The following is a 55,829-nucleotide window of genomic DNA, read 5'->3' as shown; positions in this document are numbered from 1 at the left end:
CTCTGGTTACAAACTTATACCAGGGTGACCCCAAATGAAACTGCTTCATCTCGACTCCAGCGTGCTCGGCCCCCACTCCGTCTCCAGGCAGGTCTCTGCCGCCATCGTCGACCGGCTCCGGCAGGCGATGCCCTCACTGGACATCACTTATCGCGACCTGACCCAGACCCCGCTGGCCCACCTCTCAGGATCGCACCTCGCCGCCGCGCAAGGCGCGCCCGCGCCGGCGGAAATCGGACCCGACCTCGCCGCGAGCGCAGCTGCGCTGGATGAGTTCCTGGCCGCCGACATCGTCGTGATCGGCGCGCCCATGTACAACTTCACCATTCCCAGCCAGCTCAAGGCCTGGATCGATCGCATCCTGGTGGTGGGGAAGACTTTCAAATACGGCGCGGCCGGGCCCGAGGGGCTCGCCGGGGGCAAGCGCGTGATCGTGGCGATCTCGCGCGGCGGCTATTATGGCGCGGAGACGCCGTATGCGGCCGGCGAGCATCTCGAAACCTATCTGCGCTGGGTGTTCGGCTTCATGGGCATCACCGGCGTCGAATTCATTCCGGCCGACGGCGTCCAGGTCGGCCCGGATCACCGCGAGAAGTCGCTGGCCGGCGCCCTTCAGGCAGCCACCAGTCTGCGCGCGGCATAGTCCTCGCGAGCGCAGAACCGTCCGGCGCAACACACGATCTGCGCCGGACGACTTAAGCTCGGAGGAGCGATCAACCGCGATAGATCGGCGCGCCGCTCGGCGAGGCCACCGCGCCGCCGTCGACGAAGATCTCCTGGCCCTGTACGTGCGCGGAATCATCGGAGGCGAGGAACAGCACCGTCTTCGCAACGTGATCGGTTTCACCGATGCGCCCCAGAGGCGTCGACAGCGCGATCCGCTTCTCGAACGCCTTCTCGGCTTCCGGTGTTGCCGTTGCAGGTCCCCAGATCGGCGTGCGGGTCGCGCCGGGCGCGACCACGTTGACGCGGATGCCGCGCGGCGACAGCTCCGAGGCCATGATCCGCGCCATCGCGCGCACGCCGGCCTTCGCGGCGCCGTAAGCCGAGTAGCCGGGAATGCCGAGCACTGAGATCACCGAGCCGTTGAGGATGATCGAGGCATTGTCGCTGAGATAAGGCAGTGCCGCCTGCACCGTGAAGAATACGCTTGTCAGGTTCGTGCTGATGACCTTCTCGAAGACCTCGAGCGTGGCCGAGCCGAGCGGCGTGCCGCCGGCGATGCCGGCGTTGGCGAACACGATGTCGAACTTGCCGAACTTCTCGGCGCCCTGCTTGATCGCAGCTTCCGTCGCGGCGATGTCGGTGGCGTCCGCGGCGAGCGCGAGCGCGTTCGGCCCGAGCTCCTTGGCCGCCGCCTCCAGCGTCTGTTTGTTGCGTCCAGTGATCACCACCTTGGCGCCTTCGGCCACGAACAGTTTTGCGGTCGCAAGGCCAATGCCGCTGTTTCCGCCGGTGATCAGGGCCGTCTTGTTCTTCAGTCTCACGTTCGCCTCCAGTGGTTGCATCATAAAACTACGTTGCCATCTAGGGCATATGGTTTTATCATGCAACCACACAAGCGCGTGATCGGCACACCGATCGTGCGAACGCGACAGGACCGGAACGATGGTGAAACGAACCAGCTTCGAGGGCGATGCCTGCCCGATCGCGAGGTCGCTGGACGCGCTCGGCGATTGGTGGTCGCTGCTGATCATCCGCGAGGCGCTGTTCGGCCTGCGCCGCTTCGGCGAATTCCAGAGCAAGCTCGGCATGGCCAAGAACATCTTGTCGGTCCGGCTGCGCTCGCTGGTCGACCACGGCATCCTGGCAACCGCCCCCGCCTCCGACGGCAGCGCCTACCAGGAATATGTGCTGACACCGAAGGGCCGCGGCACCTTCCCGATCCTGGTGGCGCTCAGGCAGTGGAGCGAGGAGTTCGACGACGCGCCTGAGGAGATCGCGACCATTTTGGTGGATCGCGCCAAGGGCCGCCCGGTGAAGAAGCTGGAAATGCGCGCGGAGGATGGCCGGCTGCTTAGCCCGGCGGATACGACTCTGAAGCCGCGGCCGGCGTCGCGACGGCGGTCGGCGTGACGAGCCCGGCTCTCGCCACACCGTCAATGCGAGGAGCCCTTGCGACGAAGCAATCCAGACTGCCGCCGCGGAAAGATTGCTTCCGCCTTCGCCAAGGCTTCGGCGGACTAGTCGCTGCGCTCGCAAATGACGGGGATAGAACGGCGCCCATATCTCGCACCGTCACCCTGAGGTGCTCGCCTCTTCGGCGAGCCTCGAAGGGCGACGGCCCGGCTGCATCCCGGCCGTGCATCCTTCGAGGCTCCCGGCGCGATGCCGCGCATCGCGCCACTCGCGCCTCAGGATGACGGGTTGGATAGTGCCCTCACGACAGCTTGCGCTTGCTCCGCAGCCTCACATGCTCGTCGGCCTCGAGCTTGGTCATGCCCAGGAGATAGTGCAGCACGTCGAGCTTGTGGCGCTCGGCGAGCTTGCGCAAGGCCCCGACCTGCTCGGCGATGAAGGCGACGGCCTCGTCCACGCCGCCCTCCCCCGGTTCCTCGTGACGCGAGCCTCCCGGCGCGCCTGATGCGGCGCGCGCCCGTTTCTTTCCCGGCCTAGTCACCAGACCCCACCCGAATCCATGCCCCGCGGAAACATTACGCCGATAGCGATCGCAACTCCAAGGTGGTATTTTGCAACTTTCTCGATATGAAACTTTTCCCATCCGGGCGGCTTTCAACAGCCCTCGATTTGACAGCGAGGGCCTCACCACCCATGTTCGGGGCGAAACGGCCGACCCGAGTCCTTTCGTTTTCGGCCTCAGATTTTCCCGTAAGTTACTGGAACTACATGAATATCGTCATTGTGGAGTCGCCGGCGAAAGCCAAGACGATCAACAAATATTTGGGCTCGTCCTATGAGGTTCTGGCCTCGTTCGGCCATGTCCGCGACCTGCCCGCGAAGAACGGCTCCGTCGATCCCGACGCCAATTTCAAGATGATCTGGGAGGTCGACCCCAAGGCGGCCGGCCGGCTCAACGACATCGCCAAGTCCCTGAAGAACGCCGACCGCCTGATTCTCGCCACCGACCCTGATCGCGAGGGCGAGGCCATCTCCTGGCACGTGCTCGAGGTGCTGAAGGAAAAGCGTGCGCTGAAGGACCAGAAGATCGAGCGGGTGGTGTTCAACGCCATCACCAAGCAGGCGGTCTCGGACGCCATGAAGCATCCGCGCCAGATCGACGGCGCGCTGGTCGACGCCTATATGGCGCGCCGGGCGCTGGACTATCTGGTCGGCTTCACCCTCTCCCCGGTGCTGTGGCGCAAGCTGCCGGGCGCCCGCTCCGCTGGCCGCGTGCAGTCGGTGGCGCTGCGCCTCGTCTGCGACCGCGAGCTCGAGATCGAGAAGTTCGTCGCGCGCGAATATTGGTCGCTGATCGCGACCCTGCTCACCCCGCGCGGCGATGCGTTCGAGGCCCGCCTGGTCGGCGCCGACGGCAAGAAGATTCAGCGCCTCGACATCGGAACCGGCGCGGAAGCCGAAGACTTCAAGAAGGCGCTGGAGACGGCCGCCTACACCGTGACCTCGGTCGATGCGAAGCCGGCCCGGCGCAATCCGCAGGCGCCCTTCACCACCTCGACGCTGCAGCAGGAAGCCAGCCGCAAATACGGCTTTGCGCCGGCGCACACGATGCGCATCGCCCAGCGCCTTTATGAGGGCATCGACATCGGCGGCGAGACCACCGGACTCATTACTTATATGCGTACCGACGGCGTGCAGATCGCCCCCGAGGCGATCACCCAGGCGCGCAAGGTGATCGGCGAGGATTACGGCAACGCCTACGTGCCGGACGCGCCGCGCCAGTACCAGGCCAAGGCCAAGAACGCCCAGGAAGCGCACGAAGCGATCCGCCCGACCGACATGTCGCGCCGCCCCGACAGCATGAGCCGCAAGCTCGATGCCGATCAGGCTAAACTCTATGAGCTGATCTGGAAGCGCACCATCGCGAGCCAGATGGAATCGGCCGAGCTGGAGCGCACCACCGTCGACATCACGGCCAAGGCAGGCTCCCGCACGCTGGAGCTGCGCGCCACCGGCCAGGTGGTCAAGTTCGACGGCTTCCTCGCGCTGTACCAGGAAGGCCGCGACGACGAGGAGGACGAGGATTCCCGCCGCCTGCCCGCGATGAGCCCGAACGACGCGCTCAAGCGGCAGAGCCTGTCCGTCACGCAGCATTTCACCGAACCGCCGCCGCGCTTCTCCGAGGCTTCGCTGGTCAAGCGCATGGAAGAGCTCGGCATCGGCCGGCCCTCGACCTACGCCTCGATCCTGCAAGTCCTGAAGGACCGCGGCTACGTCAAGCTGGAGAAGAAGCGCCTGCACGGCGAGGACAAGGGCCGCGTCGTGATCGCGTTCCTCGAGAGCTTCTTCGCCCGCTACGTCGAATACGATTTTACGGCCGGTCTCGAAGAGCAGCTCGACCGCATCTCCAACAACGAGATCTCCTGGCAGCAGGTGCTGAAGGATTTCTGGACGGGCTTCATCGGCGCCGTCGACGAAATCAAGGATCTGCGCGTAGCCCAGGTGCTCGACGTGCTCGACGAGATGCTGGGCCAGCACATCTATCCGCCCCGCACGGATGGCGGCGATATCAGGCAGTGCCCGAGCTGCGGCAATGGCCGGCTGAATCTCAAGGCCGGCAAGTTCGGCGCCTTCGTCGGCTGCTCGAATTATCCGGAGTGCCGCTACACTCGTCAGCTCGCCGCCGATGGCGAAGCGACCGCTGACCGTTCGCTCGGCCAGGATCCCGAGACGGGTCGCGATGTCTGGGTCAAGGCCGGCCGCTTCGGGCCCTATATCCAGCTCGGCGAGCAGAAGGATTATGAGGAAGGCGAGAAGCCGAAGCGCGCCGGCATTCCGAAGGGCACCTCGCCCGGCGATGTCGAGCTCGAGCTTGCGCTGAAGCTATTGTCGCTGCCGCGCGAGATCGGCAAGCATCCGGAGACCGGCCAGCCGATCACCGCAGGTCTCGGCCGCTTCGGGCCGTTCGTCAAGCATGAGAAGACCTATGCCAGCCTGGAAGCCGGCGACGAAGTGTTCGACATCGGCCTCAACCGCGCGGTGACGCTGATCGCGGAAAAGGTCGCCAAGGGCCCGAGCCGCCGGTTCGGCGCCGATCCCGGCAAGGCGATCGGCGATCATCCCTCGCTCGGCACCGTCACCGTGAAGAGCGGCCGCTACGGCGCCTATGTCACCGCGGGCGGCGTCAACGCGACGATCCCCGCCGAGTTCGAAAAGGACACCGTCACGCTGGCCCAGGCGATTGCGCTGATCGACGAGCGCGCAGCCAAAGGCGGCGGCAAGAAGCCGAAGAAGGCGGCGAAGCCGGCCAAGGCCAAGAAGACTACGGCGAAGGCTGCGGACGGCGATGACGCCGCACCGAAACCGAAAAAGGCCGCCGCGAAGAAGGCGGCCAAAACCAAATCCGAATCCACCAGCAAGGCGCGCGCAGCCGTGTCGTCGACCGCAAAAACGTCGCCGACCAAGGCCGCCGCCCCCAAGGCTCCGGCCAAGAAGAGCGCCGGCAAGACTTGAGATCAAGAATTAGAGGTTAAGTGAAACGCAAGAATGACCGTGGCTTTCCCGACAGGCAAGCCATCGTCGCCTTCATCAAGGCAAATCCCGGAAAGGTCGGGACCCGCGAAATTGCGCGCGAGTTCGGCCTGAAGAACGCCGATCGCGTCGAGCTCAAGCGCATATTGCGCGAGCTCGCCGACGACGGAACCATCAAGAAGAAGCGCCACAAGGTGTCCGAGCCGGACGCGCTGCCGCCGACGCTGGTCGCCGACATTACCGGCCGCGACGCCGACGGCGAATTGATCGCCTCCCCCACCGAATGGGACGAAGTCGAGAGTGGCGAGCCCCCCAAAATCCGTATCCAGATGCCGCGCCGGCCGAAGCCAGGCACCGTCGCCGGCGTCCGCGATCGCGTGCTGCTGCGCGTCGAGCGCACGGACGACACCGAAGGCCCGGCCTATCGCGGCCACATCATCAAGGTTTTCGACAAGGCCAAGAGCCGCATCCTCGGCGTGTTTCGCAGTCTGCCCGAAGGCGGCGGACGGCTCGTCCCCGTCGACAAGAAGTCCGCGGACCGCGAGTTGAACATCGCCCCGGCCGACACACACGGCGCGCAGGACGGCGATCTCGTCAGCGTCGACATCGTCCGCACGCGCAGCTTTGGACTGGCCTCCGGGCGCGTGAAAGAGAAGCTCGGCTCGGTCAAGTCGGAGAAGGCGATCAGCCTGATCGCGATCTACGCCCATGACATCCCGCTGCAATTCTCGCCTGCCGCCGAGCGCGAGGCAGAAGCCGCTGAGCCCGCGAACCTGAAGGGCCGCGAGGATTGGCGCGACGTGCCGCTTCTCACCATCGATCCGCCCGACGCCAAGGATCATGACGACGCGGTGCATGCTGAGGCCGATCCCGATCCCAACAACAAGGGCGGCTTCATCGTCAACGTCGCCATTGCCGATGTCAGCTTCTACGTCCGGCCGGGCAGCGCGCTCGACCGCGACGCGCTCGACCGCGGCAATTCGGTCTACTTCCCCGACCGCGTCGTACCGATGCTGCCCGAGCGCATCTCCAACGATCTCTGCTCGCTGGTGCCGGGCGAGCCGCGTGGCGCGCTCGCGGTGCGCATGGTGCTCGGCCCCGACGGCCGCAAGCGCTCGCACAGCTTCCACCGCATCCTGATGCGCTCGGCGGCAAAGCTGAGCTACGCGCAGGCGCAGGCCGCGATCGACGGCCGGCCCGACGACACCACCGGCCCCCTGCTCGATCCGGTCTTGCGGCCGCTCTACGCCGCCTATGCCTGCGCCAAGCGCGCGCGCGACGAGCGCGATCCGCTCAATCTCGATCTGCCTGAGCGCAAGATCCTCTTGAAGAGCGACGGCACGGTCGACCGCGTCGTGGTGCCCGAACGTCTCGATGCGCACAAGCTGATCGAGGAGTTCATGATCCTCGCCAACGTTGCAGCCGCCGAGATGCTGGAGAAGAAGTCGCTCCCGCTGATCTACCGCGTGCACGACGAGCCGACCTTGGAGAAGGTTCACGCGCTCGCCGAATTTCTGGAGACGCTCGACGTTCCCTTCGCCAAATCAGGCGCTCTGCGTCCCACCACGTTCAACCGCGTGCTGGCCCAGCTCGAAGGCCACGATTACTACCCCTTGGTCAGCGAAGTGGTGCTGCGCGCCCAGGCGCAGGCCGAATACTCCTCGGAGAACTACGGGCACTTCGGCCTGAATTTGCGCCGCTACGCGCATTTCACCTCGCCAATCCGCCGCTATGCCGACCTCGTGGTGCATCGCGCGCTGGTCCGCGCGCTCGGCCTCGGCGAAGGCGCCCTGCCCGACAGCGAGACGCCGGAAACCTTAAGCGAGGTCGCAGCCCACATCTCGGTGACCGAGCGGCGCGCGATGAAGGCGGAACGCGAGACCGTCGACCGGCTCATTGCCCATCACCTGGCTGATCGCATCGGCGCGAGTTTCCAGGGCCGGGTCTCCGGCGTCACCCGCGCCGGCCTGTTCGTCAAGCTCGCTGAGACCGGCGCCGACGGCCTGATTCCGATCCGATCCCTCGGCACGGAATATTTCAACTATGACGAGAGCCGACACGCCCTCGTCGGCACGCGCAGCCGCACCATGTATCAGCTCGGCGACGTGGTCGACGTCCGCCTGATCGAAGCAGCGCCGATCGCGGGCGCGCTGCGCTTCGAGCTGCTGTCGTCCTCCAGTGAGACCGCGCCGCGCGAACGCAGGTCATCCGGTCCGCAGCGCCGCCCCTCATTCAAGGCGCATCCCGGACGCAGCCCGGATAGAAAACGCAAGCCGCCGAAGCCAAAATCCGGCAAACCGAAGAAGGGCCAGGGAAAGAATAAAGGAAAGAACAAGGGAAAAGGCGGCGGTAAAAAGGGCAAAGCATGGTGACGATGAGCACGGCCCCAAAAATCTGGACGCGCGAGACGGGTCTCGTCGAGAAGCGCGATCTCTGGACGGCGATGAAGCGCGGCTTTCGCGGCCGCTGCCCGCGCTGTGGCGAAGGCAGATTGTTCCGCGCCTTCCTGAAGACATCAGACGATTGCGCCAGCTGCGGCCTCGATTTCACGCCGCACCGCGCCGACGATCTGCCCGCCTATCTCGTCATCGTCATCGTAGGTCACATCGTGGTGCCCACGATCCTCTGGATCGAGACCAATTACACGACGCCGGTCTGGCTCAGCTTCGCGGCCTATCTGCCCTTCACCTTCGTCGCCTCGCTCGCGCTGCTGCAGCCGGTCAAGGGAGCTGTGGTCGGCCTGCAATGGGCTCTGCGCATGCACGGGTTTGACGAGAACCCTCCGGATGGTATTCCGCCTGTGTAAGCAAGAAGCAAAAAGCGTTTGGGTGAGGACATGACGGATATTGCGCAGGTCGCGGAGAAGGCCAAGGTCCACGAGGAAAAGGAAGCCGATCATCATCCCTATTTCCGTCCGAGGGATGCGGCAACGCTGATCCTGGTCGACCGCAGCGGCGCCATTCCGAAGGTGCTGGTCGGCAAGCGCCACGACAAGGTGGTGTTCATGCCCGGCAAGTTCGTCTTCCCGGGCGGACGCGTCGACAAGGCCGACTATCGCGTGCCCTGCGCTGCGCCCATCACCGCCGAGCTGGAGGCCAATCTCGCCAAGGGCAGCCCGAAGACGCCGGCCTCGCGCGCGAAGTCGCTCGCCATTGCCGCGATCCGCGAGGCCTGCGAAGAAACCGGTCTCTGCCTCGGGCGCACGGCCGAGGGCAAAGTGACAAAGCTCGACGGGCCCTGGAAGCCGTTCGCCGATTCAGGCCTCCTGCCCGATCCCTCCAGCCTGTTCCTGATCGCGCGCGCGATCACCCCACCCGGCCGCGTCAAGCGGTTCGACACGCGCTTCTTCACCGCGGACGCCTCCGCGATCACCCACCGCGTCGACGGCGTGATCCATGCCGATGCCGAACTGGTCGAGCTGGTCTGGGTCGAGCTCGGCTCGAAGCCGCTGGCCGATTTGCATCCGATGACGCGCAACGTGCTCAACGAGCTCCATACCCGCCTTGCCACCGGCCCGCTGCGCCACGATGCGCCAGTGCCGTTCTTCCATTTTTACGGCGGCAAGATGCAGAAGGATATTTTGGGCTAGTCAGTCCGCGTCCGGCTCGGTGCCGACATAATCGCGCGCCGGCAGCTTGAGGACGCGGCCGATCTCGCTTGCGAGCTGATCGGCCTCCTCACGACGCGTGAAGTTCTGAAGCGTGATCGGCTCGATGCCCTTGTTGCCGCAGAGATTGACGTCGTACGTCGTCAGATCCGTGTCGTAGTCGTCGGTGACGCTGATGAAGTGATAGTCGGCGAGACTGCGCGACGAGCGGATGTTCAGCGGGCCGAACTGCCTGGTGATCACGATCTGGCGCAGCGTCTCGTTGAGCACGACGAAGTAGCGGAACGTCAGCAGGATGATGCCGGGGATGCCGACGAGCAGCCCGAACCCCGTGAACACCAGTACCGGCACGAGATCGTCGGCGAGCCTTCCAAAACCGAAAAAGTCCTGGCGCAGGCCGAGCGCAACGTTCCACAGCAGATAGCCACTTGCCGCCAGCAGCGGCAGCGACAACAGCCGGCCGACCCATGGCATGGGCCGGTCGATGCGGACGATGCCGCCGTCCACGGTCATTGCGCCGGCCATTGAAGCGTCTCCTCGCGGGGTCATGGCTTGGTCGGCGCGAGCAGCGGATTGGTTCGACGTGACGCCTCGATGCGGGGCTGGTCAAGCTGCTCTGGGTCGAGCTCGGCTCAAAACCGCTCGCCGATCTGCATCCGATGACGCGCAAGCTGCTCAACGCGACAGCCCGCTCCGCCGCGATGCGCCGGTGCCGTTCTTCCATTTCTATGGCGGAAAGATGCGACGAGATGTGCTAGGTGAAGGGAAAGAGCGCTTGAACAACCGGAGGATCGGATGATGCGCTTCGTAAGGCCTCTGCTCGCTTCCGTGGCGTTGTGCGGCCTGCTCTCGCCGCCCGCCCGTGCGGAGCTCGACGTCGCCAGATTGAAGCAAACCATCGAGACCGCCTTCGAGAGCGAATACCCGAAGCTCGACGCGCTCTATAAGGACATCCACGCCCATCCCGAGATTGCCTTCCAGGAGGAGAAGACCGCGGCGAAACTCGCCGGCGAGATGCGTGCGATTGGTTTTGAAGTCACCGAGCACGTCGGCAAGACGGGCCTTGTTGCCATCTACAGGAACGGTGACGGTCCCACCATCATGGTTCGCACCGAGCTCGATGCGCTGCCCATGGAGGAGAAGACCGGCCTGCCCTATGCCAGCCGCGACAAGCAGATCTGGCAGGGCCGCGAGACATTCGTCGCCCATAGCTGCGGCCATGACATCCACATGGCGAGCTGGGTCGGCACGGCGAAGACCCTGGTCGGCATCAAGGACCAGTGGCACGGTACGCTGATGTTCATCGCGCAGCCCGCCGAGGAAGAGGTCGCGGGCGCAAGGGCGATGATCGCCGATGGCCTGTTCACCCGCTTTCCGAAACCCGATGCGGGGTTTGCCCTGCACGACAGCAGTGGAGCCTACGGCTCCGTCACCTACAGGGTCGGGGTCGGATCGTCGAATGTCGACGGTCTGTTCATCAGATTCGTCGGCCGCGGCGGCCATGGCGCGATCCCGCAGGCGACGATCGATCCCGTGATGATGGCATCGCGCTTCGTCGTCGACGTCCAGAGCGTGATCAGCCGCGAGAAGGACCCGACCGAATTCGGCCTTGTCACCATCGGCGCGATCCACGCCGGCACCGCCGGCAACATCATCCCCGACGAGGCCAGGGTGATCGGCACGATCCGCAGCTTCAAGCCGCAGGTGCGCGCGAGGATGCTGGCCGGGATCGAGCGGACGGCGAAAGCGGTGGCGGCGATGGCGGATGCACCGGCGCCTGAAATCCACCTCGACGAAGGGACCAAGGCGGTGGTGAACGATGCCGGTGTGGTCGGCCAGGCCGAGCGGGTGCTGAAAGCGGCCTTCGGCGACAAGTTCAACGTCAGCCCTGCGAACACGACCAGCGAAGACTACTCGGAATATGTCAACGCCGGCGTGCCGTCGATGTTCTTCAACATCGGCGTTTATGAGCCCGACCGCGTCGCCGCCGCGCGCAATGGCAGCGGCCCGCCGCTTCCCGGCAATCACTCGCCGCAATTCGCCCCGGTGCCGAAACCGACCATCCAGACCGGCGTCACCGCGATGACGCTCGCCGTGCTGAGCGCCTTCGATCAAAGGGCTCGGGGGCAGTAGTCCTCTCGCCTCGGTGTCTGCGGCCTGATCGATTCTCAGATGCGCAATTGCATCTCGCCGCGACGTGGCGGCCCGGAATGACGCGAACGTGCTGAGGTTTGATCGAAAAACGAAAAAATCTTCCCGCCTCCCCCGATGGCGGAGTTCCGCCGCATGCCTATGTCTTCCCGAGCGTCACCAAGAACGGACACCGGGCGATGGCACAACGGCAACTCAAGCTTGGCGCGTTCATGCGCCCGATCAGCATCCACACCGGCGCCTGGCGCTATCCCGGGGCCTGGCCGGACGCCAATTTCAACTTCTCGCACATCAAGACGCTGATCCAGAAGCTCGAGGCCGGCAAGTTCGACGCCTTCTTCATGGCCGATCACCTCGCCGTGCTGAACATGCCGGTCAATGCGCTCAAGCGCAGCCACACCGTGACATCGTTCGAACCGTTCACGCTGCTGTCGGCGCTCTCGGCCGTCACCGAGCGGATCGGCCTGATCGCGACCGGCTCGACCACGTTTGACGAGCCCTACCACGTCGCGCGCCGCTTCGCCTCGCTCGATCATCTCAGCGGCGGCCGCGCCGGCTGGAATATCGTCACGACATCGAACCCGGACGCGGCCCTGAATTTCGGCCTCGATGATCACATGGAGCATGCCGAGCGCTACAAGCGCGCACGCGAGTTCTACGATGTCGTCACGGGCCTATGGGATTCCTTCGCCGACGATGCCTTCGTGCGCGATGTCGAGAGCGGGCTATTTTTCGATCCCGCGAAGATGCACACGCTCGACCACAACGGCAAATATCTGAAGGTGCGCGGCCCCCTCAACATTGCCCGTCCCGTGCAGGGCTGGCCGGTGATCGTGCAGGCCGGCGCCTCCGAAGACGGCAAGCAGCTCGCGGCAGAGACGGCGGAAGCCGTGTTCACCGGCGGCGGCAGCCTCGCCGACGGACAAAAGCTCTATGCCGACATCAAGGGCCGCATGGAGAGGATCGGCCGCGATCCCGAGCATCTGAAGATCCTGCCCGGCGCCTTCGTCGTGGTTGGCGACAGCGTCGATGAAGCCAAGGAGAAGCGCGCGCTGCTCGATAGCCGCGTGCATTACGACAGCGCCATCGCCTCGCTCTCGGTCATCCTCGGCACCGATGCCTCCGGCTTCGATCCCGACGGACAACTGCCTGATATCCCCGAGACCAATGCCAGCAAGAGCGGCCGCCAGCGCATGGTCGACCTTGCCAAGCGCGACAAGCTCACCGTGCGCCAGCTCGCCCAGCGCGTCGGCGGCTATGGCGGGCTGTCCTTCGTCGGCACGGCCAAAACCATCGCCGACCAGATGGAGGAATGGCTGGTCGGGCGCGGCTCCGACGGCTTCAACATCATGTTCCCGTTCCTGCCCGCAGGCCTCGACGATTTCGTCGACAAGGTCGTTCCCGAGCTGCAGCGGCGCGGGATTTTCCGGAAAGAGTATGAAGGGCCCACTTTGAGGGAGAATCTGGGCTTGCCACGGCCGAAAAACCGGTTCTTCGAGGGGTAATCGGGCCGTTTTGGGGTGCTTTTGCCGCTAGAGCCCCGTACGGGGGCTCTAGGTTGTTGTTTTTGACGCGTTTTCTTGACGCGAACCGGTGCCCACTTCGCTTGAAAACGCTTCGAAACCTTGACATCAGGCGGTTTCTGGCTAGGTTGCCGGCCAACGCGGGCCGTTTGGCCGGCTCCAGATTCCCTTCATTCCTGAGGTTCTGAACATGGCCAAAGCGGTCACCATCAAGGTCAAGCTCGTGTCCTCGGCCGACACCGGCTTCTACTACGTCGCCAAGAAGAATTCGCGCACCATGACCGACAAGCTGGTCAAGAAGAAGTACGATCCCGTGGCGCGCAAGCACGTCGAATTCCGCGAAGCCAAGATCAAGTAAGATCGCGGACAAGCTGCTGAGTTTTGCGGGGCCCTCACGGGCCCCGTTTTTCTTTACCTATCCTTCTCCGTTATCCTGAGGCGCGAGCCGTGCGATGCAAAGCATCGCGCGGAGAGCCTCGAAGGATGAACGGCCGAGATGCGGCCGGGCTGTCGCCCTTCGAGGCTCGCCCTGCGGGAAACCGCAGGACGAGCACCTCAGGGTGACGGTCAGAGAGCGCGAGCCGCCGCCACATCGGCGCGCTGCGCTGCAGAGTCGTTCCCAACCGCTTCGCTTCCGCCTTCGTTCTTCGAGCTTCGGTGGACAAGCCGCCCAGCAAGCGCATTCTCTTGTTGGTTGCCATGGCGATGGCGAATTTATCGCTAAGCGATCCCTCAACCCCCGGTTGCTCAATCCTAAATGTCTGTTACCGTGCACATACCGGCACGGAATTTCCGTCCGGATTTGGGAAGGACATGGTCATGAGATTGTCATCGAGCCTTGTCGTGCCTTCAACCATCGCAGCCTTGTCGACTATCCTGCTGTGCGCCCCGGCCGCATCGCAAATCCCGACCGGCTCCGCCGCCACGCTTCCCCCTGTCACGGTCGATGCGCCGAAACAGGTGGCAAAGCCGCACGTGTCGGAGCGGGGAGCAAACACAACGGCGCCGCGTCGAACTGCGTCAACCACTCGAACGGCAACCGCGCGCACGCCTTCCTATGCACCGGGTTCTGTCATGGGGAGGATAGCCAGCCTGGAGAAAGTCGCCAGCAGCTGCAACGGTGGCTGTGCATCAAGCTTCCGGCACGGCAAGGAGCCGTGGATCGGATGCAGCGAGTCGGGCGGCAATGTGAACTATGGACCCTTCTCGCCAACGTGCCGAGACACCATCACCCATTCATCCTACGAGAATTGCGTCGAGACGAAGGTGTTCCTGGGCGAGTTTCGAAACAGAGCCCACTGGTTTTGCAGCAGCCTGCAGGCCGGCAACAGGTTCAAGGTCGCCGATCTCAAGCGCTCAGGACATCGCTAGTCCATACCGCTCGCCGATTGCTGCAAGCGCTTATCCCGATCCGTCATCCTGAGGTGCGAGTGGCGCGATGCAAGAGCATCGCGCCGGGAGCCTCGAAGGATGAACGGTCGAGATGCAGCCGCGCCGTCGCCCTTCGAGGCTCGCCGAAGGCGAGCACCTCAGGGTGACGGTGAGAGATACTAATCCCAGAAGCCTACGCCGCCTTCAACACTGGCGTCGGCGGCTGCGACGGCCTGACAAGCGCGAACGCCACCTGCACGATGCCCCCGGCAAGGCCGAGCGCCACGCCGATGCGCCAGGCCATGGTGTAGGAGCCGAGCGCGTCGTAGAGTACCCCGCCTCCGTAGGCGCCGAGGAAGCTGCCGATCTGGTGGCTCATGAAGGCGAGGCCCTGGATCATCGCCTGCCAGCGCAGGCCGAACATCTCGGCGACCGCGCCCGCGACCAGCGGCCCGACGCCCATCCAGAGGAAGCCCATGATGGCGCCGAACAGCAGCGTCGAGAACGGCGTTGCCGGCAGCATGAAGTACCAGGCGAGCGCCAGCGAGCGCAGGATGTAGATCGCACCCAGCAGCGCCAGCTTGTTCCAGCGCTGGCCGGCCCAGCCGAAGAACAGCGAGCCGAGCACATTGAAGCCGCCGATCATGCCGAGCGTCTGCGCGCTCAGCATCGGATCGAGGCCGCAGATCGCGAGGTAGGACGGCAGATGCGTAGTGAGGAAGACGAGCTGCATGCCGCAGACGAGATAGGCGCAGGTCATCACCACGAAGGAGGCATTGCCGAACGCGGTCCTCGCCGCGGTCGCAGCCGTGGCATCGTCGATCTCGTCGGCAGCCGGCTTCGGCAGCGGGACCTGGTCGACGCGCCCCGCGTACCACGCGGCCGGAATCATCAGCACCGACATGACGACGAAGCCGACAAGTCCGACGCGCCAGCCAAACCCCTCATTGAGCATCTGTCCGATCGGCGCCGACAGCAGCGCGCCGAGCGAACCCGCGCCGGAGACAATGCCGAGCACAGTCGAGCGCACCGTTTCGGGCACCGCGCGCGCCGCCACCGACATCGCGATAGCGGCTGCAGTGCAGGCCAGCGACGTCCCGATCAGCACGCCCGCGCCGATCATGATGCTGACGAGGCCGTTCGCGGTCGCCATCAGAATGAGGCCCACGATGTACATCAGCGCGCCGACGATCATGATCGGGCGGAAGCCGTAGCGCACCGTCATCGCGCCGGCGAGCGGCTGGAGGAAGCCCCAGGCCAGGTTCTGCACCGCCAGCGCCAGCGTGAAATCCGAGATCGAAATGTGGATGTCGTGGGTCAGCGGCTGCATGAAGATGCCGAGGCTCTGCCGCAGCCCCATGCTCAGCGTCAGCATGATCGAGGCGCCGATCAGGATGGGCAATGTCGGACGCAGGACCTGCAGCAGGGGCATTTTCGTCTCCCTTTTGGGCACGGCGCAAATGCCGTCGTCTGAAATATCGGTTGATTTTGGTTACACAGACCTGTGTACATAGGCTATGTTGCGCCCCAGCTGTCAAGCCAAGAGGATGCGCGTCGCTGCATGGCTCCCCCGCCCGCCCCACAGACGATGAAAGAGCGGATCCTTCAGACCGCCGACAAGCTGTTCTATCTGCAGGGCATTCGCGCCGTCGGCGTTGACACCATCGCGGCCGAGATCGGCATCTCCAAGCGCACGCTCTACAACCACTTCCCGTCCAAGGACGCGCTGATCGCGGCATACCTCGAGCGCCGCTTCGTGCACGCATCCCCCTCGGACAAGCCGCCGGCCGAACAGATCCTCGGCACCTTCGATTCGCTGGAGCGGCGGTTTGCAGCCAGGGACTTTCGCGGCTGCCCGTTCGTGAACGCGGTCGCCGAGCTGGGCCCTCAGGACCGCGCCGTGAAGAAGATCGCGGTCGCCTTCAAGGAAAGCCGCCGCCTCTGGTTTCGCGACCGCCTGAACGAGCTTGGTGTGACCGAGGCGGATGCGCTCGCAACGCAGCTGGTGTTGCTGGTCGACGGCTCGATCGCGCAGGACCTCGTGCGGGACGATCCGGCAATGGCAAGAGCTGCGAAGGAAGCGGCGAAGGTGCTGTTGCGGAATGCAGGGGTGGATGTGGGGGATGCGGGGAAGCCGGCGGAGAAGCGACGCAAGCCGACGCCACAATAACCCTTGCCGCATCGTTCGGTGTCATCACCCGCGAAAGCGGGTGATCCAGTATTCCAGAGGCAGCTGTGATTGAACCGAGAGGCCGCGGCGTACTGGATTCCCCGCTTTCGCGGGGAATGACAGCGGAGTTTGTGGAGGAAGCGTGGACGCCTGACTACACGTCAGGCCATTTCGCGACGCTACCAACATCCTCCCTGTTTTGCCCGACGGGTCAAACGGCGCGACGGTCCGCGCAAGCTATCTTTGCCGCGCACGTAACCCGTTGATCCGGCTAGCGCCGGCTACTGTGCATGGGGTTGTTTTCGCGAATTTTGCGCGGGCGGCCTCACGCCGCCTGCGATACCACGCGGTTGCGCCCGTCGTGCTTGGCGCGATACAGCGCGGTGTCGGCGCGCTTGAGCACGTCGGCGACCGCCTCGCCCTTCTGCTCCAGCGTGGTCAGGCCGATCGAGATCGTGACCTCGATGCGCTTGGCGCCTTTGTGGATCGCGAACGGCTCGCCCGCGATCGAACGGCGCAGGCGCTCGGCGACCATGCCGGCGACGTGGAGATCGGTCTCCGGCATCACGATGACGAACTCCTCGCCGCCATAGCGGCAGGCAAGGTCAATACCGCGGATCGACTTGCGCACCCGCACCGCGAATTCACGCAGCACGTCGTCGCCGGCGTCGTGGCCGTAATTGTCGTTGATGGACTTGAAGAAGTCGATGTCCAGGATCATCAGCGCCAGCGGCTTGCCGCGGGTCGAAGCCTGCTCGGCGAGCGTCGCCAGATGGCTCTCCATGTAGCGGCGATTGTGCAGGCCGGTGAGCGCGTCCGTGATCGCCATCTCGATCGAGTTCTGCACATTGTCGCGCAGATGGTCGGTATAGCGGCGGCGGCGGATCTGGGTGCGGGCCCGCGCTAGCAGCTCGGTCTTGTCGATGGGACGCAGCAGATAGTCGTTGACGCCGATCTCGAGGCCGCGGAGCAGCCGCGTCGAGTTCTCGGGGTCCGCAATCGCCAGGATCGGCACATGGCGCGTGCGCTCCAGCGAGCGCGCCTGGCTGCAGAGCCTCAGGCCGTCGAAATTGTTGAGGTCGAGCGAGACGATCAGCAAATCGTAATTGCCCTCGGCGGCGTGGAACAGCGCCTCCGTCGGGTTCGGCTCGACGTCGATGGTGTGCTCGGCGGCGAGGATCGTCGCCAGCCGCTCGTAGGAGGACGGACGGTCGTCGACCAGCAGGATGCGGCCGCCCTTGCCGGTGTCGGCCACGGCGCTGCGCTCGGGCGCCTGCATGCCGATCTCGAGCGAAGTGATGGCGCGCATGCGCAGCTCGTCGGTCATCATCTTCAGCCGCGTCAGCGAGCGCACCCGCGCGATCAGCACGACGTCGGAGACGGGTTTGGTCAGGAAGTCATCGGCGCCCGCTTCCAGCCCCCGGTTACGGTCGGACGGACTGTCGAGCGCCGTCACCATCACGACGGGAATGTGGTGCGTGGCCGGATCGCTCTTGAGGCGGCGGCAAACTTCAAAACCGTCGATGTCGGGCATCATCACGTCGAGCAGGATGATGTCGCATTCAGCGCGATGACAGATCGCCAGCGCCTCGGTGCCGTTCGAGGCGGTCATCACATCGAAATATTCGGCGGACAGGCGGGCTTCGAGGAGTTTGACGTTGGCAGGAACGTCATCGACAACCAGGATACGCGCGGACACTGTGAACTCACTTCCTATCCGATAAAACGCCGGACCGTCTCAATGAATTTGCCGACCGAGATCGGCTTGGACAAATAGGCCTCGCAGCCGCCCTCGCGGATGCGCTCTTCGTCGCCCTTCATCGCGAACGCCGTGACCGCGACGACGGGAATGGCGCGCAGCTCCGGATCGTCCTTGATCCAGCGCGTCACCTCGAGGCCGGAGACCTGCGGCAATTGGATATCCATCAGCACGAGGTCGGGCCGCATCTTGCGAACGAGGTCGAGCGCCTCGTAGCCGTTGCTGGTGCCGGAGGTCTGGTAGCCGTGCGCCTCCAACAGGTCGCGGAAGAGCTTCATATTGAGCTCGTTGTCTTCCACGATCAGGACGGTCTTAGCCATCCCGCCCTCCTGATTGGTCCGAAGGACCCATACATGTAACGCCTCAGGCGCCGCTCGCCGGCGCTTCGAAAACTGGATTCAAACTAGCCTCAGATTCGCTTGAGTTTCGTTAAACCCGAGGGTCGACTTTCTGCGATGTGGTTTCCAGTTGCTTGCCTGGGTCGGAAGACTCAGGGCCGAGACTCGGGCATGATGATTCCAAATTAGAGACCGAAAGTTAACGGAAAGGCAAACCGTCCCCTTGAAAAAGCCTGTTCACAACCCCCGCGAAGTCGCTGAAATCGTTGCGATTCAGGCGCTCTCTTTCGTTGCGAGCGATCCCGAGCGGCTGGGCCTGTTTCTGGCCGAGACAGGGGTCGGTCCGGAGACCCTGCGCAATGCCGCCGCGGACCCCAATTTCCTGCTCAGCGTGCTCGATTTCGTGCTGCGCGATGACGCCACTGTGAAGGCCTTTGCCTCGACCGCGGAACTGCATCCGACCAACGTCGCGGCGGCGCGGCAGGTCCTCGGCGACGCGCTCGGCGACCCCTCCTGGGAGCGTGACGTGCCGTGACCGTTCCCGACCCGGCCGGGCCTCGTTGCTTCTGCCGGGATTGTTCGGCCGATCTCGACATGGGCGTGCGGCGCTGTTCCGCCTGCGGTTCCCCTCGCCTCGTCCGCCACCGCGCGCTCGCGGGCTTGACCATCGCCCACATCGACTGCGACGCCTTCTATGCGACGGTCGAGAAGCGCGACAATCCTGACATTGCCGACAAGCCGGTCATCATCGGCGGGGGAAAACGCGGCGTGGTGTCGGCCGCCTGCTACATCGCCCGCACCTATGGCGTGCGCTCGGCCATGCCGATGTTCAAGGCGTTGGAAGCCTGCCCGCACGCGACCGTGATCCCGCCGGATATGGCCAAATATGTCCGCGTCGGCCGCGAGGTGCGTCAGGCCATGCAGGCGCTGACGCCGCTGGTCGAGCCGCTCTCGATCGACGAGGCCTTCCTCGATCTCTCCGGCACCGAACGGGTGCACGGCATGATCCCGGCAAAGGTGCTGGCGCGCTTTGCCCGCGACGTCGAGCGCGACATCGGCATCTCCGTCTCGGTCGGCCTGTCCTGCAACAAGTTTTTGGCCAAGATCGCCTCCGACCTCGACAAGCCGCGGGGCTTCGCCGCGCTCGACCAGGAGGAAGCGCGATCGATGCTTGCCGAGAAGCCCGTCGGCTTCATCTTCGGCGTCGGACCTGCGACGCAGGAGCGCCTGGTCCAGCGCGGCTTCCGCATCATCGCCGATCTGCAGAAGGCCGACGAGATCGAGATGATGCGGCAGTTTCCGAGCGATGGCCGCAGGCTCTGGCGGCTCGCCCGCGGCATCGACGACCGCCGCGTCGAGCCTGACCGGGGCGCCAAGACGATATCGAGCGAAACCACCTTCGAGACCGACATCCGCGATTTCGCGACGCTGGAGAAGATCCTGTGGCGGCTGTGCGAGAAGACCTCGTCGCGGCTCAAGAGCAGCGAGCTTGGCGGCTCGACCGTCACGCTGAAGCTGAAGACCGCAGATTTCCGCCAGCGCACGCGCTCGCAGTCGATCGCGGCCCCGACCCAGCTCGCCGCAAAGATCTTTGCGATCTGCCGCGAGATGCTGGCCAAGGAGATCGACGGCACCGCCTTCCGCCTGATGGGCGCCGGCGTCAGCGCGCTGCGCGAGGGCTCGCCGGCCGACGACACCGACATGCTCGACCGCCGCGCCGCCCACGCCGAGCGCGCGGTGGACAGCCTGCGCAAGAAATTCGGCAGCGCCGCGGTGATCCGCGGGATCGCGTATGAGGGCCCGGAGAAGGCGCAGGAGTGATCGGGACCTGCTCTGCTCAGTCGCGTTCAAAGATCCGTGCCCCCGGATAGGCGCGCCTGGCATACTGGACGACCAGCTGCCGATCCTGCGTTTCCAGGAACGGAGTTCGGATCTGACAAGACCCGACAATGAGGTGCCACAAACCGTTGAGCTTTCGAATGACGACATTCATTGAGCTTCCTCGCAGTGACCCGAGTGGACTCAAATTGTAAGAATCCGCCGCCGTCACTCAATTGTACGAGCGTAAGGTCGGCGTATGAGAAGGCTTAGAGGAGATATACAAAGGTATGTTGGCCAAGGCTTCAGGGGTTGGCCCGTGACAGGGGAACGCGATCTCGACGCGCTGCTGAGCAACATGAAGCCGGAGATGCTGAACGGCACCTTCGTGTTCTGCGCGATACCGCAGAACGAGCCCGTGCCCGCAGGGCTCAATCCGCTGCTGACGTTCCGCGAACAGGAAGGCACGACGCTCGTGATCCCTCGCGAAGAGGCCGAAGCGGCGGGGCTTCGCTACGCGTTCCCCTCACGCCTGATCACCCTGACGGTTCACTCTGCGCTCGATGCGGTCGGCTTCCTGGCTGCGATCACGGCGCGCCTCGCCGACGCCGGCATCAGTGTGAACGCCGTGTCGGCCTTTCACCACGACCATCTCTTTGTGCCCGCCGACAGGGCCGACGAAGCAATGGCCGTCCTGCGAGAGGCGTCCAAAGCGAAGCACTTGTAGCCCGGATGGAGCGCAGCGAAATCCGGGGCAGTGCGTCCTCAGCGGCAGACTTCCCGGATTGCGCTGCGCTCCATCCGGGCTACGAAAATCAATCCGCGACCGCCACCGCCTCGATTTCGATCAGCCATTCCGGCGCTGCGAGCGCGGAGACGCCGACCAGGGTCGACGCCGGCGGCTCCATGCCTTCGAAGAAGGCCGAGCGGGCCTTGCCGATGATCGGGCGCAGCTCCGGCTTGTAGTTCACGACGAAGGTCGTGATCTTCACGATGTTGGAGTAGCTCGCTCCGGCCGCCTTCAGCGCGTGTCCGAGATTCTGCATCACCTGCGTGGTCTGCGCGGCGATATCGCCCTCACCGACGATCCGCCCCTCCTCGTCGGTCGAGACCTGTCCCGAAATGTAGATGGTGCGCGCGCCGGTGGCGGTGACGACGTGCGAATAAGCGGGATTGTGATGCAGGCCGCTGGGACGGAGATGATCGAGCTTGGGCATGGGCTGGCTCCCTGAGGTTTTTGGTTAGGATGGAGCGTAGCGGGAGATCATGACAAGAGCTAGATGCGACGCGCAACACTCGTGCACCGTCATCCTGAGGTGCGCGCCATGCGACGCGAAGCGGCGTATGGGAAGCCTCGAAGGATGCACGGCCCCGCTGATACGGCCGGGCCGTCGCCCTTCGAGGGCCGCTGAAGAAGCGGCCACCTCAGGGTGACGGTGATGGTGTGCGCGGTACGCAGCTGTAGCAACAATCCCTCAATTACAGGGCTTGCTGTCCTTGACATCGAACTTGCCCATCGCGCCGGAAATGACAAAGTCGTTGTAATCGAGCACGAGCTGGCGCGAGACGCCGTTTTCGTAGAGCTCGAACGCCATCGCATAGACCGGCGTCTGCTCGCCCTCTTTCTGCTGGGCCTCACGGTCGAAATAGCTGACCGTGACGGGCCAGCGCTTGAGCGATTTCATGTGCTCGTCGGAGGTCGACGGATCCGGCGCGGCGGCGCGGTCGGCGGGGATCGGCTGGCCGATCACGGTCAGCGTGTTGTAGACCTTCTGGCCGTCGTCGGAGCCGTCATAGACGGAGAGCTCGAGCAGCGGCTTGCCGTCCTTGGCGGCGGCGATGATGCGCTGGATCTGCTCGGTCGGGAACACGATCTTGCCGTCGAGCGTGAAATTCTTGGGCGCCGGCAGCTTCAGCTTGACATTGATGTGGTCGCCGTCGCGCTCGGCCGAGCCGTCGACGCGGCCGGCATCGGCCTCGTTCATGCGGGTCTCGATCTTGAAGCGATAGCTTTTCCCCCCGGCGTCTTCCCAGGAGTTGGAGCGGAGGTCGCTCAGCGTGACCTTGCCCTCGCCGCTGTCGAGCTCGGACACCTGGCGGAATTCAGACGTGTAGCCTTCGCACGAGCTTCCGGTGAAGTTGTAGAGAATTCGGCCCCGCGCGCTGCTCACCGAATTGGAGCGCGATTTCACCAGGCTGAGATCGTAAAGCGCCTGGTGCGCAAGGAACGGACCATTGGCGGCCTGCGCGCCGTCGGCGAGGCCTAAACAGGCCGCCGCGAGCGCCATTACACCGAGCGAAGTCCGGAAAAGGTGCACCATGTCTGTTCCTTGGGGACGCGTCCTTGGGATGCGCAGATTCGACATTTTAATGACCGTTCCATTGCGTCGCAACTGAGGCCGTTTCACGTAAAGTTGCGGCCCTGCCGTTGAACCTGCGGCCTCGCCTCGGCAAAAGGCAGCCTGCTGCGGTTTACTTGCATGTGGCGGCACGATGGGCGAAACAGGGCGCGGCCGGCCTCCCACGGATGCGCCGGGGCGAATGGAATTTCTGGACAACGAGGTCGAACATGGCGGGCACGGTCGAGCAAAAGCTGGCGGAACAGGGCATCAAGCTGCACGAGGCCCCTACCCCCGTGGCCAATTACGTCCCGTTCGTGCGCACCGGTAATTTGCTGTTCGTCTCCGGCCAGGTCTGCTTCGACCCCGCCGGCAAGCTGATCGCCAAGGGGAAGCTGGGCGCCGGCGTCTCGATCGAAGACGGCGCGGCGGCCGCCCGCGGCTGCGCGGTCAATTTGCTGGCCCAGGTCAAGGCGGCACTCGGCGACCTCGACAAGGTGGTGCGCGTGGTGCGCCTCGGCGGCTTCATCAACTCGGCCCCCGATTTTCTGGATGGGCCGAAGGTGCTGAACGGCGCCTCCGACCTGATGGTCGCCGCCTTCGGTGACAAGGGCCGCCATGCCCGCACCACCGTCGGCGTCGCCTCTTTGCCGGCAGACGCGGCGGTCGAGGTCGATGGCGTGTTCGAGGTCGCCTGACGCGCATGCGCGCTCCTGATTGGCTGACAGCCCGGCCGGTCGCCCATCGCGGCCTGCATGACATTTCCCGCGGCATTGTCGAGAACATGCCTGGCGCGGTGCAGGCTGCGATATCGGGCAATTTTTCGATCGAGGTCGATATCCAGCTCTCGGCCGACGGCGAGGCCATGGTGCATCACGACCATGCGCTCGGCCGCCTCACCGAGGCCACCGGCGAGGTCGTGTCGAAGTCCGCGGCGGAGCTGAAGGCTGTCAAATTCAAGGACACGGACCAGCGAATGATGTCGCTGTCCGACCTCTGCGCCATGGTCGCCGGCCGGGTCCCGCTGGTGATCGAGGTGAAAAGCCATTTTGGCGGCGACCGCAAGCTGGTGAAGCGGATGGCCGAGGTGCTGGCGTCCTATGACGGCCCCGCCGTCGGCATGTCGTTCGATCCCGACCAGGTGCTGGCACTGCGCGAGCTGTTGCCCTCCCGCCCGCGCGGCATCGTCGCGCAGCGGACCTATGAGGACGACTATTGGGCCAAGCTCACGCAGGAACAGCGCGACAGCATGCTGTATCTGCGCCACGGCTTTCAGACCCAGCCCCACTTCGTTGCCTTCAGGGTCGACGACCTCCCGGCCCCCGCTCCCTGGATCGCCCGCAACGTCTTCGGCTGCGCCCTGCTCGGCTGGACCGTCCGCACCCCGGAGCAGCGGACGCGGGTCGGGCAACATGCCGATCAGATGATCTTTGAGGGGTTCGTGGCGTAGGAATGGTCTCGTGTCCCGGACAAGCTGCAACGCTTTGGCGTGGCGGCGCAGAGCCTGGACCCAGAAGGCGGCACGCTACGCGGTGAGATGGGCCCGGCTCTGCAGCGCGGACGATGCCTCGCATCGCCGGCGCGTTACGCTGCGTCCGGGGCACGAGAGCTGCGTTCCCGCCCCCTTGAAGTCGCTGCTGCAATGCACGATCTTGGGCAACAATGGCATCATCCGAAATCACGCTCGAGGCCGTACCTTCGATTGGTGAGGTATCCCCGGAGGACTGGGACGCCTGTGCCAATCCCGGCAAGGCTCTTATAACGAAAAGGCTCTACGAAAAGGCCTGCAACGGGCTTGGCGCGGGAACCTCATCTGGACTTCCAGGCGACTCCCTCGGCCTCTTAAAACCCGCCTATAACCCTTTCGTCTCGCACGCCTTTCTGTCCGCCGTCGAGAAATCCGGTTCGGCGACAATCCGCACCGGCTGGGGACCGCGGCATCTCGTGGCCAAGGTCGACGGCCGCGTCGCCGGTGTCGTGCCCTGCTATCTGAAATCGCATTCGCAAGGCGAGTACGTGTTCGACCGCGGCTGGGCGGACGCCTATGAGCGCGCCGGCGGGCGCTACTATCCGAAGCTCCAGGTCTCGGTTCCCTTCACACCGGCCACAGGCCCGCGCCTGCTGGTCCGTGACGGCGTCGATCACGAGCGCATCATGGACGCACTGGCGAGCGGGCTGGTGGCGCTCTGCGGCGTCAGCAAGGCCTCCTCCGTCCACGTCACCTTCGCACAGAAGGCCGAGTGGAAGCTGCTCGCCGAGCACGGCTTCCTGCAGCGTACCGACCAGCAGTTCCACTGGCACAATGAGGGCTTTACTGGCTTCGACGACTTCCTGGCGACGCTGAACTCGCGCCACCGCAAGTCGATCAAGCGCGAGCGGCGCGACGCGCTTCCCGCCGGGATCACGATCCACTGGCTCACCGGCAAGGACATCACCGAGGACGCCTGGGATGCGTTCTTCATGTTCTACATGGAGACCGGGTCGCGCAAATGGGGCCGTCCCTATCTGACGCGCGAGTTCTTCTCGCTGATCGGCGAGACCATGAGCGAGGACGTGCTGCTGGTGATGGTCCGCCGCAACAATCGCTGGATCGCGGGCGCGATCAACTTCATTGGCTCGGACACGCTGTTTGGCCGCAACTGGGGCGCGGTCGAGCATCACCCGTTCCTGCATTTCGAGGTCTGCTATTACCAGGCGATCGACTTCGCGATCAAACGCGGCCTTACCCATGTCGAGGCCGGCGCGCAAGGCGAGCACAAGATCGCGCGGGGCTACCTGCCGCGCACCACCCATTCCGCGCACTTCATCGCCGATCCCGGCCTGCGCCGCGCCATCGACGATTACCTCAAGCGCGAGCGCGCCTATGTCGCCGAGGCCGGACGGGAGCTTGCCGAGCTCGGCCCGTTCCGGAAAGGCGCCGACGAGGCGCCTTGACGGTTTGCCGCGGCTGGTGACAGTAAGCGCAAAATTCCGAGCGCAAATTTCTTGGGGAGCCGTCATGACCGCCTACGACACCAACAACATCTTCGCCAAGATCCTGCGCGGCGAGCTGCCCTGCTCCAAGGTCTATGAGGACGAGCACGTCTTCGCGTTCCTTGACATCATGCCGCGCGTGCCTGGCCACACGCTCGTGATCCCGAAGGCCCCTGCCCGCAACATCCTCGACATCAAGCCTGACGACTACGCCCACGTCGCCCGCGGCGCGCACAAAATCGCGGCGGCTGCAATGAAGGCGTTCAAGGCCGACGGCATCACCATCCAGCAATTCAACGAGCCCGCCGGCGGACAAGTGGTGTTTCACCTGCACATGCACGTGATGCCGCGCCACGACGGCGTGGCGATGCTGCCGCCCGCCAGCCGCAAGGAAGACGCCAAGGTATTGGAAGAGCACGCGGCGAGACTGATCGCGGCGTTGAAGGGTTGATGTCATTCCGGCGCGCGCCCCCTTGGCGCGAGCCCGGAATCCATTTCACCACCGACGCTGACGCCTGATGGATTCCGGGCTCGCGCCTTCGGCGCGCCCCGGAATGACAGATTACTCCGTCTCGAAATCCCCCGGCTGCGGCGCCGCCAATGGCGTGAACTCGCAGCGGTCGGGCTTGATGTCGATCAGCGGCGTGTTGTCGATGCAATCGAGACCGCGCACCAGGATCGCATTGCCCTCGATGCCGACCAGCTTCACGATCGACGTGCCGATCGGATTGGGCCGCACCGGCGAGCGCAGCGAGAACGTGCCGCGGGTCTTTTCGTTGTTCTTCGGGCTCTGCAGGATGATGTCGCGGCGCGATTGGTCGAGCCAGTAGAGCACTTCGAGATTGCTGTAGAAATCGACCCCCTTGATGGCCGGCACGAACGGCTCGAAGATCTCGAGCCGGCAGATCGGACCATCCTGACGCCCCTGCCGCGGCGTCTCCAGCCGCGAGGTCCAGGGCGTACGAATACGCCCGATGAAGACGAGACCGGCATCTTGCGTCGGTGGCAGCTCGATGGCGACCTCGCCCTCGCGGAGCTCCTGTTCGCGAACCATATTTCCTGTTCCTTGACTGTTCGCCGGCGGTTTTAGCCCAACCACCACTTGCCGGCCAGCATGAAGACTTCACCGGTCACCACGCCCGCGAAAATCGAGCGGCGGGTCAGCAGGAAGACGACGAGGCCAGCGCCAACCGCGCCATAGCGTAGGGTATCGGGCACGCTCGCCAGCGCCCCCGGCGGCTCGACCACGATCTGGGCGATGACGCCGGCCAGAATCGCGGTGGCGACCGCCCGCACCCAGACCAGCAGTTCGGAGCCTTCGTCGATGCCGCCGCCGAACCACAGTCCCAGCATGCGCCATATCTGGTTGGGAATGACGCCGGCGACGAACAGCACCGCCAGCGCGTGCCAGTCGCCGATCGCTTGCGCAAAGCTCATGCGCGCACCTCGCGCCACCAATGCACGCCATAGGCGATCGTGCCGGCCACCACCCCGCTGATCAGGATATCGACGCCGGAGCTCATCTTCGCGGCGAGCGGATACAGCAAGATGCCCAGCACGAGCGCGACGACATCGGCGACCTCGCGGCTGTTGCGCGCGGTCGAGAACAGGAAGGACAGCGGCGTCAGCAGCAGGATCGCCGCGCCAAGCGTCTGGGTCAGGTTGGCGGCGAGGAAATAGCCGACCGTGTTGGCGACGAGGCACACCGAGACGAGGCCACAGCCGAGCCCGTGAACGAAGGCGATGCGCCGCTCACGCGGCACAAGCGGCAGGAAGCGGTGGCATTCGACCCACAACGTCACCGCGGTGAGATGCGCGGCAAAGACCAGCTCGCGCCGTTTGGTCGTCGGCGTGCGCATCAGCGGCAAGACCGAGACCACCATCGGGAATAGCCTGATGGCGCTGACGGTGACTGCAATCGCCGACTGGATGACGGTGGCGCCGGAGCCCAGCGTGGTGATCAGGATGATCTGCGCCGGCCCCGCCCAGACGAACAGCGTCGAGGCGAGCGCCCAGACCAGGCTGAAATGGGTGTCATGTGCCAGCGCGCCGATGCCGAGATAGGTCACGAACAGCACGATGGTGAGGATCGTCTGCGTGATCGAGCGCAGCCCCCAGCCGAAAGCAAGCCAGGGGCTATTCCATTGCGGTGAATCGAGCGGAGGGAGCGCCACGGAAGACTTGGCCGGGTGAGGAATCGTGCTTGCATAACGGGCGATGCGGCGGCTCGCGTCAAGGAAACAGGCGGCGGGGCTGGCATGCGCGACACCCCCACCGCTGTCATTCCGGGCTCGTGCCCAAGAGGGCACCCCGGAATGACGATTGGAGCTACCCGCTCACGCCCTTATTCTTTAGCACGAAGCACGCCCCGCCGGCCTTCCGGATCCGGTTACAGAGATCATCCGCCTCGCTGCGCGTGTCGGCACCGATGCGCACTTGGTAGAACGCGCGGGTGCCGCGGCTGCGCATCACCGAGCTCAAAAGGCTCGGATCGTGGTCGCCGATTGCGGTGCCGAGCCGCGTGACGGCGCGGGAATACATCGCCAGCGCCCTGTTGCGGTCGAAACCAGCGGCGAGCTGCACGCCCCAGGCTTTTGCGGCCGCCAGCTCGACATGCTGCTCGAGCTCGGCGACGAAAGCATTCGGCGCGCGCTTGAGCAGCGCCATCAGGTCGCGACAGCTGGTCGGCGGCGCGCTCGGCGGGCCCTTGCCGGTCGCACCCGCCTTGGCCCAGGCATCGACGCTCGTCCCAGTGATCGCGTAGACGTAGTTGCGGGTCTGCTCCGGCATGCCGCCGGTGCCGGCGAGCCATTCCTGCACGCGCCGCGGACCTGCGTTGTAGGCGGCGGCCGCAAGGCCGAGATTGCCGAACTGGTTGCGCAGCTCATTCAGAAACTCTGCCGACTTCGGCAATGCCTGCACCGGATTGAACGGATTAAGCAGACCGCGCTCGCTCGCGGTGCCCGGCATGAACTGCGCGATCCCCTGTGCGTGCTCGCCGCTGCGTGTCGTCGGGCCTACCGCGTCGGCCTGGAAGCGGCTTTCCTGCCAGATCACCCGGGCGAAGAATTCCAGCGGGAGATTGGCATCGCGCGCGGCGGCCTCGATGATCAGGCAGATCGACTCCCGCGTGTCGCTCTCGCGCGCCGAATCGGGCGATGGCGACGGTTTTGCGGGGGCTTCGGGGCCGAGCTGCGTGGGAGGAACCGGTGCGTCCTCGGCCAGCGCCGGCGTGCAGACGAACGCTGCCACGAGCAACTGCCAGATCAGCTTCTGGACCCCACCAAGCTGCATTTCGCTCCAAGCCCTTGAACTCGGGCCCCAAGGCAACTAGCAACGGCCGGAACAATCAACGCTGAGCTCGGCCAAAATGCGGACAATCTATTTTGATCTCGACGGCACACTCACCGATCCAAAGCCCGGGATCACCGGTTCGATCCAGTATGCCCTGAAAAAACTCGACCAGCCGGTCCCGAGCCAGGACGAGCTGACCTGGTGCATTGGGCCGCCGCTGCATGCCAGCCTGAAGAGGCTCGTCGGAACCGACGAACTTGCTGACCGGGCGCTGCTACTCTACCGCGAGCGGTTTTCCGAGGTCGGCCTGTTCGAGAATGCGCTCTATCAGGGCATCCACGACACGCTCGCCGCGGTGGCCGCCACGACGCCGCGGATGTTCGTCGCAACCAGCAAGCCCGCGGTCTACGCCACCCGCATCGTCGATCATTTCGGCCTGAAGCCGTACTTCGAGCGTGTGTTCGGCTCCGAGCTCGACGGCACCCGCGTCGACAAGCGCGACCTGCTGCGCTACGCGCTCGACGAGACCAAGGTCGACGCGAGCAGCGCCATCATGATCGGCGACCGCAGCCACGATGTGATCGGCGCCCGCACCAACGGCATGACCGCGATCGGCGTGCTCTATGGCTATGGCAGCGAGACCGAGCTCAGGGACGCCGGCGCGCATCACATCTGCGCCGCACATCCCGAGCTGCTCGGCCACTGCGTCGTCTAAGCGATGACCGTCTCGATCGCCGCCAGCATCCCGGTCTTCGGGTGACAGTCCAGATATTCGAAGAACTGCTCGTCGGCGGCCGCCACCGTGACCTCGTGATAGAGCCGCAGCCTGGCTGACGGCCCGAGCGTCGACAGATATTTCATCGCCGCGCCAAAAATCCTGACATGGGTCGGATGCGACTCCGCCCAGCGTTCGAGCGCCGCCAGGCTCTTCCACCAGCTCTGGCCGTAGGACTTTTCGCTCATGCTGCCGTCGGCCTGGAGCACCTGCATGTAGCGGTTGGCATAGCAGCCGATCGCAAGACCGTCGTCGCGCAGGAAATCCATGCCTTCGCGTAGCACCGGCTCGACATCGTCGAGATAGAGCTTTCGCTCGGATGCCTCGGTATCGCTCCAATCTTGTCCGGATCTGATCAGGCAGAGATTGTCGTGCGCCCTCACGCGTAGCCGCGCGCCGTCCCGGATCAGCTCCGGCGCGCCGCCGGGCGTCATCGCGTCGGTTTGCGACAGCGGGATACGATCGCGCATGCCGCCCCAATAAGCGTGCTCCTGCACCTCGCCGCTCATGCCGCCAGCGATGGCCGCGACACCCTCGGTCCGGTCGGGCGAAGAGAACAGCGTCTCGTGTCGCGCCACAATGGGACGCAGCACCTCGATGAAGGTGCCGACACCCTCGCGCCGCCTCCCGGTCCATGCCGCGCGTGCCGGTTCGAACCAGGCGTCGAAGCGCGCAACGTCGTCCCAATAGGCGACCGAGACGAAGGTCTCGTGCCCGGCCTGGTCGACATAGCGCGCGCGATCCCAATGGGAGGGTCCGCCTTGCGCAGCGAACCGCCCCGCGATTTCGGCAAGCGCCTCCGTTGCGGCCGCCGGCGCCGCGCCGCGATACTGCACGCCGAAGTAAGCCATCACGACGCGGCTCACTGTCGGCTTGTAGCGCGCCACGAAGGACGGATATGGCGGCTGGTAATCATCAGGCACGCGCTTGTGGCGCGTGCGCTGGGTCTCGAGATGCTGAGGAATTGCAGATTCCATGATCGTACCCTCCTCTCGATCTCGGTGATCAGCTCGCTGCCGCGGCAATGTCCGTGGGCTCGACGGTGTCCACCGGCAACGCAAATTGCTCGACGCGTTGGTACCGCTTCTTGTTGAGCAGCAGCCGCGTCACGTCGGGCCGCGAATAATGCCCGGCCGGATCTGCCGCGTTCTTGGCAACACCGATGGCGCCGAGGTCGATCTCGGCGATCAATAGCCCCTCCTGATCCGGCGCCAGCTTGTCGCCGATCTGGCTGCCGTCGGGACCGTAGATCGCGGCAAAGCCGCCACCGGCATGCAGCAGCGCGTGCTTGTCCGGCCGATCGCAGAGCTCATCGATCATCGCCTGCGAGACCGTCGCGCAAGGCGCGAGCACGAAGCAGGAGCCCTCCACCGCATAGACACGCGAGGCGGCGTTGTTGACCTCGGCGCCGAGCGCCGGCGCGAAGGGATCGTAGAGCGAGAAGCTCGGCCAGGCCGCAACATGCACCTGCTCGTTCTGGGCGTACATCGCGTATTTGGACAGCGGCTGGAGATGCTCCCAGCAGCACAGCGCGCCGAGACGGCCGATGTCGGCCCTCGCGTGGACTGCGAGATCGCTGCCGTCGCCCTCGCCGTAGACGGTGCGCTCGGCATGGGTCGGCCGCAGCTTGCGGCGCTTGGCGATGGTCTCGCCATCGGGCCCGATCAGCCATTGCGCGAGATAAAGGCTGCCGCCGTCGCGTTCGGACAGGCCGATCACGGCGGTGAGCTTGGCCTTGCGCACGGCATCACGCAAGCGCTCGGCCTGCGGGCTGTCATAGGACAGCGAGTTGTCGAAATAGCGCTGCACGAAGCCGCGGCCGATCGCCCAGGCCGGCGAGTCCATCCAGATATGCCAGGGGTAACCGGGGATGAAAGCCTCGGGAAAAGCGATCAGCCTGGCGCCCTTCTCGGCCGCGTCCCGGATCAGCGCGATCGACTTGTCGATGGAGGCGTCGAGATCGAGCCAGGCCGGCGCCGCCTGCACCACCGCCACCTTGTATTTCGGATGTTCGATGCCCATTGCCGCCTCCATTGCCGGTTGATCGGAAGCCATCTCCGATGCAGTCTATTGGGCCAAAGCGGGCAATCGGACGCTCGACCGCGGCGGAACAAAAACTCGACCGGCCAGGATTTCGGCCCGGTACGGGTTTTGCCTCGGATCGGGCTGGATCTGCGCCAACATGCGATTTCGCTGGATGTGAAAGGGAGGCCTGCCGATGCCAATCCAGTTCACGACGGACGGCAGCCCCGGCTACCGGCGGCTCGCCCTCTGGCAGGACATCGTCTGCGACGTCTTCGTCGGGCTCGACTGCAAGTCCGATCTCGGCAGCGCCTTTCGCGGCTCGGTGACGCAAATCCCGCTCGGCAAGGCGGTGTGCTCCGAGGTCTGCTCCGACCGCCAGCATGTGTTCCGCACGCCCTCCCGCATCGCGCGCTCGGATCAGGATTTCGTCCTGGTCGCGCTCGGCCATCGCGGCGATGGCGGCGTGGTGCAAGACGGCCGTGAGACCGTGGTTCATCCCGGCGAATTCGCGCTCTACGACACCACGCGCCCCTATGAGCTGAAGTTCAACGACGCTTTCACGCAGACCATCTTCAAGGTGCCGCGCGAGATGTTGCAGCGCCGGCTCGGCGGCACGGAGACGCTGACGGCGATGTCGTTCGGCACTGAGGCACCGCTCGAGCGGCTCGCCTATGATTTCATCTTCCGGCTTTGCCAGAGCGCCGACCGGCTCGCCCCTGGCAACGCCGCCGTTCTGTCCGAACAGGCGGTCGACCTGCTCGCCATGGCGCTGAGCGAACGGCTCGGCAAGACGTCGCTGCCATCTTCGACCCATCGCTCCGCGCTGATCTACCGGCTCAAGGCGCATGTCCGCGCCCATCTCGCCGACCCCGACCTTTCATTGCCGGAGGCCGCCGCCGCGCTCGGCATCTCGCCGCGCTATGTGAACGACCTTCTCGCGGACGAGGAGACCTCGTTCCAACGTTACGTCCTCGCCGAGCGCCTTGCGCAGTGCCGGCGCGACCTCGCCTCGCCCATGCTCGTCCATCGCCGCATCAGCGAGATCGCCTTCGCCTGGGGCTTTAACGACCTCTCGCATTTCGGCCGGGTCTTCCGCGAGCATTTCGGGATGTCGCCGCGCGACTTCAGGCAGAGCCGGCTGCGGCACTGAGCAGCCATCTTCGCAAGCCTTCGTCCTGGACGAAGGCAACGCTCGCCAATTCCAGATTGTCTTGTGTTGCCGCGGGGATCAGGCTGCGACGCATGAGGACTCAGTCCACGATCAGCGGATCGGAGCTGTTACTGAGCGTCATCGCTCTCCGTCTCGCCGTGCTGGTCGTGGTGGGATGGGGTTTGACTCTCCTGCCGCAGCAGACGCGCAATCGTGAGCTCGGCTGCGCTCCCCCATCTGTGGCAAAGGACGAGGCGAAATTTTCGGCGAAGATTGTCGGCCCGCGCATCGTTGATGCCGCATTCGACGACATGCTTCGGCACGATTAGGGCGTCCAAGCAAGGCCGGTATGTGAGCGCGTGATAGGACAAGGCACCCGCTTGCGCTAACCTCGGTGCAAGGCGGCAACGATCAATCAGCGGCCAGCCGAGGAGCATATCGATGGAATACCGACGCTTGGGCCGCTCAGGCCTCATGGTGCCCGCTTTGAGCCTTGGCACCGGCACGTTCGGCGGCGTCGGCCGCCTTGCCGCGTGGGGCACGACCGACGCGACCGAGGCGCGGCGCCTGCTGGACATCTGCCTCGAAGCCGGCGTGTCGATGTTCGACACTGCGAATGTCTATTCGCTCGGCGAGTCCGAGCGCGTTCTCGGCGAAGCCATCAAGGGCCGCCGCGACAAGGTGCTGGTCTCGACCAAGGCCACGTTTCGCTTCGGCGATGGCCCGAACGACATCGGCTCGTCACGGCAGCATCTGCTCGCAGCCATCCACGGTTCACTGAGCCGGCTCGGCACCGACTACATCGACCTGTTCCAGCTCCACGGCTTCGACGCCTTCACCCCGCCCGAGGAGGTGCTCGCGACCCTCGATACGCTCGTGCGCGCCGACAAGATCCGCTATGTCGGCGTTTCCAATTTTTCGGGCTGGCACCTGATGAAGTCGCTCTCCGTTGCCGACAAGCACGGCTTTCCGCGCTATGTCGCCAACCAGACCTATTATTCGCTGATCGGGCGCGATTACGAATGGGAGCTGATGCCGCTCGGCCTCGACCAGGGGCTGGGTGCCGTGGTCTGGTCGCCGCTCGGATGGGGACGCCTCACCGGCAAGATCCGCCGCGGCCAGCCGAAGCCCGAGGTGAGCCGCCTGCCCAAGACCGCCGAGTTCGGCCCGCCCGTGCCGGACGAGCACGTCTATCGTGTCGTCGATGCCATCGACGAGGTCGCCAAGGAAACCGGCAAGAGCGTGTCGCAGATCGCGCTGAACTGGCTGCTGCAGCGCCCGACCGTATCGACGCTGATCATCGGCGCGCGCAACGAGACGCAGCTGCGCGAAAATCTCGGCGCGGTCGGCTGGTCGCTGACCAAGGACCAGATCGCCAAGCTCGACGCCGCGAGCAAGGTGACGCTGCCATACCCCTATTGGCACCAGCGCACGACCTTTACCGACCGTAATCCGCCGGCGGTCTAGCGCAAGAATCTTTGTGTTTGCCGAGCCGCCACGAGCGCTTCCGTTGCGGGAACTGCGGAAAGCCTGACGGGTTGCCGTCAATCCGGCAATTTCCTATCGGAGATGAAACACGGCTCGAATCAAGCGCGCCTCCATCATGTCGTCCGCCCCCATCGAGCATGCCGACGGCCTGCCGCAGCCGCAGCGCAACCAGGCGGTGCTGACCATTGCGCTCGGCATCATCATGGCGGTGGTCGACAGCGCGATCGCCAATGTCGCGCTGCCGACGATCGCGGCCGACCTCGACGCCAGTCCGGCCTTCTCGATCTGGATCGTCAACGGTTACCAGCTCGCGATCACGATCTCGCTGCTGCCGCTGGCTTCGCTCGGCGAGATCGTCGGCTATCGCCGCGTCTATCTGGTCGGGCTGGTGCTGTTCACGCTGGCGTCCGCCTTCTGCGCGCTGGCGCATACGCTGCCGCTGCTCACGATCGCGCGCATCATCCAGGGCTTTGGCGCGGCCGGCATCATGAGCGTCAACGCGGCGCTGGTGCGCTTCACCTACCCGCGCAGCCAGCTCGGCCGCGGCATCGGGCTCAACGCGCTCGTCGTCGCCTTCTCGGCCGCCATCGGCCCGACGCTCGCCGCAGGCATCCTGGCGGTCGGAAGCTGGCCGTGGCTGTTCGCCATCAACGTGCCGCTCGGCGCGGTGACGCTGGTGCTGGGCCTGCGCAGCCTGCCGCACACAAGGCCCGCCAGCCATTCGTTCGACTGGCAGAGCGCGGGGCTTTCGGCGATCACCTTCGGCGTCGGGATCGCGGCCGTCGACAGCGTCGGTCATGGCGAGGCCGCCATCACCTGCCTCGTGCAGTTCGCCATCGCCATCGTCGCAGGCGCGCTGCTGATCTGGCGCGAAACCCACATGACCTCGCCGCTGCTGCCGGTCGACCTGTTGCGCATCCCGGTGTTCGCGCTGTCGATCGCAACCTCGATCGCCTCGTTCTGCGGGCAGATGCTGGCCTTCGTCGCGATCCCCTTCTACCTCCAGAGCCGCTTCGGCTATTCGGCGGTCCATATGGGCCTCCTGATCACGCCATGGCCGATCGCCGTGGCGTTCGCAGCGCCCCTCGCCGGCCGCCTGGTCGAGCGTTATCCGGCCGGCCTGCTCGGCGGCATCGGCCTCACGCTGTTCGCCTGCGGCCTTGCCGCGCTCGCCTTCCTGCCCGCAGACCCCACACCGTTCGACGTGATCTGGCGCATGGCGTTGGCGGGCGCCGGGTTCGGTCTGTTCCAGACCCCCAACAACCGGACCATGATCGCAGCCGCCCCGCGCGAGCGCGCCGGCGGCGCCAGCGGCATGCTCGGCACGGCGCGCCTGCTCGGCCAGACCACCGGCGCCGCACTGGTCGCGTTGTTGCTCGGACGGTATCCGGTTGAGGGGACCAGGCTGGCGCTGCTCGTGGGCGTCGGGTTTGCACTCTGCGGCGCGGTGCTGAGCATGCTGCGGCTGTCTCCGGTTGGCGCGCGCGGCGCCGAACACGTCCGCGTGCAGGACGATCAGCGCCTGCGGGGCGACTGACGGAGCCCCACTTCCAGGTACCGGCCATTCCGTGCACAACCCCTGCGTGGCTTAACTATCCGGACCAATGACCTATTGCCCTCGCGCTCCGGTTGCGCTTGATTGGCGTGGGGAATAAGGGGCACTTCATGCGTTCATTGGGAATTGTGGCGCTCAGCGTCATGCTGGGCGGCTGCGCGTCTGTGACGCGCGGCACGACCGAAAACATCAGCATCTCATCGACACCGTCAGGCGTGGAAGCCATGGTCTCCGGGCTCGAAGTGCCCACCACCTGCACCACACCCTGCGCCATCGTCGCCAAGCGTAACGCCGACATCACGATCACCTTCGAGAAGGAAGGCTATCAATCCCAGACGGTGCAGCTCACCAAGGAAGTTTCAGGCACCGGGGCCACCGGCTTCGCCGGCAACCTCTTGCTCGGCGGCGTCGTCGGCATGGGGGTCGACGCCGCGACGGGGGCGGCCACCGATCACAAGCCAAACCCGGTCATTGTAACGATGCAGCCGTCGGTCCCTGCCCGCGGCGCCCGGCCGGCCGCTCCGAAGAGGCCCCTGCCGCCGCGCGCGCCGGAGGCCGGTACGTAGGCCGTTCTGCGGTACGACATCGCATCAATGAAAAGGCCGGCTTTTCAGCCGGCCTTTTCAATTCTCATGGCGTGCCGATCAAGCCTTGACCAGCGGGCCCTTGGAGGTCGGCCCCTTCGAGCCGCCGGGGCCGCCCGGCTTGGACTTGCCCGGCGGGCGCTTGCGGGTGCCCGGGAGCTTCTCCTGCTTCGGCGTGACCGGCCCCTCGACGAATTCGAAGCCGATCTTGTCCTTGGTCTCGTCAGCCTCGTCCTTGACCAGGATGACGCGGACATGGCCGCCGCCCTTCAGCTTGCCGAACAGCACCTCGTCAGCCAACGGCTTCTTGATGTGTTCCTGGATCACGCGGGCCATGGGACGTGCGCCCATCTGCTCGTCGTAACCATGCTGGACCAGCCAGGCCTTGGCGGGCTCGGACAGCTCGATGGTGACGTCGCGGTCGCCGAGCTGGGCTTCGAGCTGAAGCACGAACTTCTCGACCACGGTGCCGATCACCTCGACGCTGAGATGGCCGAACGAGACGATGGCATCGAGACGGTTGCGGAATTCCGGCGCGAACTGCCGGTTGATCGCCTCGTGGTCGTCGCCTTCCCGCTTGGAGCGCGTGAAGCCGAACGCCTGCTTGGCGAGATCGGAAGCCCCCGCGTTCGTGGTCATGATCAGGATCACGTTGCGGAAATTGACCTGCTTGCCGTTGTGGTCGGTGAGCCGGCCGTGATCCATGATCTGCAGCAGCACGTTGTAGAGATCGGGATGCGCCTTCTCGATTTCGTCGAGCAGCACCACGCAATGCGGATGCTGGTCGACGCCGTCGGTGAGCAAGCCGCCCTGGTCGAAGCCGACATAGCCGGGAGGCGCACCAATCAGGCGCGATACGGTGTGCCGCTCCATGTACTCGGACATGTCGAAGCGCAACAGCTCGACGCCGAGGCTTGCCGCCAGCTGCTTTGCAACCTCGGTCTTGCCGACGCCGGTCGGACCCGAGAATAGGTAGCAGCCGATCGGCTTCTCCGGCTCGCGCAGGCCGGCACGCGCCAGCTTGATCGATGCCGCGAGCGACTCGATCGCCTTGTCCTGGCCGAACACGGTGCGCTTCAGGGTCTGCTCGAGATGCTTGAGCACCTCGGCATCGTCCTTCGACACGCTCTTCGGCGGGATCCGCGCCATCGAGGCGATCGTGGTCTCGATCTCCTTGATGCCGATGGTCTTCTTGCGCTTGTTCTCGGCCACCAGCATCTGCGCCGCACCGGACTCGTCGATCACGTCGATCGCCTTGTCCGGCAGCTTGCGGTCGTGGATGTAGCGCGAGGAGAGCTGAACCGCGGCCTCGATCGCCTCGTTGGTGTACTTCAGCCGGTGGTAGTCCTCGAAGTACGGCTTGAGACCCTTGAGGATCGCGATCGCGTCCTCGACCGTCGGCTCGTTGATGTCGATCTTCTGGAAGCGCCGCACCAGCGCGCGGTCCTTCTCGAAGTGCTGACGGTATTCCTTGTAGGTGGTCGAGCCCATGCAGCGGATGGTGCCCGAGGCCAGCGCCGGCTTGAGCAGGTTCGAGGCATCCATCGCCCCGCCCGACGTCGCGCCCGCACCGATCACGGTGTGGATCTCGTCGATGAACAGGATGGCGTTGGGATGCGCCTCGAGCTCCTTCAGCACTTGCTTCAGGCGCTCTTCGAAGTCGCCGCGATAGCGCGTGCCCGCGAGCAGCGTGCCCATGTCGAGCGAGAACACGGTGGCAGCCGCCAGAACTTCCGGCACCTCGCTGTCGACGATGCGCTTGGCGAGGCCCTCCGCAATCGCGGTCTTACCGACGCCGGCTTCGCCGACGAACAGCGGGTTGTTCTTCTGCCGGCGGCACAGCACCTGGATCGCACGGTTGATCTCGGAGTTGCGTCCGATCACCGGGTCGATCTTGCCGTCGCGCGCCTTCTTGTTGAGGTTGACGCAATAGGTCTCGAGCGCCTCGCCCTTCTTCTTGGCGTCTTCGGCACCCTTGGTCTCGGTCTCCTCGTCGACGCCGCGCACCGGCCGCGCCTCGGAGACGCCAGGCCGCTTGGCAATGCCGTGGCTGATGTAGTTGACCGCGTCATAGCGCGTCATGTCCTGCTCCTGCAGGAAATACGCGGCGTGGCTCTCGCGCTCGGCGAAGATCGCGATGAGCACGTTGGCGCCGGTCACCTCTTCACGACCGGAGGATTGCACGTGAATCACGGCGCGCTGGATCACGCGCTGGAAGCCGGCGGTCGGCTTGGCGTCGTCGGCGCCATCGGTGACCAGATTCTCGAACTCGGTCTCAAGATAATTAACCAGGCTCGTGCGGAGCTTGTCGAGATCGACACTACAGGCGCGCATGACGGCGGCTGCATCGGAGTCGTCGATCAGGGAGAGCAACAGATGCTCGAGCGTCGCGTATTGGTGATGACGTTCGTTTGCGATCGCCAGTGCACGATGCAGGGATTGTTCAAGGCTTTGGGAAAAAGTCGGCATTCGCGTCCTCTATGGCCCCCACCATCATGGTCGTGATCGCCCGGTCAGGCAACAACAACCTTTGTCACATATAGTTATACAAGACCGCGGCGAAAGACCGGTTCCGCGACTCCGGCAGCGACACACCCGCGGTATTTTCGATGCAAAACCCGTTCCGATTTGGGCAGACTACCCATTTGGGCAGGGTTGACGCCGGCGCCGAAGTTCACCGGATCATGCAGCAGGTTGTGCTGCCATCACACGCCACGCGAACAGAACCACTCTAAGGAACGCGACCGGCGACTATTTCTTTTCCATCACGCATTGCAGCGGATGCTGGTGCTTGCGGGCGAAATCCATCACCTGCGTCACCTTGGTCTCGGCGATCTCGTAAGTGAACACGCCGCACTCCCCGATGCCATGATGGTGGACGTGCAGCATGATCTTGGTCGCGGCCTCGATGTCCTTGTTGAAGAACTTCTCCAGCACGTGGACGACGAACTCCATCGGCGTGTAGTCGTCGTTCAGGATCAGCACGCGGTAGAGGTTCGGCCGTTTGGTCTTGGGCTTGACCTTGGTAATGACCGAAGTGTTCGGACCCGAGGGGTTGCCCGAACGGTTCTCGTCATTGCTCATGCGAGGAGCGTAGGCAGCGGCTGGCGCGGACAGGTCGAGTCTGGAAGTCAATTGCGGCATGGCTCAGGCGTTCAAATTCCCCATGGAAGCGAATGGCAGTCGCCGCGCGACCCCGCCCTTCGGAGCCTGGCGCAGGCGCGCCGCCTTGTTGGATCGCCGCTCCCGACAATCCGGTCCAAGCCGGATCGTTCGCCAGCAATATGGGCCTGCCCCCGGCCCGCCGCAAGCGTGCAAAGGTCCGGCCGATGCGGCCACAGCAGTCCCGATTCCCGGTCCGGGCGATCGGGAGCAAGGTTAAACAATCCGGACCGATTTGACAAAAATTTCGCCCCCGCGCGTTTAGAACATGTTGACCAGGAACCCCGGCTGTTAACCCGGCTGCGGCGGTTTCACGCGGGTCGCTCCGGTTTTCTACGGTCCAATTTACCTGCCGTTCAATGGCGTGGCGCGAAATCGGGCAAAACACAGATTTCGGGGATTGTCATGTCACGCCCGCCCCTCGTCAGCCGCCTTGGTCGACTATTCGCCCGCTTTGCAGCGGCCGAGCAAGGCAATATCGCCGTGATCTTCGCCATCGCGCTGGTCCCGGTGCTGAGCTTCGTCGGTGCCGCGATCGATTATAGCCGCGCCGCCCAGGCCCGCGCCTCCATGCAGTCGGCCCTCGACTCCACCGCGCTGATGCTCTCCAGGGACCTGTCGGCCGGCACGATCACGACGTCGCAGATCAGCAGCAAGGCGCAAACCTATTTCAATGCCCTGTTCACCAACACCACGACCCTGCCATCGGTCACCGTTGGGGCCACTTATACCGCAAGCACCAGCATCGGCTCGACGATCCAGCTCACCGGAACCGGCACCTACACGACCAGCTTCATGAAGATCGCCGGCTTCCCGACACTCGGCATCGACACCACCTCCACCAGCGCCTGGGGCCTGACGCGCATGCGCGTGGCTCTGGTGCTCGACGTCACGGGATCGATGGCCGACGACGGTAAGATGCCGGCCATGCAGACGGCCGCGAAGAACCTGGTCGACCAGCTCAGCACGCTCGCCAAGACCAACGGCGACGTCTACATCTCGGTGGTTCCGTTTTCCAAGGACGTCAACGTCGGCAGCAGCAACTATGACAAGTCCTGGATCGACTGGAGCGACTGGGAAGCGGTGAATGGCAGCTGCAGCGACAATTGGTACAAGCAACAGTCGGGCTGCGTCAGCGCGGGCAAGACGTGGACGCCGAAGAACCACAACAAATGGACGGGATGCGTCACCGACCGCGATCAGGACTACGACACCAAGAATACGACTCCGGTTATCAGCAACTCGTCGACGCTGTTCCCGGCGGAGCAGTATTCGTACTGCAATTCCAGCAATTCGGCCTACATCCAACCGATCATGCCGCTGAGCTACGACTGGTCCGCGCTCAAGACGCTGATCGGCAATCTGGTCCCGACCGGCAACACCAACCAGGGCATTGGCCTCGCCTGGGGCTGGATGACGCTCTCGACCGGCGATCCCATGAACGCGCCGGCCAAGGACACCAACTATACGTATAAGGACGCGATCGTGCTGCTGTCGGACGGTCTCAACACGCAGAACCGCTGGTACAGCAACGCCTCGCAGATCGACGCGCGGCAGAAGATTCTGTGCGACAATGCCAAGGCCCAGCCGTCCAACATCACGATCTATACGGTGCAGGTGAACACCGGCAGCGACCCGACCTCGAGCGTGCTGCAATATTGCGCCAGCGGCAGCGACAAGTTCTACCTGGTCACGTCGGCGAGCCAGACGGTCTCGGTGTTCAAGGACATCGGCACCTCGCTGTCCAAGCTGCGCGTGGCGCGCTGACGGATCGACCGCGTGCAAACAAAAAGCCCGGCTGGTTCAGCCGGGCTTTTCGATTCCAGGACGTCCTGAAAAATTTACTGAGCAGCCGGGGTGAACTTCGACACGATGGTCTCGACCGGCTTGAACGCCTGCTTGGCGAGGTCGCTGTAGAGGCCGGCGATCTTCTGCGATTCCGCAACGAAGGTCTCGTAGGAGGAACGGGCGAAATCGGTCTGCGCTTCCATGGCCTTGTCCAGCGACTTCACGCCGGAAAGCTTCTCGACGAAGGACTTGGTGTCTTCGAACGACTTCTTCGTATAGTCGCCATAGGCGCTGGCGATCGCCTGGAGGCCGTGCTGCACCGAGGTCGCGGAGGCGACGTACTGCTCGAAGTGCTCTTTCCCGTAGTTCTGAAAGTCTTCAACCTTGAACATTTCGGAATCCTTTTCCCTGGCTCTCGTCGGGAAGCCCCGGCTCCCTGACTCTGCCCACAATTAGTGCAACGCACAAAAAAGTCAAGAATCTTTGTGCGACGCACAAATTTGGACTCACTTCGCGGAGATTCCCGGGGTTTCCCGCAAGGGTTCTTTAAGCATTTGGAAACCGCGGGCCCCTACCCTGATTCCCTGGACGTGTTCAACTTCCGCAGACGGTCAAAAGCCGTTTGAGACCATCACCTTAGCCAGAATAGCGGTTCAGGCCCAACGTCCCCCGCGGCGAACACCAGCGGAGGGACAGCCTGAGCAGGTAATGATCCCGGGTCCATTGGGCACAATTTCGCCTCACGAGCCGGTGATCAGTTGAGAAACGGGGACGGGGTTCCATGCTTCGTAAAAACTTGTCTTCCTCGCGCTTGGCGCGGGTTGGCGTTTTCGGGCTTCTTACGGTCACCACCGCGGTCATCTTCACCACCGATGCCGCCGAGGCGCGGCGTCATCGCCGCCATTACGCGCACCACCGGGTGCAGCGCGAGGTGTCCGAGAGCTCCAGCCCGAAATTCGCGTCCATCATCGTCGACGGCAATTCCGGCGCGGTGCTTCAGTCGAACGCCCCGGACGGCATCCGTCACCCCGCCTCGCTCACCAAGATCATGACGCTCTATCTGCTGTTCGAGCGTCTCGAGTCCGGCAAGATGAAGCTCGACACCGAGATGCCGGTGTCCCAGCACGCCGCCGATCAGGATCCGACCAAGCTGAATTTGCGCGCCGGCCAGACCATCCGCGTCGAGGACGCGATCAAGGGTCTCGTCACCCGCTCCGCCAACGACGCCGCGGTGGTGATCGCGGAAGCGATCGCCGGCGACGAGGACGACTTCGCCCAGATGATGACGCGCAAGGCGCGCTCGCTCGGCATGTCCAAGACGGTGTACCGCAACGCCAACGGCCTTCCCAACGACGAGCAGGTCACGACCGCGCGCGACCAGGCTACGCTCGGCCGCGCCATCCAGGAGCGCTTCCCGCGCTATTATCGCTATTTCGCGACCGCGACCTTCAACTGGCGCGGACAGTCGATCCGCAACCACAATCACCTGCTCGGCAATGTCGAGGGCGTTGACGGCATCAAGACCGGCTACACCCGCGCCTCCGGCTTCAATCTCGTGACCTCGATGCGCCGCGGCAACCGTCATCTGATCGGTGTCGTGCTCGGCGGCCGCAGCGGCGGCTCGCGCGATGCGATCATGCGCAACCTGCTCGCGGAGAATCTCGAGAAGGGCGCGACCACCCACACCGTCGCCGCGGTCACGGAGCGCAACGGCGCTGACGCCGGCACCGAGGTCGCCGACGCGTCGCCTATCCCGGCCCGCGCTGTTCCTCAGGTTCAGGCCGCCTCTGCCCCTGCTCCTGAAGCCGCTCCGTCGCGTCTGGCCGCACGCCTGTCGACGCTCGCGGCTGCGACTGCCGCGGTGCCGCCAGCCCAGCCCAGGTCCGAAGCCAAGCCCGAAGTTCGGCCGACGGAATCCAGGATCGAGCCGGCGCCGCTCACCAATGGCGTGATCTCGAGCCAGCCGCTCTCGATCATCCCCGGCTCGTCCGAGCCGATGAAGCCGGTTCGGGTCAAGACGGTTCAGGTCAAGGCCGGCGCCGTGAAGGTCGCCTCCGCTGCCCCCGCTCAGGTCGCACCGCCGGTCACCAACGCCATTTCGTCCCGTTCCGACGTCGCGGAAACCTCCACCGCCGTCGTCGCCCGGGCCGATCTCATCAACAAGCCCGAGGTGGTCAGCCAGCCGGAAGCGCCGAAGGCCGAGATCGCCCGCACCGAGCTGCCGCGGCAGCCGGCGGGCTTCGGCACCGGCAACGGCATCCTCGGGGTGCTGCCGGCCGCAACGGCTGCCGCGCCCGCCCCGGCCGCTCCGAAGCTCGCCTCCGCCGATCCGATGCCGGTTCAGATGAGTGCCACCACCAAGCCGGTCGTCACTCACAGCGGCTGGATCGTCCAGGTCGGCGCGCTCGAGAGCGAGAACGAAGCCCAGCAGCGCATCGACGCCGCGCGCAGCTCGGCCCGCGGCCTGCTCAGCAAGGCCGATCCGTTCACCGAGGTCGTCGCCAAGGACAATCGCAAGCTCTATCGCGCCCGCTTCGCCGGGCTCGAGCGCGACCAGGCCGAAGCCGTCTGCCGTACCCTGAAGCGCGCCGACATCTCCTGCATCACCGTCCGCAACTGATCTTTCGCAACGCTCCGATCAAAATGCCCGCGCTGTGCCGCGGGCATTTTTGTTTTTGGCGGTCTCGATGCCAGTTCCGCGACAACTTCTCGTCAAGGATTTACGGTTAAAACTTTACTCAAGAGATCAACCACGCCGACAATGGCGGGTGTCAGGGCGACGGCAGACAGAGCAAGCGGAGCTCACGCGGTACGGGCGTTTGTAGCGTGGTGCCGGAGTTAGCCGTTATGCGTACGAAGCAGAGTATCCTTGGCCTCGTTTACACGGGCAGCGAGGTAGTTCGACCCCCCCTGGTCGGGATGGAGTTTCTTCATCAGGGTCTTGTGGGCCCGGCTGATGTCGTCACGCCCCGCCCCCGGCTGCAAGCCAAGGATCTGATAGGCCTCCTCCGCCGTCATTTTGCCGCTCGCCGCCGTGCGGCGCTGCCCCCCTGCCGCATCGCTCTGCGCGTTCTGACGCCAGGCGGGAAACCGGCGGTCCAGATAGCTTTCAAGTAAGGCCACGCTCTCGGCGTCGAATGTCGGGACCATGGCCAGCAGGCTAGCGAGATCGAACTCGCCGAGATCGCGCCCGGCGTGAGGCCCGGCGACGATCTGCCCGCCGAGCTGGCCAGAGCCGTGGTCGAGCCGCATATCCAGGAATTGCGAACGCACGCGTGAGGACTGCCCTGACGCGGGCGCAGCACCACCGCCGCCGAACAGCCCGCCGACATTGCCGAAGCCGGCGTTTGCCAGCGGTGTCCAGCCCAGCAGGCCGGCGCCGAAAATCCCGAGCGGGATCGCCACCACCAGTTCGCCCCGCAAGCCCGTGAAGGCTGCGACCGCCAGCGCCACCACGCCGCCACCGAACCTGATGGCCCTCGCCAGCACCGCTGGGTTGGCGGCTCGGAACATCTGGAGCAGCAGATAAAGCGTGATAACAGCGACAGCGCCGGCGATCAGGGTCATGACCGGAATATAGTCGCCCTCGCGGCAGAATGCATGGCATACGCCTCGCGATGCCTGAGCGCTATTTCATCTGGCCGATCAGTCTGGCCGCGCCGCTCGCGGTCTGCGCCAGTTTCAACAGGGCCTCGCGACCGCCGGCGGCATAGGCCGCAGCGGCCCGCAGCAGCTCGCGCAGCTGCGCCGCCGCGCCCGGATCAAAGCGGCACCAGGCACCGCCGGTCAACCGCGCGATCTCGCGAAAGGCCTGCTCGGCGACGGCGTCATGCCCCTCCTGAAACACGAACACGGGCACTTTGAGCATGCCGAGCTCGCCGGCCTTGGCGCAGAGCTCGTCGACCTTCTCCTCCATGGCATCGCCGACGAAGACGACGGCGCGCACGCCCGATGCGACCGCTTCGCGCCGCGCCTCGGTCAGCACCTTGCCGATCTGAGTGTCGCCGCCGCGGCAATCGATCTTGCTCATCAACGCCGCAAGCCTGGTGCTGTCGGAGATCCACCCCGTGGCGCGGCACTCGTTGAAGCCGCGATAATAGACCAGGCGGATGTCGAGACTGCCGAGCGCGGCGGTCTCGCGAAACATGTCGGCCTGCAGCGCGCAGGCCATGTCCCAGGTCGGCTGCCGGCTCATGGTCGCATCCAGCGCGAAGATCAGCCGCCCCTTCGCGCCCGGCGCATGCGGTGACATCGCCTGCGCCTTGGCAACGAAGGCGGCGATGTCTTCCGCAGTCGACGTTCCGGCCTGCGGCACCGCGCGGCCTGCCTGCGCCGAGACGGCATCGCCGCTGCGCGGTTTGATGGGTTCGCCCGACATGCCTTGACCCTGCGTGGGCAGCTAATGTGGTTAGCGCAAGCTGCCCGGTCAATGTGCAAAGCCCCCGCCGGCAGAGGCTGGCGGGGGCTTTGCAGATCGTGACTGACGATGAGGGACCGTCAGGGAGAAGACGTCAGCTCTTGGCAGGCCCCATCAAGGCGACCGGACCGGGCTCCAGGATATTGGGCGGCGAGGATTGCGTGTCGACCGGCGCGATCTCGCTGTCGGTGGCGCTCAGGAATTTGTCGAGCATGCCCTGGATCGAGTTCTTGGCGACGTCCGGACCGGTGTCGCGCATGTCGTTGTGCTGGAATTCGGTCTTCACGACCTGGATACCCGCCTTCTCGCATTCCTCGTCCGTCGGGATCACGCCCGCATCGGCCTTGAACTGCGGATCGGTGGAGCGGAACGACAGGATCTTGAACTTGCCGGCGGTGACGAAGGGCACGCGCAGATTGTCGAGCGTGACGACCTTCTTGACCTCATCCGGATACTGCTTGGCGAAATACATGGTGATGTCGCCGCCCATGGAATGGCCGACCATGGTGACCTTGTCGTAGTCGGCGTTGGGCTGAAGCTTCCTCATTTCCTGCACGGCGAGATGGATGTTGGCGACACCGCGCAGGATCTGCGGCAGCCGGCCGACATAGAGCTCGCCGGGCTTGGTCACCATCGGAGGATCGGTCGGCAAGTCGTGCTGCGGGCTCAGGACCATGTAGCCGCGCGCAGCGAAGATGTTGGCGAGGAAGCCGTACTCGGTGTTCTTGACGGTGTTGCCGTGATTGATCACCGCGACCGGCAGCGTGATCATGCCGGCATTGGCCTGCATTTCCTTGTCGCGACGCACCGCGATGTCGACGGGCACCGGGCGATTGTCGCGCGAGGCGTCGTAGAAGGTAATGGTCTCGTGCTTGATCGCCCACTTGCTCGCCGTGAAATAGGCGATGCCGCAGAGAGCACTGACCGAAACCAGAACGGCAATTCCACGCTTCATTTTCGTCCTCAGCCTCAGGCTCTTGCGGCCTGAATCCCTGTTGAAAATCGTGTTCTTCCGGGGCTCTTCGGCCCCTTGTCGCCTATTCGCTAATATATGTCACAGGCGCGTGACAGGAAGGCCAAATATTGTGAACCGGCAGCCCTTTCATTGTGCGCCGCACACGTTTTATGGGCATCCCGTCCTCGCCAGGCTACGTCAGGGTGTACTTCACCATCCGACGCAACCGGTCTCAATTGGGTTCAATTTCACGGTCAACGTAAGGTGAAAACGGCGAAACGCGGCCACAGTTCCCTGGAGAGCCCGGCCCTCAGATCGATCAGATCGATCGGAAGTAGTGACATACCGCCGGCTCAGGCGCCGAGGATGTCGTGGACCTCGAGCGGCTTGTCGACCTGGTTGAACCACTCGGCCCGGTTGGCGGCGCGGCGGCGGCCGCGCTCGTCCAGCGGCAGCTTGAGCTGGCGGAGCAGGCTCGTCACCTCCTCCCGTGCGGTGAGATGGCCGAGATTGGGGCGCATGCCGAGCGTGGCCTCGTCGATCTCGTCGAGCGCGGTCAGGCCGCGCGGGAAAAATTCGCGATAGACGACGCGTTCGGCGAAGCCGTCGACGTAGCGGAAGCCGAGCCGCAGCGACAGATCCTTCAACCCCTCGGCGACGAGCTGCTTGTTGCGCGAGCCGAGCATCGACAGGCGGTTGCGCACGACGATCCAGTCGGTGGTCGAGCCGTCGAGCTGGCGGCGCTTGCGCCTGACGTCGCGCACCATCTCGGCGTAATGGCTCTCGCCCGTCACCGCGTAGTTGGCGGGATCGACGGTGCCGAGCACGTCGAAATCGAGGAAGCTGTCGTTGATCGGCGTGACCAGGGTGTCGGCCATCGAGTGCGCCAGCCGCATCAGATAGCTGTCGGTGCCCGGCGTATCGATGACGATGAAGTCGAAGCTGCTCTCGACCGCCGAGACCGCCTCCATGAACTGCTGGAACTCGGAATTCTCGTTCTCGGCGATCTGCATGGTCTCGCCGAGCTTGATGCAGCGATGCACCGGCAGTTCGAGGTCGAGCTTGGTGCGGCGCGCCCAGGCAGAGCGGTTGCCGATGTAGCGGGTGAAGCTCTGCTGACGGCAGTCGAGGTCGATGGTAGCGACGCGCTGGCCGGCCTTCAGGAGCGCAACCGCGATGTGCAGGGCGGTGGTCGACTTGCCGGAACCGCCCTTCTCGTTGCCGAGCACGACTACATGCGCCGAGCCGGATTGGCCTTGGCTAGCCTGCACAAGCATGGCGATCCTCAACACCCCTGATGAATATCTTCGAGTTGGCCGCGTCTGCGGTCAAGTGAAATGCGTGACAGGTAATGCAAATCGTATTGCGCCGTTCTTCATGAATCGCGGCGTCGTCTTTCGTCTGTGATCCAGCCACAATGTCGCGACATCGCGCGCGCCTTGCGCGGGATGCTGTGCCGCATCCGGATGCATGGCGTCCACGATCGCCGCTTGTTAAGGTTAGTCGCCCCTGGCGCCAGGTCATGCCGCGCCGATTCCCAACCCTGTCGAGTCCTGATGTCAGCAAGCCCCTTGATCGCCCGCACGGTCCCAACCTTGCGCCGCGCCGTCGACAATTTCCGCAAGCGAAAAGCCACGATCGCGCTGGTCCCGACCATGGGGGCCCTCCATGACGGGCATGTGTCTCTGGTTCGCCTCGCCAAGCGGCGCGCCAGCCGCGTCATGGTTTCGATCTTCGTCAACCCGACCCAGTTCGCTCCCACCGAGGATTTCGGCGCCTATCCGCGCACCTGGAAGGCCGACATCGCCAAGCTCGCGGCCGAGGATGTCGATATCGTCTGGCACCCCGGCGTCGCGGCGATGTATCCGGAGGGCTTTGCCACCCGCATCATGCCGGAGGGACCGGCGCTCGCCGGCCTCGAGGACCGCTTCCGCCCGCACTTCTTCGGCGGCGTCGCCACCGTGGTCGGCAAACTGTTCACGCAGTGCCGGCCGGACTTTGCGATCTTCGGCGAAAAGGACTTTCAGCAGTTGCGGGTGGTGACGCAGATGGCGCGCGACCTCGACCTCGGCGTCAAGGTCGTCGGCTCCCGCACCGTACGCGAGCGCGACGGGCTCGCGATGTCCTCGCGCAACGTCTATCTGTCGCCCGAGGAGCGGCAGACCGCCCCCATCCTCTACCGTGCCATGAAGGACAGCGCCGGCCGCATCCGTGCCGGCGAAGCCGTTGCGTCGGCCATGAAGCGTGGCGCCGCGACGATCGAGGCGGCCGGCTTTGCGCTCGACTATTACGAAGCGCGCCATGCCGAGACGCTGGCGCCCCTCACCTCGCGCAAGGACGGCCCGTTGCGAATCCTGGTCGCCGCCAAGCTCGGCAACACCCGGCTGATCGACAATATCGCGGTTTAGAGCAGCCCGAGATCGCGCAATTCGCGCCGCATCGGCTCCGGCATCGCCGCGATCGAGCCGGCGGCGGACTTGCCCAGATCGGGCGGCACGGAATCGTCGGCGAGATAGCGCCAGCCCTGGAACGGGCGCATCGGCCGCGGCGACACCGAGACGACCTTCGGCTGCATCACGATCCGGCAGCGGCCGATACCGTCCTTGTCGCGGAACGGCTCGATGCCGATGATCTTTTCCCGCGCGGCGATCTCGCCCTTGATCACCCAATAAAGCGACCCGCCGGTGAGGATCTCGGCATCGCGCTTGGGGACCATGCGGGTGATGTGGATGTGATGTTGCGGCAGACCCTTCTTCTTGGCGGTCCGCATCCGTTCGGCGATCCACTCCTTCAATTCCTTGACGGAGTCGCAACCGACGGCGAGCTTGATCAGATGTAGCGGCATGCCCAAGCATTAGCCGGGCAGCACCACATTTGGAATGCTGATCTACTCGTTATCCGCAGCCGCGGGCGCGGCCGCCGAGGCTGGCGGCGGAGCGAGCGGAACCGGTGCTGCCGCGGGCGCACGCGCAGCCTTCGGGGCCGGCGGCTTCTTCGCGGCCGGTGGTGCGGCAGCCTGTGCCGACGTCGCGGCGGGCGCGCGCGGTGCCGGCGCTGCGTTCGCGGCGGCGGGCGCCGCTTGGCGCGTCGTCGCCGTGGGCTCCGGATTCATGATGCTCACCGGCGGCGTCGACGAGGCGCTCGGGAACTCAGCGCTGGTCGGCTTGCCCGTCGGCATCGCGGGCGGCAGCCCGGCAAGCGCGGCCGTGGCCGGCATCCCCTGCGCCGTTGCAGGCGCGTTCCAGGTTGGCGCGTAGCGCGCGACCAGCATGTCGTAGAGATGGGCGTCCATGTTGGCGGCAACCCGCTGCTGATCGGTCAGCGAGCGGAACGCGGGGCAGTCGAACTGCGTGCAGCCGTCGCGCACGACCAGCACCTGCGCCACGAGGCCGTAGCGATCGTGCTCCAGCGCCTTGCGCAGCATCTTCATGTCCGTCGTCAGGCTCTTCTCGGCCGTCGCGGCATCACCGAGCGCAGTCAGCCGGTCGATTCGGGCCGCGGTGTAGGAGACGGCGGCAGCCGCGGCATCCGGCGAGCCGAACAGCGCCTTCTCGCAGCCAATGGCGACCGCATCGCCGGCGAGATCGTCGAGACAGGACAGCGCCGGCAGGCTCGCGATGGCAGCACCTTGCGCGCGCACTTCGGTCGGAGCGTCCTGCCCCGCCGGTCCATAGACGCGCACGGTGGCAGCTCCGGCGATCGCGATGGACAGCAGCGTGATCACGGTCAGCGCGCCGTTGGCGACCGACCTGTCGGCGCGCAGCAGCGTGATCAGCAGGATCAATCCGAAGAATCCGGCAGCCGCCAGCGTCATCCACATCGGAAAGGCCGGCGAGCGCCAGATTTGGTCGAGCGAAGTGGCCCATGCCCAGTTCATGCGCGACGTCCCCTCACGCGAGCAGAGAACGAATGGTCAAGCGAGCACCGCGAGTCGGCAACTGCCCCCAGGCCCACCTTGCGAAGGTGAAGCGGGCCTTTTGACGGCGGCAGGACACAATTCCGCAGAGGGCGCGAATGCGCGGGGAGCGTCGGTCTTCAGGAGAGCGCGAGCTGGCTTTCCTTGGCGACGCGTTCGAAAGCTTCGGTCGAGCTCTTGATCCGGTACTGGCAGTCGTCGCCGTCGGTCGGCAGCAGGCGGATGACCTCGTACGAGCCGCTGGCAGCAGGGCGCGCGACGTTGCTGGCCGTGAACAATACGCGCGTTCCAATCGGGAATTTGTGCTTCAACACCCTCTCCATCACTCAAACAACGCCTGCCTCGCCCATGGTCCCACTGCGACGGCCGGCCAGAAACCCAGGCGCTGTATAGCACGCGACCTGCCGTTTTGGCCAGCGCCATGCCACCATGGCAAGCGCGTAAATCCTGCAATCTTTTCAGAATGATAGGGATGGAACCGGCCGGTCGATGATACCGCCGGGGCCACATGTTCAGGCGGCATGTCGCAGGGCCGGTCGCAGCCCGAATGGCATATGGCGCCAGTCAATGTCCGGAACGTGAGCGCCGCCGGCCGGCACACAGCAAGCGGCCTCGTTCGGACCGACCGGTCAGGCGTCCTCGAACTTCGCGATGACAAGGGTTTCGGCCAGCCCGTCGCGGGTCCATTCCTGGAACGCCGGCAGCGCCATCATCGTCTCCATGTAGGCCTTGGTGTCCGGCGCGACGTCGATCGCGTAGGTGCGCAGGCGATGCACCACCGGCGCGTACATCGCATCGGCCGCGCCGAAGCGGCCGAACAGGAACGGACCCTTGGCACCATAGCGCGTGCGGCATTCGCGCCAGATCTCCTCGATGCGCGCGATGTTGCCCTTGGCGTCGGCCGACAGCGTCACGGGGCGGATCGGCCGATGCAGGTTCATGCCGCATTCGTTGCGCAGCGCCACGAAGCCGGAATGCATCTCGGCGCACACCGATCGGGCATGCGCGCGCGCGGCGACGTCGTCGGGCCACAGCTTCACTTCCGGATAGCGCTCGGCGATGTATTCGATGATGGCGAGCGAATCCCACACCGTGACATCGCCGTCGACCAGCACCGGCACCTTGCCGGCACGGCTGAAGGACAGGATCTGCTCCTTGTCCGCGGGATTGTCGGTGTAGAGCGGGATCAGCGTCTCCACGAACGGGATGTCGTTGGCGCGAAGCGCGAGCCATGGCCGCATCGACCATGACGAGTAGTTCTTGTTGCCGATCGCGAGTTTCAGCGCAGCCATGTCATCAGTCCTTCCCGAGACGCTTTGAAGCGAGCCGCTTTTAACGCCATCGCGTGCCGCCAATCAATCGTTGCCGCATCCTGCCATGCGTGGCAATCGTGGCGGCTTGCGAGGAGAGAGAGATGAGCAGGCATTGGGTCGACATCACCGCGGTCGGCTTCTTCATCATCGAATGGCTGGTCTATGCCCTGACGCTGGAGCATTCGGCCTACGGCCGCGACAGCCTGTCGGCGCGCATGAACCGCTATCGTGAGGTCTGGGTGCGCCGGCTGCTCGATCGCGAGACGCGCATGGTCGACATGCAGATCATGGCCTCGCTGCAGAACGGAACCGCTTTCTTCGCATCGACCAGCCTGATCGCGCTCGGCGGCGCGCTGGCGCTGCTGCACGCCACCAACGACGCCATCATGATTCTGAGCAAGCTGCCGATCGACCTCAGCACGTCGCCGGCGATGTGGGAGCTGAAATGCGTCGGCCTCGTGCTGATCTGCGTCTACGCCTTCTTCAAATTCGCCTGGTCCTATCGCCTGTTCAACTATGTCGCGATCCTGTTCGGCGGCATGCCCCCGGCCGAGCGGCGCGACACGCCGGAGGCGGAAGCCCATGTCATCCGCACCACGCGCCTGTTCGAATCCGCCGGCCGCCATTTCAACCGCGGCCAGCGCGCCTTCTTCTTCGCGCTCGGCTATCTCGGCTGGTTCGTCAGCCCCTGGCTGCTGTTCGTGACCACGGCCGCCGTGGTGGTCGTGACCTGGCGCCGGCAATTCGCATCGAGCGCATGGGCGGCGATGGCGCCGGAGGTGGTGGATGGCGCGGAGAGGATGAAGCGCGGTCATTGAGGCACGTGTCCCGGACAAGCTGCAACGCGCAAGCGTTGCGGCGCAGAGCCGGGACCCAGGGCAACACGGCGCGATGCGGATGGATGGCCCCGTCGAACCGGACGATGCTTCGCATCGCCGGGATAACGCTGCGCTGCGTCCGGGGCACGAGAGCGGAGTGTGGCGCACGCTGTCTCCACTTGTCATTGCGATGCTCCAGTGCACATCCCAGCGGCGCTGCCGTAGGGTGGGCAAAGGAGCACTTGCGCCGTGCCCACGATCTCCGTCCATAAGCGACAAGGCGTGGGCACGCTGCGCTTTGCCCACCCTACGAGATCGAGTTTGTGGCACGCAGCTCGGCTCACAGACACGCCTCTTCGGCCTCGCGGCGCAATTCGCCCGAGCTTTGCTTGGTCTCGCGCCCCTCTCATCCAAGAGGGCGCAGGGAAGGCCGGGTTCTGGCTCGCACCCGCGGTCCGCTGCGCGAAAAGCACACGCAGAAAGAACCGCACAGCAGCATACAGGTGGTGCCGATCACTCGGCCTTCCCTGCGCGATGGTTGGACGGCTTATGCCGTGATCTCCCGGGAGCCGACCATTCCTCCTGGCCTCCCTCGCCCCGCGAATTGGATGATGCAGTCTGCCCGGTTGGGCTCGCTCGCACCTTCGCAAGGACTTGACCGTAGCAACGACGGTCAGGACCACACGGTTTTGCCGTACGCACGGCCCGCCATTTCGCCGCAGTTTTTCCAAGCCCTGTCGACGAAGCCGGAAACACACAGACGAGACGAAGCCTGGCAGCGCCGCTCGTCCGCACGAAGCCTCGGGCTCACAGGGACTACCCGCCCTGCCCGCGCCTCTCGTGCCGACGCTGCCGCGTCCACCGCAAGCCCGGCTCGCGACAGTGACGACCACATCGTCGCCCCTCTTGGTGAGCCGGGATGGACGAACACATACGCCGAAACCGAATTTCGGTAAAGTGGAATATTTTTGGCGACGAGGATTGACAGCGGGCGACACAGGGCACGGTGCCGTAGCCCGGATGGAGCGCAGTGTAATCCGGGACAGTGCACAATGCCGGACGAGCGGCCCCGGATTTCGCTACCGCTTCATCCGGGCTACGCGAAGCTACGATCCGAAATCCCGTGGACTGAACGGCAGGTCCATGATCTTCCATTCCCCGTACAGATTTGCCGGCAGCATCTTGTAAGGTTGGCAGTTCTGGAGCGCGCTCATGGCGGACTTCACGAGTGCCACGCCTTTCGCTGACGGCGGAGCCTCGATCAGGATCGGCTCGCGCGCCAGCGTGCCGTCGGTCGCGAACACCGTGCGCAGCTTGATGTGAACGGCGTCGGTGGGGCTGAGTCCGGCCGGCAATTTCGCACAGCTGCGCAAATGGCGACGAAGCGCGGCGATGACTTCAGCCGGCAACTTGGCTGCGATTGAATCCTTGGCATCGCCGCCATCGTCCTTGGGGGTGTCTTTCGGCAGTTCCGGCGGCAATTCCGGCGGCAGGCCGAGCATGACGCCGTACTTGACGGTGACGTCAGGTTGCGGAGCCTGATAGGCCGGCGGCGGTGCGGCCTCCGGCTGCTGCATCGCTTGCGGCGGCGGCTGCATCGGTGGCTGCGGCATCGCCTGGGGCGGCGGTTGTTGCTGGGCTTGCGGTGGCGGCTGTGGCTGTTGAGGTTGCGGCTGCACGTTGGCCTCACGCTGCTTCGGCGCGAGCGAGGGTTGCGGCTGCGGCTGCTTCTGCTGCGGTTCAGGTGGCGTCTGCTGCGGCGGTGCCGCGGCCTGCTGCTTGGCCGCGGGCTTGTCCGCCGCTTCGGACTTGTCGGTGAAATCGAGCTTCGGCAGTTTCAGATCGGGCGTCGGCTCCGGCGGCTTCTCCTTGGCCGCCTCCTTCGTCTCCTGCTCCTTGATCTCTTCCTTCACCTGCTCCGGCGTGACGATGTCGACGGTCACGGTCTCCGGCGGCTGGCTGCGAAACGGATGGACCTCGCTGATCACGATGATCAGCGCCACCAGCGTCAGATGCGCGATTGCTGACGCCGCAATGTCCGTCCGTATGATCTTCCGCAGTTCCATCGACCGATCTTGGGTTGCCGTCGCGGTCCTAGCATACCCCGGCCCCCTCTCAATCCCATTTCGGGGCGAAGCCGAAGTCGGTCAGGCGGCCCTTCGGACTGGCGAGTGCGGCGATCCGGCTCATCTCGTCCTCCGACAGCTCGAAATCGAAGATCTCGATGTTTTCGGACAGGCGTTCGATGCGCGAGGTGCGCGGGATCGCAGCGACATTCTGTTGCACCAGCCAGCGCAGGCAGACCTGCGCCGATGACTTGCGGTGGGCGCGTCCGATCTCGGCCAGCCTCTGGTCGGACTTGATGCGTCCCTTGGCGATCGGGCTGTAGGCGACGAGCGCAAGGCCATGCTGGTCGCAGGCCGCCCTCACCTTCGCCTGATCGAGATAAGGGTGGTATTCGACCTGGTTGCAGACCAGCGGTTCCGGCGAGAGCGCGACCGCCTGCTCGATCAGCGCCACCGTGAAATTGGAGACGCCGATGTGACGGGTCAGACCCATGGTCTTCGCATGCGACAGCGCGCCGAGCGTCTCCACCAGCGGCACGTGCGAATTGGGCCAGTGCAGCAGCAACAGATCGACGCTAGGGAGCCGCAAGCGGGCCAGGCTCTCCTTGACCGAGCGCTCGAGATCGTGGGGCGCGAAATGGTTGGTCCAGACCTTGGTGGTGAGGAAGATGTCGTCGCGCCGCACGCCGGAGGCGCGCACGCCGTCGCCGACCTCGCGTTCGTTCTCGTAGACTTGCGCGGTGTCGATGTGGCGATAGCCGAGTCGCAGCGCCTGCTCGACCAGGCGCGCGGCAGGCCTTCCGCTCAGCTCCCAGGTCCCGAGCCCGATCGCCGGGATTTTTGCGCCATTGGCCTCGACGAACA

55 protein-coding genes and 1 pseudogene (1 of these 56 running past the window's edge) are annotated in these 55,829 nt (G+C 65.0%); 29 read left to right on the top strand and 27 right to left on the bottom strand.

The features are described from left to right. The first annotated feature begins 34 nt into the window (after positions 1–34). Positions 35–643, top strand: coding sequence for an FMN-dependent NADH-azoreductase (locus GGD67_RS33025; RefSeq protein WP_179738650.1), 609 nt, complete (start codon positions 35–37; stop codon positions 641–643). Positions 644–713: 70 nt separating this feature from the next. On the opposite strand, the gene GGD67_RS33020 is transcribed toward GGD67_RS33025, so the two are convergent. Continuing rightward, entirely contained in the window at positions 714–1,487 is a 774-nt protein-coding gene (locus GGD67_RS33020; protein WP_026202489.1) for an SDR family oxidoreductase, read from the bottom strand. Between the two features lie 121 nt (positions 1,488–1,608). On the opposite strand from GGD67_RS33020, the gene GGD67_RS33015 reads away from it, so the two are divergent. Further along, on the top strand, positions 1,609–2,076 hold the full coding sequence (locus GGD67_RS33015; protein ID WP_018321112.1) for a helix-turn-helix domain-containing protein: 468 nt from the start codon (positions 1,609–1,611) through the stop codon (positions 2,074–2,076). 304 nt (positions 2,077–2,380) lie between these two features. On the opposite strand, the gene GGD67_RS39580 is transcribed toward GGD67_RS33015, so the two are convergent. Further along, positions 2,381–2,536: a hypothetical protein gene (locus GGD67_RS39580; protein WP_240536454.1), complete on the bottom strand. Its 156-nt coding sequence runs from the start codon at positions 2,534–2,536 to the stop codon at positions 2,381–2,383. Between the two features lie 311 nt (positions 2,537–2,847). Here GGD67_RS39580 and topA point away from each other — a divergent pair, with 311 nt between their 5' ends. From topA to GGD67_RS32990, 4 genes are read left to right on the top strand one after another with little or no spacing between them, the layout of a single operon-like run. Then, positions 2,848–5,592 (top strand): type I DNA topoisomerase, encoded by a 2,745-nt coding sequence (topA, locus tag GGD67_RS33005; RefSeq protein ID WP_179738648.1) that lies wholly within the window; start codon positions 2,848–2,850, stop codon positions 5,590–5,592. 20 nt (positions 5,593–5,612) lie between these two features. Further along, positions 5,613–7,982, top strand: coding sequence for a ribonuclease R (gene rnr / locus GGD67_RS33000; RefSeq protein ID WP_179738646.1), 2,370 nt, complete (start codon positions 5,613–5,615; stop codon positions 7,980–7,982). Further along, positions 7,976–8,416 (top strand): DUF983 domain-containing protein, encoded by a 441-nt coding sequence (locus tag GGD67_RS32995; RefSeq protein WP_179738644.1) that lies wholly within the window; start codon positions 7,976–7,978, stop codon positions 8,414–8,416. Before rnr ends, GGD67_RS32995 begins: the two co-directional genes overlap by 7 nt. A 30-nt stretch (positions 8,417–8,446) precedes the next feature. Further along, complete coding sequence (locus GGD67_RS32990; protein WP_179738642.1) at positions 8,447–9,199, top strand: NUDIX domain-containing protein; 753 nt, start codon at positions 8,447–8,449, stop codon at positions 9,197–9,199. Here the strand turns inward: GGD67_RS32990 and GGD67_RS32985 are convergent, their stop codons facing one another. Beyond that, positions 9,200–9,742, bottom strand: coding sequence for a hypothetical protein (locus GGD67_RS32985; RefSeq protein WP_179738640.1), 543 nt, complete (start codon positions 9,740–9,742; stop codon positions 9,200–9,202). A 68-nt stretch (positions 9,743–9,810) separates the two neighbouring features. Between GGD67_RS32985 and GGD67_RS39575 the strand changes: the two are divergent. The 5 genes and pseudogenes from GGD67_RS39575 to GGD67_RS32965 form a co-directional block, all read left to right on the top strand. Further along, positions 9,811–10,016 (top strand): annotated as a pseudogene (locus GGD67_RS39575) (hypothetical protein); the annotation flags it as partial. Beyond that, positions 10,013–11,350 (top strand): amidohydrolase, encoded by a 1,338-nt coding sequence (locus tag GGD67_RS32980; RefSeq protein WP_179738638.1) that lies wholly within the window; start codon positions 10,013–10,015, stop codon positions 11,348–11,350. The pseudogene GGD67_RS39575 and the gene GGD67_RS32980, both read left to right, overlap by 4 nt. A gap of 197 nt (positions 11,351–11,547) precedes the next feature. Continuing rightward, on the top strand, positions 11,548–12,873 hold the full coding sequence (locus GGD67_RS32975; RefSeq protein WP_018321121.1) for an LLM class flavin-dependent oxidoreductase: 1,326 nt from the start codon (positions 11,548–11,550) through the stop codon (positions 12,871–12,873). 208 nt (positions 12,874–13,081) lie between these two features. Next, positions 13,082–13,249: a 50S ribosomal protein L33 gene (gene rpmG, locus GGD67_RS32970; RefSeq protein ID WP_007603295.1), complete on the top strand. Its 168-nt coding sequence runs from the start codon at positions 13,082–13,084 to the stop codon at positions 13,247–13,249. Between the two features lie 299 nt (positions 13,250–13,548). Further along, the gene (locus GGD67_RS32965) at positions 13,549–14,262 is read left to right on the top strand and encodes a hypothetical protein (protein WP_245283314.1); all 714 of its coding nucleotides are present in this window, start codon (positions 13,549–13,551) and stop codon (positions 14,260–14,262) included. A gap of 193 nt (positions 14,263–14,455) precedes the next feature. Here GGD67_RS32965 and GGD67_RS32960 read toward each other — a convergent pair whose 3' ends face one another. Beyond that, entirely contained in the window at positions 14,456–15,694 is a 1,239-nt protein-coding gene (locus tag GGD67_RS32960; protein WP_018321123.1) for an MFS transporter, read from the bottom strand. A 129-nt stretch (positions 15,695–15,823) separates the two neighbouring features. Between GGD67_RS32960 and GGD67_RS32955 the strand changes: the two genes are divergently transcribed. Next, entirely contained in the window at positions 15,824–16,432 is a 609-nt protein-coding gene (locus GGD67_RS32955) for a TetR/AcrR family transcriptional regulator (protein WP_179738637.1), read from the top strand. 325 nt (positions 16,433–16,757) lie between these two features. On the opposite strand, the gene GGD67_RS32950 is transcribed toward GGD67_RS32955, so the two are convergent. Further along, positions 16,758–18,131 (bottom strand): PleD family two-component system response regulator, encoded by a 1,374-nt coding sequence (locus GGD67_RS32950; protein WP_018321124.1) that lies wholly within the window; start codon positions 18,129–18,131, stop codon positions 16,758–16,760. A 14-nt stretch (positions 18,132–18,145) separates the two neighbouring features. Next, positions 18,146–18,511 (bottom strand): response regulator, encoded by a 366-nt coding sequence (locus GGD67_RS32945; RefSeq protein ID WP_008566616.1) that lies wholly within the window; start codon positions 18,509–18,511, stop codon positions 18,146–18,148. A gap of 241 nt (positions 18,512–18,752) precedes the next feature. Between GGD67_RS32945 and GGD67_RS32940 the strand changes: the two genes are divergently transcribed. The 3 genes from GGD67_RS32940 (at position 18,753) to GGD67_RS32930 (ending at position 21,074) form a co-directional block, all read left to right on the top strand. Beyond that, complete coding sequence (locus GGD67_RS32940) at positions 18,753–19,064, top strand: DUF3572 domain-containing protein (protein ID WP_018321125.1); 312 nt, start codon at positions 18,753–18,755, stop codon at positions 19,062–19,064. Then, on the top strand, positions 19,061–20,350 hold the full coding sequence (locus GGD67_RS32935; protein WP_179738635.1) for a DNA polymerase IV: 1,290 nt from the start codon (positions 19,061–19,063) through the stop codon (positions 20,348–20,350). The genes GGD67_RS32940 and GGD67_RS32935 overlap by 4 nt, the downstream gene beginning before the upstream one ends. Positions 20,351–20,666: 316 nt before the next feature. Beyond that, positions 20,667–21,074: an ACT domain-containing protein gene (locus tag GGD67_RS32930; protein ID WP_179738633.1), complete on the top strand. Its 408-nt coding sequence runs from the start codon at positions 20,667–20,669 to the stop codon at positions 21,072–21,074. An 88-nt stretch (positions 21,075–21,162) separates the two neighbouring features. Here GGD67_RS32930 and GGD67_RS32925 read toward each other — a convergent pair whose 3' ends face one another. After that, positions 21,163–21,564, bottom strand: a complete 402-nt coding sequence (locus GGD67_RS32925) for a RidA family protein (RefSeq protein ID WP_179738631.1) — start codon at positions 21,562–21,564, stop codon at positions 21,163–21,165. 258 nt (positions 21,565–21,822) lie between these two features. Then, a complete protein-coding gene (locus tag GGD67_RS32920) occupies positions 21,823–22,668 on the bottom strand; it encodes a cell envelope integrity EipB family protein (RefSeq protein WP_179738629.1) in 846 nt (281 codons plus the stop codon). 248 nt (positions 22,669–22,916) lie between these two features. Here GGD67_RS32920 and GGD67_RS32915 point away from each other — a divergent pair, with 248 nt between their 5' ends. The 4 genes from GGD67_RS32915 to GGD67_RS32900 all read left to right on the top strand — a co-directional run bounded on the left by GGD67_RS32915 (position 22,917) and on the right by GGD67_RS32900 (position 26,110). After that, positions 22,917–23,384 (top strand): RidA family protein, encoded by a 468-nt coding sequence (locus GGD67_RS32915; RefSeq protein WP_018321130.1) that lies wholly within the window; start codon positions 22,917–22,919, stop codon positions 23,382–23,384. A 5-nt stretch (positions 23,385–23,389) separates the two neighbouring features. Further along, the gene (locus GGD67_RS32910; protein WP_179738627.1) at positions 23,390–24,136 is read left to right on the top strand and encodes a glycerophosphodiester phosphodiesterase; all 747 of its coding nucleotides are present in this window, start codon (positions 23,390–23,392) and stop codon (positions 24,134–24,136) included. 212 nt (positions 24,137–24,348) lie between these two features. Then, positions 24,349–25,620 carry a GNAT family N-acetyltransferase gene (locus GGD67_RS32905; RefSeq protein WP_179738625.1) on the top strand — a complete coding sequence of 424 codons (1,272 nt, stop codon included), beginning with the start codon at positions 24,349–24,351 and terminating at the stop codon, positions 25,618–25,620. Positions 25,621–25,684: 64 nt separating this feature from the next. Further along, on the top strand, positions 25,685–26,110 hold the full coding sequence (locus GGD67_RS32900; protein ID WP_018321133.1) for an HIT domain-containing protein: 426 nt from the start codon (positions 25,685–25,687) through the stop codon (positions 26,108–26,110). Positions 26,111–26,221: 111 nt separating this feature from the next. On the opposite strand, the gene tsaA is transcribed toward GGD67_RS32900, so the two are convergent. The 4 genes from tsaA to GGD67_RS32880 all read right to left on the bottom strand — a co-directional run bounded on the left by tsaA (position 26,222) and on the right by GGD67_RS32880 (position 28,953). Further along, entirely contained in the window at positions 26,222–26,713 is a 492-nt protein-coding gene (gene tsaA, locus GGD67_RS32895) for a tRNA (N6-threonylcarbamoyladenosine(37)-N6)-methyltransferase TrmO (protein WP_018321134.1), read from the bottom strand. 32 nt (positions 26,714–26,745) lie between these two features. Continuing rightward, on the bottom strand, positions 26,746–27,096 hold the full coding sequence (locus GGD67_RS32890) for an AzlD domain-containing protein (RefSeq protein ID WP_018321135.1): 351 nt from the start codon (positions 27,094–27,096) through the stop codon (positions 26,746–26,748). Beyond that, the gene (locus tag GGD67_RS32885) at positions 27,093–27,833 is read right to left on the bottom strand and encodes an AzlC family ABC transporter permease (RefSeq protein WP_179738623.1); all 741 of its coding nucleotides are present in this window, start codon (positions 27,831–27,833) and stop codon (positions 27,093–27,095) included. The genes GGD67_RS32890 and GGD67_RS32885 overlap by 4 nt, the downstream gene beginning before the upstream one ends. 154 nt (positions 27,834–27,987) lie before the next feature. Continuing rightward, entirely contained in the window at positions 27,988–28,953 is a 966-nt protein-coding gene (locus tag GGD67_RS32880) for a lytic transglycosylase domain-containing protein (RefSeq protein WP_092257679.1), read from the bottom strand. A 76-nt stretch (positions 28,954–29,029) separates the two neighbouring features. Here GGD67_RS32880 and GGD67_RS32875 point away from each other — a divergent pair, with 76 nt between their 5' ends. Further along, entirely contained in the window at positions 29,030–29,668 is a 639-nt protein-coding gene (locus GGD67_RS32875) for an HAD family hydrolase (protein ID WP_092257682.1), read from the top strand. On the opposite strand, the gene GGD67_RS32870 is transcribed toward GGD67_RS32875, so the two are convergent. Together GGD67_RS32870 and GGD67_RS32865 are read right to left on the bottom strand one after the other, a co-directional pair. After that, a complete protein-coding gene (locus GGD67_RS32870; protein WP_179738621.1) occupies positions 29,665–30,705 on the bottom strand; it encodes a phenylacetaldoxime dehydratase family protein in 1,041 nt (346 codons plus the stop codon). The genes GGD67_RS32875 and GGD67_RS32870 overlap by 4 nt on opposite strands. A gap of 28 nt (positions 30,706–30,733) precedes the next feature. Beyond that, entirely contained in the window at positions 30,734–31,750 is a 1,017-nt protein-coding gene (locus GGD67_RS32865) for a carbon-nitrogen hydrolase family protein (protein ID WP_179738619.1), read from the bottom strand. 196 nt (positions 31,751–31,946) lie between these two features. Between GGD67_RS32865 and GGD67_RS32860 the strand changes: the two genes are divergently transcribed. The 5 genes from GGD67_RS32860 (at position 31,947) to GGD67_RS32840 (ending at position 36,512) form a co-directional block, all read left to right on the top strand. Beyond that, complete coding sequence (locus GGD67_RS32860; protein ID WP_179738617.1) at positions 31,947–32,903, top strand: helix-turn-helix domain-containing protein; 957 nt, start codon at positions 31,947–31,949, stop codon at positions 32,901–32,903. A 92-nt stretch (positions 32,904–32,995) separates the two neighbouring features. Further along, complete coding sequence (locus GGD67_RS32855; protein ID WP_179738615.1) at positions 32,996–33,232, top strand: hypothetical protein; 237 nt, start codon at positions 32,996–32,998, stop codon at positions 33,230–33,232. Positions 33,233–33,344: 112 nt separating this feature from the next. Beyond that, entirely contained in the window at positions 33,345–34,370 is a 1,026-nt protein-coding gene (locus GGD67_RS32850) for an aldo/keto reductase (protein WP_179738613.1), read from the top strand. Positions 34,371–34,506: 136 nt separating this feature from the next. Continuing rightward, on the top strand, positions 34,507–35,928 hold the full coding sequence (locus GGD67_RS32845) for an MFS transporter (RefSeq protein ID WP_179738611.1): 1,422 nt from the start codon (positions 34,507–34,509) through the stop codon (positions 35,926–35,928). A 128-nt stretch (positions 35,929–36,056) separates the two neighbouring features. Beyond that, positions 36,057–36,512, top strand: coding sequence for a PEGA domain-containing protein (locus tag GGD67_RS32840; RefSeq protein WP_179738609.1), 456 nt, complete (start codon positions 36,057–36,059; stop codon positions 36,510–36,512). A 78-nt stretch (positions 36,513–36,590) separates the two neighbouring features. Here the strand turns inward: GGD67_RS32840 and clpA are convergent, their stop codons facing one another. Beyond that, on the bottom strand, positions 36,591–38,999 hold the full coding sequence (clpA, locus tag GGD67_RS32835) for an ATP-dependent Clp protease ATP-binding subunit ClpA (protein ID WP_104462224.1): 2,409 nt from the start codon (positions 38,997–38,999) through the stop codon (positions 36,591–36,593). Between the two features lie 282 nt (positions 39,000–39,281). Further along, positions 39,282–39,614 carry an ATP-dependent Clp protease adapter ClpS gene (clpS, locus tag GGD67_RS32830; RefSeq protein WP_026202494.1) on the bottom strand — a complete coding sequence of 111 codons (333 nt, stop codon included), beginning with the start codon at positions 39,612–39,614 and terminating at the stop codon, positions 39,282–39,284. A 483-nt stretch (positions 39,615–40,097) separates the two neighbouring features. On the opposite strand from clpS, the gene GGD67_RS32825 reads away from it, so the two are divergent. Beyond that, on the top strand, positions 40,098–41,459 hold the full coding sequence (locus GGD67_RS32825; RefSeq protein ID WP_179738607.1) for a TadE/TadG family type IV pilus assembly protein: 1,362 nt from the start codon (positions 40,098–40,100) through the stop codon (positions 41,457–41,459). Positions 41,460–41,533: 74 nt separating this feature from the next. Here the strand turns inward: GGD67_RS32825 and GGD67_RS32820 are convergent, their stop codons facing one another. After that, positions 41,534–41,872 (bottom strand): phasin family protein, encoded by a 339-nt coding sequence (locus tag GGD67_RS32820; RefSeq protein WP_028143975.1) that lies wholly within the window; start codon positions 41,870–41,872, stop codon positions 41,534–41,536. Between the two features lie 389 nt (positions 41,873–42,261). On the opposite strand from GGD67_RS32820, the gene GGD67_RS32815 reads away from it, so the two are divergent. Further along, on the top strand, positions 42,262–44,100 hold the full coding sequence (locus GGD67_RS32815) for a D-alanyl-D-alanine carboxypeptidase (RefSeq protein ID WP_179738605.1): 1,839 nt from the start codon (positions 42,262–42,264) through the stop codon (positions 44,098–44,100). A 218-nt stretch (positions 44,101–44,318) separates the two neighbouring features. On the opposite strand, the gene GGD67_RS32810 is transcribed toward GGD67_RS32815, so the two are convergent. From GGD67_RS32810 to GGD67_RS32795, 4 genes are all read right to left on the bottom strand, one after another. Further along, entirely contained in the window at positions 44,319–45,047 is a 729-nt protein-coding gene (locus tag GGD67_RS32810; protein ID WP_018321151.1) for a DnaJ domain-containing protein, read from the bottom strand. A gap of 61 nt (positions 45,048–45,108) precedes the next feature. After that, the gene (locus tag GGD67_RS32805; protein WP_179738603.1) at positions 45,109–45,858 is read right to left on the bottom strand and encodes a VWA domain-containing protein; all 750 of its coding nucleotides are present in this window, start codon (positions 45,856–45,858) and stop codon (positions 45,109–45,111) included. Positions 45,859–45,991: 133 nt separating this feature from the next. Continuing rightward, positions 45,992–46,852 carry an alpha/beta fold hydrolase gene (locus GGD67_RS32800; protein WP_018321153.1) on the bottom strand — a complete coding sequence of 287 codons (861 nt, stop codon included), beginning with the start codon at positions 46,850–46,852 and terminating at the stop codon, positions 45,992–45,994. A gap of 353 nt (positions 46,853–47,205) precedes the next feature. Beyond that, positions 47,206–48,129 (bottom strand): division plane positioning ATPase MipZ, encoded by a 924-nt coding sequence (locus tag GGD67_RS32795; protein WP_018321154.1) that lies wholly within the window; start codon positions 48,127–48,129, stop codon positions 47,206–47,208. Between the two features lie 279 nt (positions 48,130–48,408). Here GGD67_RS32795 and panC point away from each other — a divergent pair, with 279 nt between their 5' ends. Next, the gene (gene panC / locus GGD67_RS32790; protein ID WP_179738601.1) at positions 48,409–49,260 is read left to right on the top strand and encodes a pantoate--beta-alanine ligase; all 852 of its coding nucleotides are present in this window, start codon (positions 48,409–48,411) and stop codon (positions 49,258–49,260) included. Here the strand turns inward: panC and GGD67_RS32785 are convergent. The 4 genes from GGD67_RS32785 to GGD67_RS32770 form a co-directional block, all read right to left on the bottom strand. Continuing rightward, entirely contained in the window at positions 49,257–49,697 is a 441-nt protein-coding gene (locus GGD67_RS32785; RefSeq protein ID WP_179738599.1) for a DUF1489 family protein, read from the bottom strand. The genes panC and GGD67_RS32785 overlap by 4 nt on opposite strands. A 42-nt stretch (positions 49,698–49,739) precedes the next feature. Then, positions 49,740–50,729 carry a hypothetical protein gene (locus tag GGD67_RS32780; RefSeq protein WP_179738597.1) on the bottom strand — a complete coding sequence of 330 codons (990 nt, stop codon included), beginning with the start codon at positions 50,727–50,729 and terminating at the stop codon, positions 49,740–49,742. Between the two features lie 158 nt (positions 50,730–50,887). Then, positions 50,888–51,091 carry a hypothetical protein gene (locus GGD67_RS32775; RefSeq protein WP_018321158.1) on the bottom strand — a complete coding sequence of 68 codons (204 nt, stop codon included), beginning with the start codon at positions 51,089–51,091 and terminating at the stop codon, positions 50,888–50,890. Between the two features lie 306 nt (positions 51,092–51,397). Next, positions 51,398–52,060: a glutathione S-transferase family protein gene (locus tag GGD67_RS32770; RefSeq protein ID WP_179738595.1), complete on the bottom strand. Its 663-nt coding sequence runs from the start codon at positions 52,058–52,060 to the stop codon at positions 51,398–51,400. Between the two features lie 122 nt (positions 52,061–52,182). Here GGD67_RS32770 and GGD67_RS32765 point away from each other — a divergent pair, with 122 nt between their 5' ends. Further along, the gene (locus GGD67_RS32765) at positions 52,183–52,899 is read left to right on the top strand and encodes a DUF599 domain-containing protein (protein ID WP_179738593.1); all 717 of its coding nucleotides are present in this window, start codon (positions 52,183–52,185) and stop codon (positions 52,897–52,899) included. A 1,106-nt stretch (positions 52,900–54,005) separates the two neighbouring features. On the opposite strand, the gene GGD67_RS32760 is transcribed toward GGD67_RS32765, so the two are convergent. Beyond that, on the bottom strand, positions 54,006–54,965 hold the full coding sequence (locus GGD67_RS32760; RefSeq protein WP_179738591.1) for a hypothetical protein: 960 nt from the start codon (positions 54,963–54,965) through the stop codon (positions 54,006–54,008). A 49-nt stretch (positions 54,966–55,014) separates the two neighbouring features. Next, a protein-coding gene (locus GGD67_RS32755) for an aldo/keto reductase (RefSeq protein WP_179738589.1) crosses the window boundary here: on the bottom strand, positions 55,015–55,829 show its 3' portion. It continues 4 nt past the right edge of the window; the window shows 815 of its 819 coding nt (coding positions 5–819); its start codon lies off the right edge, out of view; its stop codon occupies positions 55,015–55,017.

Origin of the sequence: Bradyrhizobium sp. IAR9 (assembly GCF_013408065.1) — a bacterium.
GTDB lineage: Bacteria > Pseudomonadota > Alphaproteobacteria > Rhizobiales > Xanthobacteraceae > Bradyrhizobium.
This window is presented reverse-complemented; position numbering and strand designations above follow the sequence as displayed.

Bases quoted from the DNA above. Each gene is read 5' to 3' on its own strand.
- GGD67_RS32825 (WP_179738607.1), top strand. From the start codon at position 40,098: ATGTCACGCCCGCCCCTCGTCAGCCGCCTTGGTCGACTATTCGCCCGC.
- GGD67_RS32890 (WP_018321135.1), bottom strand. From the start codon at position 27,096: ATGAGCTTTGCGCAAGCGATCGGCGACTGGCACGCGCTGGCGGTGCTG.
- GGD67_RS32955 (WP_179738637.1), top strand. From the start codon at position 15,824: ATGGCTCCCCCGCCCGCCCCACAGACGATGAAAGAGCGGATCCTTCAG.
- topA (WP_179738648.1), top strand. From the start codon at position 2,848: ATGAATATCGTCATTGTGGAGTCGCCGGCGAAAGCCAAGACGATCAAC.
- GGD67_RS32840 (WP_179738609.1), top strand. From the start codon at position 36,057: ATGCGTTCATTGGGAATTGTGGCGCTCAGCGTCATGCTGGGCGGCTGC.
- GGD67_RS32900 (WP_018321133.1), top strand. From the start codon at position 25,685: ATGACCGCCTACGACACCAACAACATCTTCGCCAAGATCCTGCGCGGC.
- GGD67_RS32805 (WP_179738603.1), bottom strand. From the start codon at position 45,858: ATGTCGGGCGAACCCATCAAACCGCGCAGCGGCGATGCCGTCTCGGCG.
- GGD67_RS32800 (WP_018321153.1), bottom strand. From the start codon at position 46,852: ATGAAGCGTGGAATTGCCGTTCTGGTTTCGGTCAGTGCTCTCTGCGGC.
- GGD67_RS32870 (WP_179738621.1), bottom strand. From the start codon at position 30,705: ATGGAATCTGCAATTCCTCAGCATCTCGAGACCCAGCGCACGCGCCAC.
- clpA (WP_104462224.1), bottom strand. From the start codon at position 38,999: ATGCCGACTTTTTCCCAAAGCCTTGAACAATCCCTGCATCGTGCACTG.
- GGD67_RS32910 (WP_179738627.1), top strand. From the start codon at position 23,390: ATGCGCGCTCCTGATTGGCTGACAGCCCGGCCGGTCGCCCATCGCGGC.
- GGD67_RS32785 (WP_179738599.1), bottom strand. From the start codon at position 49,697: ATGCCGCTACATCTGATCAAGCTCGCCGTCGGTTGCGACTCCGTCAAG.
- clpS (WP_026202494.1), bottom strand. From the start codon at position 39,614: ATGAGCAATGACGAGAACCGTTCGGGCAACCCCTCGGGTCCGAACACT.
- rpmG (WP_007603295.1), top strand. From the start codon at position 13,082: ATGGCCAAAGCGGTCACCATCAAGGTCAAGCTCGTGTCCTCGGCCGAC.
- GGD67_RS32990 (WP_179738642.1), top strand. From the start codon at position 8,447: ATGACGGATATTGCGCAGGTCGCGGAGAAGGCCAAGGTCCACGAGGAA.
- GGD67_RS32925 (WP_179738631.1), bottom strand. From the start codon at position 21,564: ATGCCCAAGCTCGATCATCTCCGTCCCAGCGGCCTGCATCACAATCCC.
- GGD67_RS32845 (WP_179738611.1), top strand. From the start codon at position 34,507: ATGTCGTCCGCCCCCATCGAGCATGCCGACGGCCTGCCGCAGCCGCAG.
- GGD67_RS32875 (WP_092257682.1), top strand. From the start codon at position 29,030: ATGCGGACAATCTATTTTGATCTCGACGGCACACTCACCGATCCAAAG.
- GGD67_RS32960 (WP_018321123.1), bottom strand. From the start codon at position 15,694: ATGCCCCTGCTGCAGGTCCTGCGTCCGACATTGCCCATCCTGATCGGC.
- GGD67_RS32850 (WP_179738613.1), top strand. From the start codon at position 33,345: ATGGAATACCGACGCTTGGGCCGCTCAGGCCTCATGGTGCCCGCTTTG.
- GGD67_RS32775 (WP_018321158.1), bottom strand. From the start codon at position 51,091: ATGGAGAGGGTGTTGAAGCACAAATTCCCGATTGGAACGCGCGTATTG.
- GGD67_RS32855 (WP_179738615.1), top strand. From the start codon at position 32,996: ATGAGGACTCAGTCCACGATCAGCGGATCGGAGCTGTTACTGAGCGTC.
- GGD67_RS32820 (WP_028143975.1), bottom strand. From the start codon at position 41,872: ATGTTCAAGGTTGAAGACTTTCAGAACTACGGGAAAGAGCACTTCGAG.
- GGD67_RS32860 (WP_179738617.1), top strand. From the start codon at position 31,947: ATGCCAATCCAGTTCACGACGGACGGCAGCCCCGGCTACCGGCGGCTC.
- GGD67_RS33015 (WP_018321112.1), top strand. From the start codon at position 1,609: ATGGTGAAACGAACCAGCTTCGAGGGCGATGCCTGCCCGATCGCGAGG.
- GGD67_RS32975 (WP_018321121.1), top strand. From the start codon at position 11,548: ATGGCACAACGGCAACTCAAGCTTGGCGCGTTCATGCGCCCGATCAGC.
- GGD67_RS32905 (WP_179738625.1), top strand. From the start codon at position 24,349: ATGGCATCATCCGAAATCACGCTCGAGGCCGTACCTTCGATTGGTGAG.
- GGD67_RS32980 (WP_179738638.1), top strand. From the start codon at position 10,013: ATGATGCGCTTCGTAAGGCCTCTGCTCGCTTCCGTGGCGTTGTGCGGC.
- GGD67_RS32815 (WP_179738605.1), top strand. From the start codon at position 42,262: ATGCTTCGTAAAAACTTGTCTTCCTCGCGCTTGGCGCGGGTTGGCGTT.
- GGD67_RS32880 (WP_092257679.1), bottom strand. From the start codon at position 28,953: ATGCAGCTTGGTGGGGTCCAGAAGCTGATCTGGCAGTTGCTCGTGGCA.
- panC (WP_179738601.1), top strand. From the start codon at position 48,409: ATGTCAGCAAGCCCCTTGATCGCCCGCACGGTCCCAACCTTGCGCCGC.
- tsaA (WP_018321134.1), bottom strand. From the start codon at position 26,713: ATGGTTCGCGAACAGGAGCTCCGCGAGGGCGAGGTCGCCATCGAGCTG.
- GGD67_RS32945 (WP_008566616.1), bottom strand. From the start codon at position 18,511: ATGGCTAAGACCGTCCTGATCGTGGAAGACAACGAGCTCAATATGAAG.
- GGD67_RS33025 (WP_179738650.1), top strand. From the start codon at position 35: ATGAAACTGCTTCATCTCGACTCCAGCGTGCTCGGCCCCCACTCCGTC.
- GGD67_RS32780 (WP_179738597.1), bottom strand. From the start codon at position 50,729: ATGAACTGGGCATGGGCCACTTCGCTCGACCAAATCTGGCGCTCGCCG.
- GGD67_RS32915 (WP_018321130.1), top strand. From the start codon at position 22,917: ATGGCGGGCACGGTCGAGCAAAAGCTGGCGGAACAGGGCATCAAGCTG.
- GGD67_RS32810 (WP_018321151.1), bottom strand. From the start codon at position 45,047: ATGACCCTGATCGCCGGCGCTGTCGCTGTTATCACGCTTTATCTGCTG.
- GGD67_RS32865 (WP_179738619.1), bottom strand. From the start codon at position 31,750: ATGGGCATCGAACATCCGAAATACAAGGTGGCGGTGGTGCAGGCGGCG.
- GGD67_RS32760 (WP_179738591.1), bottom strand. From the start codon at position 54,965: ATGGAACTGCGGAAGATCATACGGACGGACATTGCGGCGTCAGCAATC.
- GGD67_RS32765 (WP_179738593.1), top strand. From the start codon at position 52,183: ATGAGCAGGCATTGGGTCGACATCACCGCGGTCGGCTTCTTCATCATC.
- GGD67_RS32795 (WP_018321154.1), bottom strand. From the start codon at position 48,129: ATGCTTGTGCAGGCTAGCCAAGGCCAATCCGGCTCGGCGCATGTAGTC.
- GGD67_RS32770 (WP_179738595.1), bottom strand. From the start codon at position 52,060: ATGGCTGCGCTGAAACTCGCGATCGGCAACAAGAACTACTCGTCATGG.
- GGD67_RS32985 (WP_179738640.1), bottom strand. From the start codon at position 9,742: ATGGCCGGCGCAATGACCGTGGACGGCGGCATCGTCCGCATCGACCGG.
- GGD67_RS32995 (WP_179738644.1), top strand. From the start codon at position 7,976: ATGGTGACGATGAGCACGGCCCCAAAAATCTGGACGCGCGAGACGGGT.
- GGD67_RS32920 (WP_179738629.1), bottom strand. From the start codon at position 22,668: ATGGTGCACCTTTTCCGGACTTCGCTCGGTGTAATGGCGCTCGCGGCG.